Annotated in this window: 51 protein-coding genes and 2 riboswitches (2 of these 53 running past the window's edge); of the genes, 34 read left to right on the forward strand and 17 right to left on the reverse strand. The window is 68.3% G+C overall.

Going from position 1 to position 56,070, the window contains the following annotated elements:
* The 6 genes in view from JC881_RS14265 to JC881_RS14290 are tightly spaced (at most 12 nt apart) and all read left to right on the forward strand, a layout consistent with a single transcriptional unit that may run on beyond the window.
* A protein-coding gene (locus JC881_RS14265) for an NAD-dependent 4,6-dehydratase LegB (protein WP_198786357.1) crosses the window boundary here: on the forward strand, positions 1–723 show its 3' portion. The gene continues 276 nt to the left of window position 1, outside the view; only the last 723 of its 999 coding nucleotides appear in the window; its start codon lies beyond the left edge, outside the window; the stop codon is at positions 721–723.
* A gap of 12 nt (positions 724–735) precedes the next feature.
* On the forward strand, positions 736–1,449 hold the full coding sequence (locus tag JC881_RS14270; protein ID WP_198786358.1) for a sugar phosphate nucleotidyltransferase: 714 nt from the start codon (positions 736–738) through the stop codon (positions 1,447–1,449).
* Complete coding sequence (locus JC881_RS14275; protein ID WP_198786359.1) at positions 1,446–2,297, forward strand: NAD-dependent epimerase/dehydratase family protein; 852 nt, start codon at positions 1,446–1,448, stop codon at positions 2,295–2,297. The genes JC881_RS14270 and JC881_RS14275 overlap by 4 nt, the downstream gene beginning before the upstream one ends.
* Complete coding sequence (locus tag JC881_RS14280) at positions 2,297–3,250, forward strand: glycosyltransferase family 2 protein (RefSeq protein WP_332875239.1); 954 nt, start codon at positions 2,297–2,299, stop codon at positions 3,248–3,250. The genes JC881_RS14275 and JC881_RS14280 overlap by 1 nt, the downstream gene beginning before the upstream one ends.
* A complete protein-coding gene (locus JC881_RS32430) occupies positions 3,247–3,765 on the forward strand; it encodes a GtrA family protein (RefSeq protein WP_198786361.1) in 519 nt (172 codons plus the stop codon). The genes JC881_RS14280 and JC881_RS32430 overlap by 4 nt, the downstream gene beginning before the upstream one ends.
* Complete coding sequence (locus JC881_RS14290) at positions 3,749–6,088, forward strand: YfhO family protein (protein WP_198786362.1); 2,340 nt, start codon at positions 3,749–3,751, stop codon at positions 6,086–6,088. The genes JC881_RS32430 and JC881_RS14290 overlap by 17 nt, the downstream gene beginning before the upstream one ends.
* Positions 6,089–6,114: 26 nt before the next feature.
* Here the strand turns inward: JC881_RS14290 and JC881_RS14295 are convergent, their stop codons facing one another.
* The 5 genes from JC881_RS14295 to rfbB are packed head-to-tail and all read right to left on the reverse strand — an operon-like array spanning position 6,115 to position 10,646.
* Entirely contained in the window at positions 6,115–7,149 is a 1,035-nt protein-coding gene (locus JC881_RS14295; protein ID WP_198786363.1) for a class I SAM-dependent methyltransferase, read from the reverse strand.
* A 27-nt stretch (positions 7,150–7,176) separates the two neighbouring features.
* Positions 7,177–7,725: a dTDP-4-dehydrorhamnose 3,5-epimerase gene (rfbC, locus tag JC881_RS14300; protein ID WP_198786364.1), complete on the reverse strand. Its 549-nt coding sequence runs from the start codon at positions 7,723–7,725 to the stop codon at positions 7,177–7,179.
* The gene (gene rfbA / locus JC881_RS14305) at positions 7,722–8,618 is read right to left on the reverse strand and encodes a glucose-1-phosphate thymidylyltransferase RfbA (protein ID WP_198786365.1); all 897 of its coding nucleotides are present in this window, start codon (positions 8,616–8,618) and stop codon (positions 7,722–7,724) included. The genes rfbC and rfbA overlap by 4 nt, the downstream gene beginning before the upstream one ends.
* A 43-nt stretch (positions 8,619–8,661) precedes the next feature.
* The gene (gene rfbD / locus JC881_RS14310) at positions 8,662–9,552 is read right to left on the reverse strand and encodes a dTDP-4-dehydrorhamnose reductase (RefSeq protein ID WP_198786366.1); all 891 of its coding nucleotides are present in this window, start codon (positions 9,550–9,552) and stop codon (positions 8,662–8,664) included.
* A complete protein-coding gene (gene rfbB / locus JC881_RS14315) occupies positions 9,549–10,646 on the reverse strand; it encodes a dTDP-glucose 4,6-dehydratase (protein WP_198786367.1) in 1,098 nt (365 codons plus the stop codon). The genes rfbD and rfbB overlap by 4 nt, the downstream gene beginning before the upstream one ends.
* A 117-nt stretch (positions 10,647–10,763) precedes the next feature.
* Positions 10,764–10,853: riboswitch (glycine riboswitch) on the forward strand.
* Between the two features lie 14 nt (positions 10,854–10,867).
* Positions 10,868–10,986: riboswitch (glycine riboswitch) on the forward strand.
* A gap of 98 nt (positions 10,987–11,084) precedes the next feature.
* On the opposite strand from rfbB, the gene JC881_RS14320 reads away from it, so the two are divergent.
* Positions 11,085–12,386, forward strand: a complete 1,302-nt coding sequence (locus JC881_RS14320; protein ID WP_198786368.1) for a D-amino acid dehydrogenase — start codon at positions 11,085–11,087, stop codon at positions 12,384–12,386.
* Positions 12,387–12,396: 10 nt separating this feature from the next.
* Here JC881_RS14320 and JC881_RS14325 read toward each other — a convergent pair whose 3' ends face one another.
* The 3 genes from JC881_RS14325 to JC881_RS14335 form a co-directional block, all read right to left on the reverse strand.
* Positions 12,397–13,674 (reverse strand): FIST signal transduction protein, encoded by a 1,278-nt coding sequence (locus JC881_RS14325; RefSeq protein ID WP_198786369.1) that lies wholly within the window; start codon positions 13,672–13,674, stop codon positions 12,397–12,399.
* A 44-nt stretch (positions 13,675–13,718) separates the two neighbouring features.
* Positions 13,719–14,483 (reverse strand): PhaM family polyhydroxyalkanoate granule multifunctional regulatory protein, encoded by a 765-nt coding sequence (locus JC881_RS14330; RefSeq protein WP_198786370.1) that lies wholly within the window; start codon positions 14,481–14,483, stop codon positions 13,719–13,721.
* A 65-nt stretch (positions 14,484–14,548) separates the two neighbouring features.
* A complete protein-coding gene (locus JC881_RS14335) occupies positions 14,549–15,994 on the reverse strand; it encodes an aminotransferase-like domain-containing protein (RefSeq protein WP_198786371.1) in 1,446 nt (481 codons plus the stop codon).
* Positions 15,995–16,097: 103 nt separating this feature from the next.
* Between JC881_RS14335 and JC881_RS14340 the strand changes: the two genes are divergently transcribed.
* The 10 genes from JC881_RS14340 to JC881_RS14385 all read left to right on the forward strand — a co-directional run bounded on the left by JC881_RS14340 (position 16,098) and on the right by JC881_RS14385 (position 24,444).
* Positions 16,098–16,697 carry a LysE family translocator gene (locus JC881_RS14340; protein WP_198786372.1) on the forward strand — a complete coding sequence of 200 codons (600 nt, stop codon included), beginning with the start codon at positions 16,098–16,100 and terminating at the stop codon, positions 16,695–16,697.
* 55 nt (positions 16,698–16,752) lie between these two features.
* The gene (locus JC881_RS14345; protein ID WP_198786373.1) at positions 16,753–17,724 is read left to right on the forward strand and encodes a DMT family transporter; all 972 of its coding nucleotides are present in this window, start codon (positions 16,753–16,755) and stop codon (positions 17,722–17,724) included.
* A gap of 96 nt (positions 17,725–17,820) precedes the next feature.
* On the forward strand, positions 17,821–19,023 hold the full coding sequence (locus tag JC881_RS14350) for an aminotransferase-like domain-containing protein (RefSeq protein ID WP_198786374.1): 1,203 nt from the start codon (positions 17,821–17,823) through the stop codon (positions 19,021–19,023).
* A 13-nt stretch (positions 19,024–19,036) separates the two neighbouring features.
* Positions 19,037–19,672 carry a LysE family translocator gene (locus JC881_RS14355; RefSeq protein WP_198786375.1) on the forward strand — a complete coding sequence of 212 codons (636 nt, stop codon included), beginning with the start codon at positions 19,037–19,039 and terminating at the stop codon, positions 19,670–19,672.
* Between the two features lie 12 nt (positions 19,673–19,684).
* Positions 19,685–20,518 (forward strand): PhzF family phenazine biosynthesis protein, encoded by an 834-nt coding sequence (locus tag JC881_RS14360; RefSeq protein WP_198786376.1) that lies wholly within the window; start codon positions 19,685–19,687, stop codon positions 20,516–20,518.
* Between the two features lie 30 nt (positions 20,519–20,548).
* The gene (locus JC881_RS14365) at positions 20,549–21,190 is read left to right on the forward strand and encodes a glutathione S-transferase (RefSeq protein WP_198786377.1); all 642 of its coding nucleotides are present in this window, start codon (positions 20,549–20,551) and stop codon (positions 21,188–21,190) included.
* A gap of 5 nt (positions 21,191–21,195) precedes the next feature.
* Positions 21,196–22,119, forward strand: coding sequence for a PhzF family phenazine biosynthesis protein (locus tag JC881_RS14370; RefSeq protein ID WP_198786378.1), 924 nt, complete (start codon positions 21,196–21,198; stop codon positions 22,117–22,119).
* A gap of 16 nt (positions 22,120–22,135) precedes the next feature.
* A complete protein-coding gene (locus JC881_RS14375; RefSeq protein WP_198786379.1) occupies positions 22,136–22,828 on the forward strand; it encodes a VOC family protein in 693 nt (230 codons plus the stop codon).
* Between the two features lie 5 nt (positions 22,829–22,833).
* Entirely contained in the window at positions 22,834–23,466 is a 633-nt protein-coding gene (locus tag JC881_RS14380; protein WP_198786380.1) for a LysE family translocator, read from the forward strand.
* Between the two features lie 3 nt (positions 23,467–23,469).
* A complete protein-coding gene (locus tag JC881_RS14385) occupies positions 23,470–24,444 on the forward strand; it encodes a threonine dehydratase (RefSeq protein WP_198786381.1) in 975 nt (324 codons plus the stop codon).
* A gap of 7 nt (positions 24,445–24,451) precedes the next feature.
* Here the strand turns inward: JC881_RS14385 and JC881_RS14390 are convergent, their stop codons facing one another.
* Entirely contained in the window at positions 24,452–25,288 is an 837-nt protein-coding gene (locus JC881_RS14390; RefSeq protein ID WP_198786382.1) for a creatininase family protein, read from the reverse strand.
* Positions 25,289–25,644: 356 nt separating this feature from the next.
* Between JC881_RS14390 and pgaA the strand changes: the two genes are divergently transcribed.
* From pgaA to JC881_RS14415, 5 genes are all read left to right on the forward strand, one after another.
* Positions 25,645–28,185 carry a poly-beta-1,6 N-acetyl-D-glucosamine export porin PgaA gene (pgaA, locus tag JC881_RS14395; RefSeq protein ID WP_198786383.1) on the forward strand — a complete coding sequence of 847 codons (2,541 nt, stop codon included), beginning with the start codon at positions 25,645–25,647 and terminating at the stop codon, positions 28,183–28,185.
* The gene (pgaB, locus tag JC881_RS14400) at positions 28,185–30,257 is read left to right on the forward strand and encodes a poly-beta-1,6-N-acetyl-D-glucosamine N-deacetylase PgaB (protein WP_198786384.1); all 2,073 of its coding nucleotides are present in this window, start codon (positions 28,185–28,187) and stop codon (positions 30,255–30,257) included. Before pgaA ends, pgaB begins: the two co-directional genes overlap by 1 nt.
* The gene (pgaC, locus tag JC881_RS14405) at positions 30,254–31,540 is read left to right on the forward strand and encodes a poly-beta-1,6-N-acetyl-D-glucosamine synthase (RefSeq protein WP_233101777.1); all 1,287 of its coding nucleotides are present in this window, start codon (positions 30,254–30,256) and stop codon (positions 31,538–31,540) included. The genes pgaB and pgaC overlap by 4 nt, the downstream gene beginning before the upstream one ends.
* Positions 31,530–32,114 (forward strand): poly-beta-1,6-N-acetyl-D-glucosamine biosynthesis protein PgaD, encoded by a 585-nt coding sequence (pgaD, locus tag JC881_RS14410; RefSeq protein WP_198786385.1) that lies wholly within the window; start codon positions 31,530–31,532, stop codon positions 32,112–32,114. Before pgaC ends, pgaD begins: the two co-directional genes overlap by 11 nt.
* A 98-nt stretch (positions 32,115–32,212) precedes the next feature.
* Positions 32,213–33,010, forward strand: a complete 798-nt coding sequence (locus JC881_RS14415; protein WP_198786386.1) for an SDR family oxidoreductase — start codon at positions 32,213–32,215, stop codon at positions 33,008–33,010.
* Here the strand turns inward: JC881_RS14415 and JC881_RS14420 are convergent.
* On the reverse strand, positions 32,994–33,911 hold the full coding sequence (locus JC881_RS14420) for a LysR family transcriptional regulator (RefSeq protein WP_198786387.1): 918 nt from the start codon (positions 33,909–33,911) through the stop codon (positions 32,994–32,996). The genes JC881_RS14415 and JC881_RS14420 overlap by 17 nt on opposite strands.
* 86 nt (positions 33,912–33,997) lie before the next feature.
* Here JC881_RS14420 and JC881_RS14425 point away from each other — a divergent pair, with 86 nt between their 5' ends.
* Positions 33,998–35,008 (forward strand): zinc-binding alcohol dehydrogenase family protein, encoded by a 1,011-nt coding sequence (locus JC881_RS14425; RefSeq protein ID WP_198786388.1) that lies wholly within the window; start codon positions 33,998–34,000, stop codon positions 35,006–35,008.
* 1 nt (position 35,009) lies between these two features.
* On the opposite strand, the gene JC881_RS14430 is transcribed toward JC881_RS14425, so the two are convergent.
* Positions 35,010–36,758: a chloride channel protein gene (locus JC881_RS14430; RefSeq protein WP_198786389.1), complete on the reverse strand. Its 1,749-nt coding sequence runs from the start codon at positions 36,756–36,758 to the stop codon at positions 35,010–35,012.
* Positions 36,759–36,829: 71 nt separating this feature from the next.
* On the opposite strand from JC881_RS14430, the gene JC881_RS14435 reads away from it, so the two are divergent.
* Positions 36,830–37,408, forward strand: coding sequence for a GNAT family N-acetyltransferase (locus JC881_RS14435; RefSeq protein WP_198786390.1), 579 nt, complete (start codon positions 36,830–36,832; stop codon positions 37,406–37,408).
* On the opposite strand, the gene JC881_RS14440 is transcribed toward JC881_RS14435, so the two are convergent.
* Genes JC881_RS14440 through JC881_RS14450 form a run of 3 tightly spaced genes read right to left on the reverse strand, consistent with a single transcriptional unit; the run spans position 37,400 to position 40,955 of the window.
* Complete coding sequence (locus JC881_RS14440; RefSeq protein ID WP_198786391.1) at positions 37,400–38,113, reverse strand: sulfite exporter TauE/SafE family protein; 714 nt, start codon at positions 38,111–38,113, stop codon at positions 37,400–37,402. The two genes, JC881_RS14435 and JC881_RS14440, sit on opposite strands and share 9 nt — an antisense overlap.
* Complete coding sequence (locus JC881_RS14445) at positions 38,110–39,546, reverse strand: amidohydrolase family protein (protein ID WP_198786392.1); 1,437 nt, start codon at positions 39,544–39,546, stop codon at positions 38,110–38,112. Before JC881_RS14445 ends, JC881_RS14440 begins: the two co-directional genes overlap by 4 nt.
* 50 nt (positions 39,547–39,596) lie before the next feature.
* Positions 39,597–40,955 carry a uracil-xanthine permease family protein gene (locus JC881_RS14450; RefSeq protein WP_198786393.1) on the reverse strand — a complete coding sequence of 453 codons (1,359 nt, stop codon included), beginning with the start codon at positions 40,953–40,955 and terminating at the stop codon, positions 39,597–39,599.
* Positions 40,956–41,100: 145 nt separating this feature from the next.
* Between JC881_RS14450 and JC881_RS14455 the strand changes: the two genes are divergently transcribed.
* Positions 41,101–42,138 (forward strand): LacI family DNA-binding transcriptional regulator, encoded by a 1,038-nt coding sequence (locus JC881_RS14455; protein WP_198786394.1) that lies wholly within the window; start codon positions 41,101–41,103, stop codon positions 42,136–42,138.
* Here JC881_RS14455 and JC881_RS14460 read toward each other — a convergent pair.
* Positions 42,135–43,511 carry a PQQ-dependent sugar dehydrogenase gene (locus JC881_RS14460; protein ID WP_198786395.1) on the reverse strand — a complete coding sequence of 459 codons (1,377 nt, stop codon included), beginning with the start codon at positions 43,509–43,511 and terminating at the stop codon, positions 42,135–42,137. The two genes, JC881_RS14455 and JC881_RS14460, sit on opposite strands and share 4 nt — an antisense overlap.
* A 131-nt stretch (positions 43,512–43,642) precedes the next feature.
* On the opposite strand from JC881_RS14460, the gene JC881_RS14465 reads away from it, so the two are divergent.
* The 4 genes from JC881_RS14465 (at position 43,643) to JC881_RS14480 (ending at position 48,940) form a co-directional block, all read left to right on the forward strand.
* Complete coding sequence (locus JC881_RS14465; RefSeq protein WP_198786396.1) at positions 43,643–44,407, forward strand: alanyl-tRNA editing protein; 765 nt, start codon at positions 43,643–43,645, stop codon at positions 44,405–44,407.
* Between the two features lie 44 nt (positions 44,408–44,451).
* The gene (locus tag JC881_RS14470; protein WP_198786397.1) at positions 44,452–46,683 is read left to right on the forward strand and encodes a thioredoxin family protein; all 2,232 of its coding nucleotides are present in this window, start codon (positions 44,452–44,454) and stop codon (positions 46,681–46,683) included.
* 94 nt (positions 46,684–46,777) lie between these two features.
* The gene (locus JC881_RS14475) at positions 46,778–47,470 is read left to right on the forward strand and encodes a thioredoxin family protein (protein ID WP_233101779.1); all 693 of its coding nucleotides are present in this window, start codon (positions 46,778–46,780) and stop codon (positions 47,468–47,470) included.
* A gap of 126 nt (positions 47,471–47,596) precedes the next feature.
* The gene (locus tag JC881_RS14480) at positions 47,597–48,940 is read left to right on the forward strand and encodes an MFS transporter (protein ID WP_198786399.1); all 1,344 of its coding nucleotides are present in this window, start codon (positions 47,597–47,599) and stop codon (positions 48,938–48,940) included.
* Positions 48,941–48,946: 6 nt separating this feature from the next.
* Here the strand turns inward: JC881_RS14480 and JC881_RS14485 are convergent, their stop codons facing one another.
* Positions 48,947–49,666 (reverse strand): SDR family oxidoreductase, encoded by a 720-nt coding sequence (locus JC881_RS14485; protein WP_198786400.1) that lies wholly within the window; start codon positions 49,664–49,666, stop codon positions 48,947–48,949.
* Between the two features lie 73 nt (positions 49,667–49,739).
* Here JC881_RS14485 and JC881_RS14490 point away from each other — a divergent pair, with 73 nt between their 5' ends.
* The 4 genes from JC881_RS14490 to JC881_RS14505 all read left to right on the forward strand — a co-directional run bounded on the left by JC881_RS14490 (position 49,740) and on the right by JC881_RS14505 (position 55,341).
* Positions 49,740–50,675: a LysR family transcriptional regulator gene (locus JC881_RS14490; protein ID WP_198786401.1), complete on the forward strand. Its 936-nt coding sequence runs from the start codon at positions 49,740–49,742 to the stop codon at positions 50,673–50,675.
* A gap of 33 nt (positions 50,676–50,708) precedes the next feature.
* Positions 50,709–51,818 carry a uroporphyrinogen decarboxylase gene (hemE, locus tag JC881_RS14495; RefSeq protein ID WP_198786402.1) on the forward strand — a complete coding sequence of 370 codons (1,110 nt, stop codon included), beginning with the start codon at positions 50,709–50,711 and terminating at the stop codon, positions 51,816–51,818.
* A 475-nt stretch (positions 51,819–52,293) separates the two neighbouring features.
* Positions 52,294–54,393 carry a replication restart helicase PriA gene (gene priA / locus JC881_RS14500; RefSeq protein WP_198786403.1) on the forward strand — a complete coding sequence of 700 codons (2,100 nt, stop codon included), beginning with the start codon at positions 52,294–52,296 and terminating at the stop codon, positions 54,391–54,393.
* A gap of 48 nt (positions 54,394–54,441) precedes the next feature.
* The gene (locus JC881_RS14505) at positions 54,442–55,341 is read left to right on the forward strand and encodes a hypothetical protein (RefSeq protein ID WP_233101780.1); all 900 of its coding nucleotides are present in this window, start codon (positions 54,442–54,444) and stop codon (positions 55,339–55,341) included.
* Between the two features lie 31 nt (positions 55,342–55,372).
* Here the strand turns inward: JC881_RS14505 and JC881_RS14510 are convergent, their stop codons facing one another.
* The gene (locus tag JC881_RS14510) at positions 55,373–55,585 is read right to left on the reverse strand and encodes a hypothetical protein (RefSeq protein ID WP_198786404.1); all 213 of its coding nucleotides are present in this window, start codon (positions 55,583–55,585) and stop codon (positions 55,373–55,375) included.
* Positions 55,586–55,875: 290 nt separating this feature from the next.
* Between JC881_RS14510 and JC881_RS14515 the strand changes: the two genes are divergently transcribed.
* Positions 55,876–56,070, forward strand: partial view of a hypothetical protein gene (locus tag JC881_RS14515; protein ID WP_198786405.1) — the 5' portion only. It continues 447 nt past the right edge of the window; the window shows 195 of its 642 coding nt (coding positions 1–195); it begins with the start codon at positions 55,876–55,878; its stop codon lies off the right edge, out of view.

Raw genomic sequence — 56,070 nt, forward strand, 5'->3', positions numbered from 1 at the left:
TCGTACCACTCGCCGGACTCCTACGTCGATACCAACATCAAGGGCACCCTGAACGTTCTTCAGGCAGCCAAGCGGCTGGGCATCGAACGCTGCCTGGTGACCTCGACCTCCGAGGTGTACGGCACGGCGCAATACGCACCGATCGACGAGAAGCATCCATTCCAGGGCCAGTCACCCTACAGCGCCTCCAAGATCGGCGCGGACAGGTTGGCAGAGTCGTTTCACAAGTCCTTCGAGACCCCGGTTGTCATCGTGAGGCCGTTCAATACCTATGGACCTCGCCAGTCGGCACGCGCCGTGATTCCAACGATCATCACGCAGCTGATGCTCGGCGAGAAGGAACTGCGGCTTGGAAGCCTTTCGCCAACGCGCGACTTCAATTACGTCAAGGACACTGCGCAGGGCTTCATCGCACTGGCCGAATCGGACGAGACCATCGGCAAGGAAATCAACATTGCGACCGGCAAGGAATATTCCATCGGCAAGGTCGCGGAGATCCTGGTGGCCGAGCTCAATCCGGATGCGCGCATCGTCACCGACGAACAGCGCCTTCGGCCAGACGCATCGGAAGTCTTTCGCTTGATGGGAGACAACACGCTGATCACCTCCCTCACGCCTTGGCGGCCTCGCTTCGATCTGGCGGACGGCCTGCGCGACACCATCGAATGGTTCAAGAACCCGGAGAACCTGTCGCGCTACAAAGCTTGGCTCTACAACGTTTGAGGAGGTTTCACCATGAGAGCAGTCATTCTTGCCGGCGGTAAAGGCACCCGGCTTCGGCCCTACACCACGTTGATTCCCAAGCCGCTTGTCCCGCTCGGGGGGAAATACTCGATTCTCGAGATCATCATCATGCAGTTGAAGCAGGCCGGCTTCACGCGGATCACGCTCGCGGTGAATCACCTGTCGCAGCTGATCATGGCCTACTTCGGCGATGGCTCGCGCCTGGGCGTGCAGCTGGACTATTCGCTGGAGGAAGGTGAACTCAGCACCATTGGTCCGCTGACGCTCATCCCCGATCTGCCGGAGAACTTCCTCGTCATGAATGGCGACATTCTTTGCGACCTGGACTACCAGCGTTTTTTCCAGTCGCATGTGGCAGCCAAGGACATGGTGTCGGTGTCGGCCTACCGCCGTGAGGTCAAGATCGACTTCGGGGTGCTGCGCTACGACGCCGATGGCCGCCTGAACGAATTCCAGGAAAAGCCGACCTACGACTTCGACGTCAGCATGGGCATCTACTGCATCCATCGCTCAGTCATCGAACGCCTGCCCAAGGGTGGCAAGTATGGCTTCGACAACCTGATGATCGACGGCCTCAAGGACAACCAGCGCATCGCCATCAGGCCATTCGACGGGTACTGGCTGGACATCGGCCGTCCCGACGACTACCAATACGCTGACGACAACTTCGAAGAGCTCGCAACGAAGCTCGGAATCGGCTCTTGAAGACGGCGCTGATCACGGGTTCGACGGGCGCATTGGCGCAAGCCATCGTCGCCCGGCTCCAGCAGACGGGGACGTTCAACGTCGTGGCAACGAGCCGAAGCGCCGACGCGCTGCAACTCGATGTGCGGGACGGCGAGCGCCTGGAGGCGCTGCTCCAGAAAACCCGCCCGGACCTGATCTTTCATCTGGCCGCCACCTTCTCGGGCGAGTACGACGAGGCCTATGCGGTCAACGTCGATGCCACGCGCCGGCTGCTGGAACTCGTTGAACGCGCACATGCCGGCACCCGCGTGTTGCTGGTGGGTTCCGCTGCGGAATACGGCGCAGTCGGCGTCGAAGAGAACCCGATTCGGGAAGACCATGCGCTGCGTCCGCAATCCGTGTATGGCCTGACCAAATCGTGGCAGACCCAGCTGGCTGGTTTCTACGCCCTTCGCGGCGTGCAGGTGGTGGTGGCACGGCTGTTCAACCTTCAAGCGCCCGGTCTTTCGAACAGGCTATTCGTTGGCCGGGTACAGACGCAGATCGAAGAGGTTCGCAAAGGTGCGCGGTCGGCCTTCGAGTTCGGCCCCCTTGGTGCAACGCGAGACTACGTGGACGCGGATGAGGCGGCAAGGCAGATGCTGGCCGTGGCGATCGACGGCGAACCTGGACACGTGTATCACGTCGGAAGCGGCATGCCCGTCACCATGCGCTCCCTGCTGGAGCGGTTGCTCGCCTCCGAAGATATGAGCGCAATCCCGGTGCACGAGTCTCCGGCCCTCACCAACCGCGCCGGGTACGACGTTCCGGCCATCTACGCAGACATGACCAAGACACTCCAGTTGATGGGAGAGGGAAAGCCATAGTGACGAAGTTGAAGCTGACCGTTGTCACCCCCGTCTTCAACGAGGAGCACGTCATCGCGCACTTTCACGAGCGCGCAAAGAAAGTGCTGGAGTCCATCGAGGAAGTCGAATGGAACATCCTGTATGTGGTGGATCAGTGCACCGACCGCACGGTGGAGGTTCTGCGAACGGTCGTCGCCGGCGACCCCGCCGCCAAGGTGCTGGTGCTGTCGTCCCGCTTCGGGCACCAGATGTCGCTGCTCGCGGGCATCGAGCACTCGCTCGATTCAGATGTCATCGTCATGATGGACAGCGACCTGCAGCATCCACCCGAACTCATACCGACGCTGCTGGAAGAATTCAAGCGCGGCAACGAGGTGGTGTACACGCTGCGCCAGGATACCGAGGACGTGGGCTTCCTGCGAAAGCAGGCCGGCAACCTCTTCTACAAGCTGCTGGGCAGCATTTCGCAGGTGCCGATCAATCCCAACGCGGCAGATTTCCGGCTCATCTCCAGGCGGGTGGCGCGCACCTTGTCCCAGGGCTTCCAGGAACGTAACATGTTCCTGCGCGGGCTCTTCTCCTGGATCGGATTCAGGCAGGCGGGGGTCGAATTCGTAGCCGAGAAACGCTTCGCGGGGCAGTCCAAGTACTCACTGTCCAGAATGATCCAGCTCGCCATGGCGGGCATCCTTTCGTTCAGCACCAAGCCGCTTCAGCTGAGCATCTTCGTGGGCGGGCTGTTTGCGTTGCTCGCCTTTCTGTTGATCGTGGTGCTGGTCATCAAGTACTTCTTCGTGCAGTCCATCCCGAACGGCTGGACGACGATGGTGGTTCTGCTCCTGCTGTTCAGCGGCATCCAGCTCATCGTCCTGGGCATCATGGGCGCGTACGTGGGAGGCATCTACGACGAGGTCAAGGGCCGCCCACGCTACATCGTCGAAGAAGAAATCTCCCACCGCCCCGCACCGTGACAGCATGGCACTGGCTCATCGAGCCGGTGCCATGCCTGCAGATGCGAGAGCCTGTCCTTCATTCAAACCTCATGCCGAGACCAGGCTCCTTCACCCAATCCGTCCTCGATCGCTGCCGCTCCGAACAGGTCCGGCAGCTTTTTCGTTTCCTCGTCGTCGGGGTTGCCAACACGGCGTTCGGCTACTCCATCATCTTTGCCTGCATGTACCTGGCGGGTCTGTCCGCGGAGCTGAGCAACGCGATCGGCTACGGCATCGGCCTGATGGTCTCCTACGTGATGCACAAGGTGTTCACGTTCAACAGCGACAGGCCGCATCGCGAAGCCTTCGTCCGTTTCCTCGTGGTGTTCGCGGTGGCCTATGCAGCGAACCTGCTCGTGCTGGTCATTCTGGTGCGAGGCCTCGGAGTGCATGAAGCCGTCAGCCAGGTCATCGCGAGCGCGGTCTATGTGATCACTTCCTTCATCATGAACAAGCTGTATGTCTTCAGGCAACCTCATGACGACGCAAAGTAAATCTGCACGCCCACGCGTGGTCATCGTGCTGGCAGCGCTTGTCTCGCTCTGGTGCATCTTTCTGTGGCCCGCCTTCGACAAAGCACATTCTTTCGCCCTGTGGATGGACAACGAGTTCTTCATCGGCACGGTGCTTTCGTCGATGTCTTCAAGTCTCGCCCACGGCGAATGGCCGCTCAGGATGAACACCATCCTCGGGGGCGTGCCGCTGCACAACTTCGCACAGCTGTCGGCGTTCTATCCTTTCTATCTGACGCCATTGCCGCTCTTCGAGAGCCCGCTCCAAGTCGTTCATTCGATGCACTGGCTGACGCTCGTCCATCTGTTGATCCTCGAGGTCAACATGTATGTCCTGCTGCGCACTATGCAGGCCTCGCGCATCGGGGCGGTCACCGGGGCCGCGCTTTTTGCCTTCGGGGCGAACAGCCTGTCTTATGCGGCGTGGCTCAACATCGTCGCACCCTATGCCTGGCTGCCGCTGTACCTGGCAGGGCTGCTGGGCCTGTTGTCGCCCGAAAGCTCGCGGCGCCATTTCATCATGGCTCTGACGGGGATCGTGCTGCTGACGCTCGCATCTCCCGCTCAGCCACTCATCCACGCCATCCTGTTGAGCGGCGTTTTCTGCATTGCCTATGCAATCGGCACCAAGCGGGCCGACGGGTGGAGGAGCATCGGAAACTCGGCTGTGAAAGTGGGCATCGTGGCGGTGATCGCGGTGCTCCTGGTCTCACCCGTCATTGTCCCGACTGCCCTGGAATTCAAGAACATGATCCGGTGGATCGGGCACTTCCCTCCCGTCTTCGGCAACAGCCGCATTCCATTCGAAGCGTTTCAGGTCGATCAGCTCGCCCCCCGGAACCTCGGTGGTGTCCTGTTCAAATTCGAGTGGAATGCGGTGGGCAGCCAGTTCATTGGGCTGGTCTCGGCGGCTTTGGCATGCGTGGCCGTCGTTTCCCGGCCTCGCTCCTGGCTGGTGTGGGCGCTCGTGTTCGTTGCGGTCTACGCCTTGATCTCGTCGACGGGCAGCAACCTGGGCCTTGCGCACCTGAACTACATCGTTCCGATCCTGAACAAGATCCGTGAGCCCAGCCGTTTTCTCGTCCTGTTCCAACTGGCGATGACAGGGCTTGCAGCCTTTGGCATCGACGAAATTCGCCGCGAACTCTCCTCCAGCGAAGCTGGCCGTCGTCGCCTGGCGACCCAGCTCTTTGCGATGGGAGCTGTCTTGCTGGTTGCGATCCTTGTGGCTTGGTACTGCAAGGACCGCATCGTCTCCACCGTGCCCTCGTGGGCCCCGCTTGCCACGTTGTCCGGACTTGTTGTCGCCACCGTGCTGATGGCGCGTTTCCGCTCGGCCACCCGAGGCGTGCAGGCGGCAGCCATGTGGAGTGCGGCCGCCCTGGTCCTGGTTCTGGTGGATGTCCCGTGGCGGCCACCAGGCATATCGAGCAGTTTCTACAACACCAACCATGCGGGTCGGCTCGACGAGGCGCTCGACCGGGTGAAGGCACTGGACCCGAATCACGACTATCGCGTCGTGTTCGATGGAAAGATCGACAAGCAGCTGGGCGCCATGCTGGCGTCCTACAAGGGGATCCGCAGCTTCAACGCCTACTTCAACCCTGCGCCCAAGCAGCAGTTCGACGAGCTTTATTACCATGCACCGCGCAACGACAACTACTTCCGCTTGCTCGGCGCCAGATACCTGATTTGCGACGATTGCCCGCCGGAGGCGTTGCGGGGCTACACGCACAAGGAAGACATCGCCGGACTGGCGTTGTACGAGGCGGAAGCCGCGCTTCCTCACGTTTACGCGGCCATGACATTGGACGGGGTCTATGAGTCGATGGGCGATTTCTCGGCGAAAGCTGCGTCCGCCGATCTCACTGGCAGCGTGCTGTTCGCGAAATTGGACAGCGGCGTCCTGCCTCGCTCGACCGATGCAAAGAACCAGGCACGCTGTGATGTCAAGGAAGACCTTCCGCGCGGCACCAACCAAGTGCGGGTGCGCATCGCTTGCCCCGCGGCGGCCATGCTGGTTCTGAACGAGTTCTTCGACAAGGCGTGGAAGGTCTCGGTCGATGGCCATCGCTCGAAGCTGGGCCCGATGAACGGCAACCAGATCGGCACGCTGGTGCCGCCGGGAACGCACATGGTCGAGTTCAAGTACCGGCCCGCCACTTTCATGTGGTCGCTGCCGCTGCTCGCGCTCGGACTGGTTCTCCTCCTCGTGCTGCTGACAGCAAGCCGAAGATGGTTGCCTCGTCTCAACCGGAGGCAGCCCACGGTGCCGCACGGCGGCACCTCTTCGTCAATAGGCTGAGTCGGCCCAGCCGCCTGCAGCGCGCATCAACGCAATGCGCGCTGCACCCAGCGAAGGGGTGCCAGGAGCCTCCAGGAGCGCGAATTCAGGATGGCGGCGAGGCGCTGCTCGCTCTGGGTGGCCTGCTGGGCGAGCGATGCCTCCAGCCGCCGGCATTCGGCCTCGGACTTCGCGCGCGCTTCGTCCCATGCGGCACGCTCGGCATTCATCGACAAGGCCCACGCACTGCGTTCTTCGAACTCTTTCTGAAGCGCCACATGCCGGGCCTCGAGTTCGGCGTGCTCCTTGTGCAGTCCGGAAGCCCAGTGCATGACATTCTGCTGATCCGCATACAGATCGTTGCCGGCTTCGGCAAACAGATTGGGAGCCAGCGGCGGCAGCAAATCCTCATTCGCAGCGCAGACAGCGACGAAGTACATCGCCCGGTCTGCGCTCTGGGTCTGCACCTTCAACTGATCGCCCGACAGGAGCAAGGCCTCGTAGTTGCGAGCGCTTCCTTCCAGAGGAAACAGCGCCGACGCAGTCAGGAAGCGCTGGGCAAAGTATCGGTTGGCGGGGAAGAAACGACCCAGCAGCGCATCGAGTTCGTCGAAATACAGCTCCTTGACGTGAAACTCGTTCACGTAGTTTCTTTCGTCCGAGTACACCTTCTTGTTGGGCGAAGAGATGACCAGGATGCCCGAAGGCTTCAGCACGCGCCGCAACTCTCCCAGCATTTCCTCCTGCTGCGCCAGGTGCTCGAGCGTCTCGAAAGACACGGCGACATCGACGCTGGCATCTTCCAGGGGAATGGCAGTTGCACTGCCTTGGACGAACCTCAGATTGGTCTGTGCGGCGTAGCGTTGCCGGGCATGCTCGACGGCTTCATTCGAGATGTCCACCCCGACCACGGAGCCCGCCGTGTTCGCCAGCAGCGCGGAGCCGTAACCCTCGCCGCAGGCAATGTCCAACACATCGCGCCCCGCGCACAGCGACTGCATCCACCCATACCGGTGCATGTGCTCGTAGCGGATCTCGCCCTGTTCCGTGGGAATGAACCGTTCACCGGTGAAATTCAACATGAGGTCAATTTTTCTTGAAATACGAAGTCAGTCGAACGTTTCAGCCGAGCGCAAGGGCGTGGCGCCGGCATCCTTGGCCGACAATTGGGGGGCGGAGCCGACCTCCGGCCAGCCGATCGCCAGGTCGCTGTCGTTCCAGATGATCGCGCGCTCATGTGACGGCGCGTAGTAGCCCGTGGTCTTGTAGAGAAATTCCGCCGTCTCGCTCAGCACCAGAAAGCCGTGCGCAAAGCCCTCCGGAACCCACAGTTGCTTGTGGTTTTCCTCGCTCAATTCGACGCCGACCCATTGGCCGAACGTCGGCGACGACTTGCGGATGTCCACGGCCACATCGAACACAGCGCCCTTCACCACGCGCACCAGCTTGCCCTGCGGTTGCTGTATTTGATAGTGAAGGCCTCGCAGGACACCCTTCGCCGAGCGCGAATGGTTGTCCTGCACGAATTCCACATGCTTGCCGACAGCCTCATCGAAGGCCTTTTGATTGAAACTCTCGAAGAAGAAACCGCGTGCGTCGCCGAACACCTTGGGTTCGATCACGATCACTTCAGGGATCGCAGTAGGCGTGGCCTTCATGAGCGCACCTCGTCGTTCAGCAGGTGCTTGAGGTACTTGCCGTAGCCGCTCTTCTCCAGCGGTGCGGCGAGCTTGGTGAGCTGCTCGGTCGTGATGAAACCGTTGCGCCATGCAATTTCTTCAGGACATGCGATCTTCAGGCCCTGCCGATGCTCCAGCGTGGCGATAAATTGCCCCGCCTCCAACAGGCTGTCGTGCGTTCCGGTGTCCAGCCACGCGTAACCGCGCTGCATGATCTGCACGTTCAACTGGTCAAGATCGAGATAGGCCTGATTCACCGCCGTGATTTCCAATTCGCCGCGCGCACTGGGTTTCACGGCTTTCGCAATGTCGACGACCTGGTTGTCGTAGAAGTAAAGCCCCGTCACCGCGTAGTTGCTCTTCGGCTTCAATGGCTTTTCTTCGATGCTGCTGGCCTTGCCCTTGGCATCGAAGGCCACGACGCCATAGCGCTCGGGGTCCTGCACGTGATAGGCGAACACGGTTGCGCCGCTCTGCTTGGTATCGGCGTCCGACAGCAAATGCACGAGGTCGTGCCCATAAAAAATGTTGTCCCCCAACACCAACGCGCTCGGGTCATTCCCCACGAACTTGTCCCCGATGATGAACGCCTGCGCCAGCCCGTCCGGGCTCGGCTGCACTGCGTACTGCAGGTTGATGCCCCACTGGCTGCCATCGCCCAGCAGCTGCTGGAAGCGCGGCGTGTCCTGCGGCGTGCTGATGATCAAAATGTCGCGCATGCCGCCCAGCATCAGCGTGCTCAGCGGGTAATAGATCATCGGCTTGTCGTACACCGGCAGCAGCTGCTTGCTCATGGCGAGCGTCGCGGGGTGCAGGCGGGTGCCCGAGCCGCCGGCGAGGATGATGCCCTTGCGTTGCGTCGTCTTGGTCATGGGATGTTCGTGTCTCTTGTCTTGCTCGGGTCTTGCGCTGCGCTCAGAAGGTCTCGCGCAACATGCGGGCGACGCCGGACTGCCACTCGGGCAGCACGAGGCCGAAGGTCGATTGCAGCTTCGTGGTGTCCAGGCGCGAGTTGTGCGGCCGCGTGGCCGGCGTCGGGAAGGCGGTGGTGGGCACGGGCTCGACCGCTTCGGGGCCGGCCTTGAGTTCGACGCCCGCGGCCTTGGCCTGCTCGATCACGAAGCGCGCATAGCCGTGCCACGTGGTCACGCCACCGGCCACCGCGTGATAGAGCCCGGCCTTCGCCGGGTCCTGCAGCGTCGCGCGAATGGCGTGCGCGGTGATGTCGGCCAGCAGTTCCGCGCCGGTGGGCGCGCCGAACTGGTCGTCGATGACGGTGAGCTTGTCGCGCTCCTTGGCGATGCGCAGCATGGTCTTGGCGAAGTTGCCGCCGCGCGCGGCGTAGACCCAGCTGGTGCGAAAGATCAGGTGCTTCGCGCAGTGCTGCGCCACCAGCTGCTCGCCTTCGAGCTTGGTGCTGCCGTAGACGCTGAGCGGGCCCGTGGCATCGTCTTCTTTCCACGGCTTGCTGCCGCTGCCATTGAAGACGTAGTCGGTCGAGTAATGGACCATCAATGCGCCGATCTGCTGCGCCGCTTCGGCCACCACGCCGGGTGAGGTGGCGTTGAGCTTGCGGGCAAAGTCGGGCTCGCTCTCGGCCTTGTCGACCGCGGTGTGCGCGGCGGCATTGACGATGACGTCCGGGCGCACCTTGAGCACCGTTTCGGCCAACTGCTCGGGGCGGCTGAAGTCGGCGTGGAAGTCGGTGCTGTCGAAATCGAGCGCGACCAGTTCACCCAGGGGCGCGAGGCTGCGCTGCAGTTCCCAGCCGACCTGTCCGCCCTTGCCCAGCAGCAGCAGCTTCATGCGGTGGCTTTCGCAGATCCGGCAGATCCGGCCGGTGCGGCGTCGTATTGCTTTTCGACCCACTCGCGGTACGCGCCGCTTTGCACGTTGCGCACCCACTCGCCGTTCGCCAGGTACCACTCGACGGTCTTGCGGATGCCGCTGTCGAAAGTTTCTGCGGGCTTCCAGCCGAGCTCGCGCTCGAGCTTGCGCGCATCGATGGCGTAGCGGCGGTCGTGGCCGGGGCGGTCGGTGACGTAGGTGATCTGTTCCTTGTACGGCTTGCCGTCGGCCTTGGGGCTCAGCTCGTCGAGGAGCGCGCAGACGGTGTTGACGATCTCGATGTTGGGCTTCTCGTTCCAGCCGCCCACGTTGTAGGTCTCGCCGAGCTTGCCCGCTTCGAGCACGCGGCGGATGGCGCTGCAGTGGTCCTTCACGTAGAGCCAGTCGCGCACCTGCATGCCGTCGCCGTACACCGGGAGCGGCTTGCCTGCGAGTGCGTTGACGATCATCAACGGGATGAGTTTCTCGGGGAAGTGGAACGGCCCGTAGTTGTTCGAGCAGTTGGTGGTGACCACCGGCAGGCCGTAGGTGTGGTGCCATGCGCGCACGAGGTGGTCGCTGGCGGCCTTGCTGGCCGAGTACGGGCTGTTGGGCTCGTACTTGTTCTCTTCGGTGAAGGCCGGATCGGTCTTGGAGAGCGAGCCGTAGACCTCGTCGGTGGACACGTGCAGGAAGCGGAACGCAGCCTTCTGGTCGGCCGGCAGCGCGCCCCAATAGCCGCGCACCGATTCGAGCAGGCGGAAGGTGCCGAGCACGTTGGTCTGCACGAAGTCTTCCGGGCCGTGGATCGAGCGGTCGACGTGCGATTCCGCGGCAAAGTTAACGATCGCTCGCGGTTTGTGTTCGGCCAGCAGGCGGTCGAGCAGCGCGCTGTCGCCGATGTCGCCCTGCACGAAGATGTGGCCGGGGTTGTCCTTGAGCGACGCGAGCGTCTCGAGGTTGCCCGCGTAGGTCAGTTTGTCGAGGTTCACGACCGGCTCGTTGCCTTGCGCAATCCAGTCGAGCACGAAGTTGGCGCCAATGAAGCCGGCGCCGCCGGTTACCAGGATCATGGGATTCCCTGTTGTTTGTCTGAACGATCGCCCTCGGCGAATGTGAATGGAAGATTATCCCACCGGGCCGCAGGGCCGAAATCCAGGCTTGGTGCCCTCGAAAGCCCCACCTACAATCGCCCCACTGCAGGAGAGCGGGCCATCCCGGTGGCCCTACCGAAGGCGCAAACTCCCATAAACGCTCAGGTCGGCCCGAACAGGGGGTCAGTACTGCATCACATCGAACGCCGTCTGGAGAGCCATCGCACCCGCAAAGGTGTCGCGATGCACCGAAGGAGCAAACCCGTTGCAAGGTGCAACAGAGGTGAATCTCTCAGGTACCGAGGACAGGGGGAGCGGCAACTTGGACGGCGGACGTCCGGTTGCTTGCTATTGAACCAATAGCACCCAACAGCATCTTGCCCGCCATTCAAGCGCTGCACCTCAAAGGTACTTGCAATGCGCGTGATCGTTCTTGGCGCCGGCCTGCTCGGCGTGACTTCGGCTTATTACCTCCAGCAACTCGGCCACGAAGTGACCGTGATCGACCGGCAGGCCACCCCGGCCGCCGAAACCAGCTTCGCCAATGGCGGGCAAATATCAGTCAGCCACGCCGAGCCCTGGGCCAACCCCAGCGCGCCGCTCAAGGTGCTGCAGTGGCTGGGCAAGGAAGACGCCCCGCTGCTCTTTCGCATCCGCGCCGACATGCGCCAGTGGCTCTGGGGCCTGCAGTTTTTGCGCGAATGCACGCCGGCGCGCACCAGGCACAACATCGAACAGATCGTGCGCCTGGGCACCTACAGCCGCGACACGCTGCAGCAACTGCGCCGCGACACGGGCCTGAGTTACGACCAGCGCACGCAGGGCATCCTGCATTTCTATACGACGCAAAAGGAGTTCGACGGCGCGCTCAAGCCCGCAGAGCAGATGCGCGCTCTCGGCTGCGAACGGCTGGTGATCTCGGCCGACGAGGCCGTGAAGATCGAGCCAGCGCTCGCCCACATCCGACCCCAACTGGCCGGCGCCACCTACACGGCCGAAGACGAATCCGGCGATGCCAACCGCTTCGCGCGCGAACTGGTCGGCCTCGCGGCCGCGGCCGGCGTGAAGTTCCTCATGAGCCACACGGTGACCGCGCTGCGCGAAGCCGGCGGCAGCATCGACCACGTCGAGGCGACCGACAGCGAAGGGCGCTTCCAGCGCATCCGCGGCGATGCCTTCGTGCTCGCGATGGGATCGCTCAGCCCGCTGTACGCCGCGCCGCTGGGCATCCGCCTGCCGATCTATCCGGCCAAGGGCTATTCGGTGACGCTGCCCGTCAAGGACGCGTCCAAGGCGCACCAGGTCTCGCTGACCGACGACGAATTCAAGCTCGTGTTCTCGCGCTACACATCGGAATCGGGCGACCGCCTGCGCATCGCCGGCACGGCCGAACTCAACGGCTACGACCGCGACCTGAACCGCGTGCGCTGCGAAGCCATCGTGCGCCGCGTCGAGGAGCTCTTCCCCGGCGCCGGCGACACCACGCAAGCCCAGTTCTGGACGGGCCTTCGCCCCGCGACCCCGAGCAACGTGCCGATGATCGGCAAGACCAAGCTGCCGAACCTGTACCTGAACACCGGCCACGGCACGCTCGGCTGGACGCACGCGTGCGGCTCGGGCAAGTCGATCGCGCGGATCGTGAGCGGGCTCGTGCCGGAGGTGGACTTCGCGTTCACCGGCATGCCAGCACCGCAGCCGCGCGTGCTGCAGCCGGCCTGATCGCGGCCCGTCAATCCTTGCTGGTGAACACCGTCAACACACCGGTGTAGCCATACAGGTGGTGCCGGGCGATTTCGCCCGCGGCGAAGAAGCCGACCAGCGGCACGTCGCCCAGCGCGTGGCGCACGATCTGCAGCTCGGCGCCCGGGGCGCCGAAGTGCGGGCCGCCACGTCCGGAGCAGCTCACGTACACCGCGCCCGCGATGCGGCGCGCGGGGTGCGGCGCTGCTTCGGCTTCGCCCGCGGCGACGGCGCGGGCGGTCGCCAGCGTCTGCTCTTCGGGCTCCAGCTCTTCGCGGATCTCCGCGCAGATGCGCATCAGGTCCGCGCGCGCAGCCTGCGCGTTGCGGCGGCAGAAGGTCAGCCGCATGCCGGCCTCGGCCGTGTCGGCGATCGCGATGCCGCGGCGCGTCGGGTCCAGGCCGATGATGTGGCGCACCAGCACGTCGGCGCCCAGGTCACCGGTGCGGCGCACGCCGTCGCTGCCCGCGTCGGCCAGGCCGACCAGCGTGTTGCGTACCGCGTCGATGGCCTCCTGCGGGCGTTCGAGCGAGACCTGCAGGTCGGCCAGCAGCACGTCCAGCGCGGGCTCGCCGTCCAGCTTGAGCAGCAGGTTGCCGTCGGCTTCGGTGATTTCGCGCTCGCGCACGCCCGAGCGCAGCGGCTGGCAGCCCTGCGTGACGCGCGACACCAGCCGCACGCCCTCGCCGAACACCACGCCCGACAGGCCCCCCGAGAACACGCCGCCCGCGGCGCCGTGCCCGCGGATGTTGCCGTTGCCGCCGACCGCGAACTGCAGCGCGCCGCCGCGGCCCGACGAGAGGCCGCCGAAGAGGTAGCCGGTGTCGACGCGGCCGGCCATCTCGCCGATCAGCTCGGTGAGATCGGGCGTCGCGGGGTCGGCGTGCACGAGCGCGGTGTGCGCCTCGAAACCGCTCATCTCCGAATTGCCGAGCGGCGCCACGCCCGAGAACACGCGGTACTGGTCGCTGGGCAGCGCGCAGAGCATGAGGCTCATGCCGGGCTCGTCGAAGTACTCGGCGTTGTTGGCCGAGACGCCGATGCCCACGGTGCCCGACCAGTCGGTCACCTCCGGCAGCTCGGCGCCGAGGTGATCCAGGATCTCCTGCGCCTCGGAGGCGTAGTGGTCGGTGATGTAGAGGAGCCCGAGCGTGGGCGACGACGCGTAGTCGGGCAGTGCCATCTGCGCGCGCAACTGGGCCAGCACGAGGCCGGCCGCCATGCGCCATTGCGGATGGGTGGCATGACCCGTGGGAAACAACTTCATGATGCGTGCCAACCCGTTCTCTTCAAAGTGGAATGTGTGTGACGTCAGCGGCGGCCGGTGGTTCGCTTGCGGGCGGCGGCCGACGTCTTTTTCTTTGCGGCGGGCGTTGCCGCCTTCTTGGCCGAGGTTCTCGCCGCGGTTTTGGCTGCGGGCTTCTTGGCGGCGGCCGTCTTGCCCATCGCCTTGCCGACCACGTCGGCCAGCGGCTGGGCCATGGCGGGGACCTTGAGCTGGGCGGCGTCCTGCAGCGCCGAACTGGCGATCTGCTGGAACTGCTCGGTCAGAGAGCCCCACCACTGCATCGGATCGACCACGCCGGCGCCATCGGCGGCAGCCGCCTTGCTGCGCGGCTTTTTCTTCGGTGCCGGTGCTTCTTCTTCCTCGATCTCAGTCTCTTCTTCTTCCTCCTCGACCGGCTCCGGTTCGGGGGCGGCGGCTGCTGCAAAGGGCGCGGGCGCCGGAGCTGCGGCGGCCGCCTGCTTGGTGAACGCGCTCGCCAGGTCTTCCATCCGCACGTTCATGCCGCGCAGGGTCGAGAGCGTCATCTTCTGCACCTCGAGCGCCTGGATCGTGGCCTTGAGCGCATGGCCGTTCTGCTCGAGCCAGTACTGCACGGTCTTGAGTTCCTGGATGCGCTTGTCGACTTCTTCCACGCTCAGCGTGGGCGCCACCCAGCTCGCCAGGCTCGGGATGCCCGGCACCGACGAGGCGGCGCCGGTGCCCGCCGCGGCGCCCCCGGCCAGGTTCTTCAGGAAGTCGAATCCGGGGACGAACTGGCTGAAGTTGAAAGGTTGGCTGGCGTTGGTCATGCGGGAGGTCTCCAGGCTGGGTTTTCTTGTGCTGCCAGCTTACTCCAAGCCTCCGGCGTCCGGCCTCAAAGCTCGTCTCTGACCCTGCTGAAAACTTTCCAGAAAGTGGCGTCCTGCGAGGTCGCGAAATTGATCCGCATCATGGTGCTGGGCGGCCGGCGCGCATGGAAGAGCGAACCCGGCGCGAGCAGGTAGCCCTGGTCGAGCATGCGCTGGGTGAGCGCGTCGGTGTCCTCGCCCGTGTCGACCCAGCCGAAGAGCCCCGCCGGCTCCGAGGCGAAGGTGCAGCCGTGCGACATCGCAAGCTTCACCGACCGCCCGCGCGCGCCCTCCAGGCGAATGCGCACGCGCTCCGAATGCCGGCGCAGCTGGCCCTGGTCGATGCACCACGACAACGCCCGCTCGAAGAGCGTGGGCGAGGTCAGCGTGGCCAGCAGCTTGGTCTCCAGCAGCCGGTCCTTCAGCGCGGGCGGCGCGGCCAGGAAGCCGATGCGCCAGTTGGGCGCGATGATCTTGGCAAAGCCGCTCACGTACACGGTGCGCTGCAGCCCGTCCAGCGCGCACAGGCGCGTGGCGTGCTCGGGGGCGAGGTGGCTGTAGGTGTCGTCCTCGACGATGTGGAAGTCGTGCTCGTTCGCCAGCTTGAGCACCCGGTGGGCGCTCCCGGGCGTGAGGCTGTAGCCGGTCGGGTTGTGCAGCACGCTCACGCTCACGAAGAGCTTGGGCTTGTGCAGCGCGCAGTACTGCGCCATCACGTCGAGGTCGGGCCCGTCGGCGCGCCGCGGCACGGGCAGGATGCGCATGCCCAGCGCCTCCAGCCGCGCGAATTCGAGCGCCCAGCCCGGCTCCTCGACCATCACCGGATCGCCCGGCCGCAGCAGCGTGCGGCTCACGATGTCCAGCGCATGCGTGGCGCCGATGGTGGTGATGATCTGGTCGGGCGCGGCCGGCACGTTGATGCCCACCAGCTTCTGCGAGAGGCTGCGGCGCAGGCTCATGTCGCCGGCGGGCTCGCCGTACTGGAGCGACAGCTCCTGCAGCACGGCTGTACTGGTCATGCGCCGCACGGCCGTGGGCATGAAGGTGGACGACATCCAGTCCGGCGGAAACACGCCCATGCCCGGCTGCGGCTTGTCGCTCGGGCGGTGGAACATGCTGCGGATCAGCGAACTCGCATCGGCCGGCACGCGCGAGGCCATCATCTGCACGGCCATGGCCGCGGGCATGTCGCCCACGCCGACGGCGTCGGCGGGTTTGCCCGGACGGCTGTCCTGGCCCTGCGCCGAATCGCGCACGTAGAAGCCGCGTTGCCGGCGGGCTTCGACGAGCCCCTGCGCGAGCAACTGGTCGTAGGCCGCGACCACCGTGTACGGGCTCACGCCCTGCTGCCGCGCGCATTCGCGCACCGAGGGCAGCCGGGCGCCGGGCGGCAGCAGCCGGGTGCGGATGCGCTCGGCCAGGCGGTCTGCGAGCTGGCCGGTCAACGACTGGGTGGAGGTTCGTGTCAGCATGCTGTGTCGAGGTGCTGTGTCGATGGGGTCACCAATACAGATGCCTTGTTTGTCCGGCCATCTGTACTGGAACTGTAATGGTCTCAAGTTTAGAGTGTGTGTCATGAACTGGCAAGAATTCACCGCGCTGCTGGTGTTGGCCACGGCGATGAGTTTTTCGCCCGGCCCCAACACCACGCTCTCCACCGCCCTGGCGGCCAACGGCGGCCTGCCGCGCGCGATGCGCTTCGTGGTCGCGGTGCCGATCGGCTGGACGCTGCTGCTGGCGATCTGCGCGGCGGGCCTGGGCGCGCTGGTGGTGGCGGTGCCGCCGCTGCGCCTGGCGATCAAGGGACTGGGCATCGCCTACCTGCTGTGGCTCGCGTACAAGCTCAGCGGCAGCGGCACGCTGGGCCGTGCCGACAGCGCAAAACTCACCGTCGGCTTCGGCCAGGGCGTGATGCTGCAGTTCGTCAACATCAAGGCGTGGCTTCTCGCGCTCACGCTGGTGGCCGGATGGATCGCCGGCCAGCCCGACGCGCTCTCGCGCTTCGCCATCGTCGCGCCGGTGATGCTGTTCTATGCCTTCGTCAGCAACTTCGCCTATGCGCTGGTCGGCGCGCTGCTGCGCGACTGGCTCGCCAAGGGCAAGCGCCTCCTGTGGTTCAACCGCGCGATGGGCCTCGTGCTCGTGCTCACGGCTTGGTGGATGGTGAGCGTATGAGCCGCCGGGCCGCTCCCCACGCGAATGCCGCAGCGCGCAGCGCGGAGGCTGCGCAATGAGCCGCCGCCTCGACATCAAGGACGAAACGCTGGGCATGTGGCTCGGCGTGATCGGTGTGGCGCTCTTCGCGGTGACGCTGCCGATGACGCGGCTGGCCACCGGCACGCAGGCCGCGCCGCAGCTCTCTCCCTGGTTCGTCACGCTCGGGCGCGCGGCGCTGGCCGGCGTGCTGTCGGCGGTCTTCCTCCTGGTCACGCGCTCGCCCCGGCCCGCGCCGCACCAGTGGCGGCCGCTGGGCATGGCGGTGCTGGGCAACTGCGTCGGCTATCCGCTGCTGCTGGCCTACGCGCTGCGCGTGGTCACCGCCAGCCATGCGGCCGTGGTGACGGCGCTGCTGCCGCTGGTGACGGCCGCGGTCGCGGCCTGGGTGCTGCACCAGCGCGCGCGGCTGGGCTTCTGGTTCTGCGCGGTTGCGGGCAGCCTGCTGGTGGTGGCGTTCTCGGTGCTGCGCGCGAATCAGGCGGGCCACGGCTTCGGTTTCGAATGGGCCGACCTGCTGCTGGTGGGCGCGGTCATCGCGGCCTCCTTTGGCTACATCTACGGCGCGCAGGTCACGCCCTCGCTGGGCGCCGAGCGCGTGATCTGCTGGGTCTGCGTAATGGCGCTGCCCTTCACGCTGCCGGCCACGCTGGCGCTGTGGCCGACGCAGCCCATCGCCACGGCATCGTGGCTGGGCTTCGTGTACGTGGGCATGTTCTCGATGTGGATCGGCTTCTTCGCCTGGTACCGGGGTCTCGCCCTCGGCGGCGCGCTGCGCGTGAGCCAGACGCAGTTGCTGCAGCCCTTTTTGTCGATCCTCGCGTCGATCCCGATCCTGGGCGAGCCGCTCGATGTGGTCACACTGGGCTTCGCGATCGCGGTGGTGGCCACGGTGGTGATCGGCAAGAAGCTGTCGCAACCGCAGGCGGCGCCCGCTGCTGCGCCGCTGCCTGCGGGCAATGGCGTCGCGGCCGGAAGAAGCCGATGACCGCATCCCATCACGCCGGCTGCAACAAAATCCCTGTTGCATCCCTTGGCGACCTGCCATCGAATCTCACCTCACACGCCTGAAAGAAGAAACGCCATGAACTGGAAACTCGCCGCCCGCGCCGCCAAGATGAACCCGTCGGTGCTGCGTGAAATCCTCAAGGTCACCGAACGTCCCGGCATCATCAGCCTGGCCGGTGGCCTGCCCTCGCCCAAGACCTTCCCGATCCAGGCCTTCGCCGACGCCTGCGCCGAGGTGCTGCACAACGACGGCCAGGCCGCGCTGCAGTACGCCGCGAGCGAAGGCTACGCGCCGCTGCGCCAGGCCGTGGCCGACATGCTGCCGTGGAACGTCGACCCCGCGCAGGTGCTCATCACCACCGGCTCGCAGCAGGGCCTGGACCTCGTGGCCAAGGTGCTGATCGATCCGGGCAGCAAGGTGCTGGTCGAGACGCCCACCTACCTCGGCGCGCTGCAGGCCTTCGGCCCGATGGAGCCGAACCCGGTGAGCGTGGCGAGCGATGAAGACGGCGTGATCGTCGCGGACCTGGTCGAGAAAGCGAAGGACGCGCGCTTCGTCTACCTCCTGCCCAACTTCCAAAACCCCACCGGCCGCACCATGACCGAGGCGCGCCGCGCCGCCGTCTCGGCCGCCGCCGCCGAGGCGGGCCTGCCGATCGTCGAGGACAACCCCTACGGCGAGCTCTGGTTCGACGAAGCCCCGCCGCTGCCGCTGACCGCGCGCAACCCCGAGGGCTGCATCTACCTGGGCTCGTTCTCCAAGGTGCTGGCGCCCGGCCTGCGCCTGGGCTTCCTGGTGGCGCCGAAGGCCATCTACCCGAAGCTCCTGCAGGCCAAGCAGGCGGTGGACCTGCACACGCCGATCTTCACGCAGCGCATGGTGTCGGCCGTGATGAAGGACGGCTTTCTCGACCGCCACGTGCCCACCATCCGCGCGCTCTACAAGCGCCAGCGCGACGCGATGATCGCCGCGCTCACCCGCGAGATGGCCGGCCTGGACGTGAAGTTCAACGCGCCCAAGGGCGGCATGTTCCTGTGGGCGCGCCTGCCCGAGGGCGTCGATACGGTCAAGCTGCTGCCCAAGGCGGTCGAGCGCAACGTGGCCTTCGTGCCCGGCGCGCCGTTCTACGCCGGCCTGGGCGATCCGCGCACGCTGCGCCTGTCGTTCGTGACGGCCAGCGTCGAAGAAATCGACACCGCCATCGCCGCGCTTGCGCTCACGCTGCGCGAAGAGCTGGCGCTGCTGGGCGAGCACAAGCTCGCGCCTGCACCGGTGTGAGGGAGCGGGGACGATGATCGGCATCGCGACGCTCTCGCTCTTCCTGCTCGCTGTGCTGGCGCTGTTCCTCTCGCCCGGGCCGAACATGGCCTTCGTGCTCTCGCACGGCGTGGCGCACGGGCCGCGCGGCGGGTTCGCGGCGGCGATCGGCATCTCGGCGGCCGACCTGATGCACACGCTCTTCGCGGCGACCGGCGTCACCGCGCTGGTGGCCGCCTGGCCACCGTCGTTCGACGTGCTGCGCTATGCGGGCGCGCTGTACCTGGTGTGGCTCGCGGTGCAGGCGTTGCGCAGTGGCGGCCTGCGCATGAATGCGCAGGCCCAGCCCGCGGGGTTCGGACGCATCGTGCACATGGCGCTCGTGAACAACCTCGTCAATCCGAAGGCGCTGCTGTTCTTCATGGTGTTCCTGCCGCAGTTCGTCGATCCGTCGCACGGCAGCGTGGCACTGCAGCTGGTGCAACTGGGCGTGGTGCTGTCGGTGGCCGCGCTCGCCTTCAATACGCTCTTGGGCGCCTGCAGCGGACAGGTCGGCCGCTGGCTGCAGCGCCGGCCCGGTGCTGCGAATTTGCAAAGCAGGGTGCTCGCCACTGTCATGCTGGGTTTGGCGTTTCGCCTGCTTTTCCTCGACCGACCCGCAGCAAGCTGAGAGCCGTTGCTTATGAACATCCTGAAGATCGCGGCGTTTTCCGATGGGGATACAGGCGGCAATCCTGCCGGCGTCTTTATCGGCAGTGCATTGCCGTCCGCAGCGCAGATGCAGGAGGTCGCGGCTGAAGTAGGCTTCTCCGAGACCGTGTTCGCGGCTCGGACCGCCGACGGGTGGCGCGTTCGCTACTTCTCCCCGCAATCGGAAGTCCCGTTCTGCGGTCACGCGACGATTGCATTGGGTGCCGCGCTGGCGCTGCAACAAGGCGACGGCGTGTTCGCGCTGACACTGAATCATGCGGAGGTCACGGTGGAAGGAAAACGTGACGGCAGCCTCGTTGCCGCAGCACTCCAGTCGCCGCGCACGCGCAGCGTCGCAGCCGAACCCACGCTGGTGTCCGATACGTTGGGGTTGTTCGGCTACACAAGCGACGACCTCGACCCACGCATTCCCCCGGCACTAATTCATGCAGGCGCAGATCATCTGGTGCTTGCCCTGAAGGACCGTGCCACGCTGTCGGCGATGGCGTACGCATTGGAAGCGGGCCGCAGCCTGATGAATCGCGCGGGACTGACGACCATCCTCCTTGTCCGTGCAGAAACCGCGCAGTTGTTCCATACGCGCAACCCCTTCGCGTCCGGCGGAGTCTATGAAGACCCGGCAACGGGCGCAGCCACGGCTGCGCTGGGCGGCTACCTTCGAGACATCGCATGGCCTCACGCTGGTGCGATCGACGTGGTGCAAGGCGAAGACATGGGCATGTTGTCGCGCCTGCACGCAGAAATTCCGCCGACGCCAGGCAGTTCGATCCGCGTGTCCGGCAGCGCCCGCATCATGCCGGCTTGACCTCTCGAAATAACGGAAGGAAATCCATCCATGCTCAACATCTGGGGCCGCATCAGCTCGATCAACGTCCGCAAGGTGGTGTGGTGCGCGCAGGAGCTCGGGCTCGATTTCCAGCGCACCGAGGCCGGCGGCAAATTCGGCGTGGTGCAGACGGCCGAATACCTCGCGCTCAATCCGAACGCGATGGTGCCGACCATCGACGACGGCGAAGGCGCCGAGCGCGTGACGCTCTGGGAATCGAACGTGATCGTGCGCTACCTCTGCGCGAAGCATTCGCACGGCACGCTCTATCCGAGCGAGCTGCCCGCGCGCTTCGACGCCGAGCGCTGGATGGACTGGCAGCAGACCACGCTCAACCGCGCGAGCCGCGACGCCTTCGTGCAATGGGTGCGCACGCCGCCCGCCGAGCGCCAGGCCGCGCTCATCGACGCCTCGGTGCGCCAGAGCGAAGCGCTCTTCGCCGTGCTCGATGCGCACCTGGCGCGCCAGCCCTTCCTGGCCGGCGAGCGGTTCACCATGGCCGACATTCCGGTCGGCTGCGAGGCGCATCGCTGGTTCAACCTGCCGGCCGCCGAGTACCACCGGCCGAGCTGGCCGAACGTGGAGCGCTGGTACGCCGATCTTCTTTCCCGCCCCGGCGCGCGCGGCGTGCTCGATCTCTCCCTCGAATGAATCCGATGAAATCCCGCCCCTTCAAGCAAGTCGACGTCTTCACCGCCACCGCGTACTACGGCAATCCGCTCGCCGTGGTGATCGATGGCCAGGACATCGATGACGCCGCCATGCAGCGCTTCGCGCAGTGGACCAATCTCTCCGAGACCACCTTCCTCTTGCCGCCGACCGAGCCGACGGCCGACTACCGCGTGCGCATCTTCACGCCCGGCGGCGAGCTGCCCTTTGCCGGCCATCCGACCATCGGCACCTGCCACGCGTGGCTGGAGGCCGGCGGCAAGCCCAAGGTGGCGGGCCGCGTGGTGCAGCAGTGCGGCGCGGGCCTCGTGCCGCTGCGGCGCGAGGGCGAGCGCCTGGCCTTCGCCGCGCCGCCGCTCAAGCGCAGCGCCCCGAGCCCCGCGCTGCTCGCCAAGGTGGCCGGCGCGCTGGGCCTGAAGGCGCAGCAGGTGATCGCGGCGCAGGTGCTGGACAACGGCCCGGTCTGGTTCGGCCTGCTGCTGAACGATGCCGACGCCGTGCTGGCGCTGCAGCCCGACCACCGCGCGCTGAAAGAGCTGGGCGTGAAGGCGGGCGTCGCGGGCGTGCCCGCGGCGCACGACACGTCGCTGCTCATCGGCCGCTCCAACCGCGAGGCGCGCGCCTTCGGCAATCGGCCCGCGACGCCGAACGACGACGGCGCGAAGATCGACCTGGAAGTGCGCGCCTTCGCCGAACCGATCGGCGTGCAGGAAGACCCGGTCACCGGCAGCCTGAACGCGAGCCTCGCTGAATGGCTGATCGCCGACGGCCACATGCCCGAGCGCTACCTCGCCGCGCAGGGCCAGTGCCTGGGCCGCGCGGGCCGCGTGTACATCGAGCGCGACGCCGAAGGAAAGATCTGGGTCGGCGGCGATGCCGTGACCTGCGTCGACGGCAGCGTCACGCTGTAGCCAGAGGAGCCCGCGCATGCACGCCCAACTCGACCACCTGGTGATCGCCGCCGCCTCGCTGGCCGAGGGCGTGGCGTGGTGCGAAAAAACGCTCGGCGTCACGCCCGGGCCGGGCGGCGCGCATCCGCTCATGGGCACGCACAACCGGCTGCTGAACGTGGCGAGCGACGCGTTCCCGCGGGCCTACGCGGAGATCATCGCGATCGAGCCCGGCAAGCACCCCTCGCGGCCCGGCACGCGCCGCTGGTTCGACCTGGACGACACCGCGCTGCAGGCGGGCCTCGCGCAGCACGGCCCGCGGCTCATCCACTTCGTCGCGCGCGTGCCCGACGCCGCCGCCGCAACGCGCGCGCTGGCCCGCGAGGAGCATGCGCACATCGATCGCGGCCACCTCATCGAAGCCTCGCGCGACACGCCGGCCGGCCGCCTCGAATGGCAGATCACGTTGCGCGACGATGGCCAGCGCCTGTTCTACGGCGCGCTGCCGACGCTGATCCAGTGGGGGCCGGTGCATCCGGTCGATGCCATGCCCGCATCGGGCCTGGCGCTGCGTTCGCTGCGCGTCGCGCACCCGCGCGCGCCCGCGCTGTCGGCGGCGCTCTCGGCCATCGGCATGAAAGCGCTGCCGGTGGACGCCGGCCCGCCGAACCTTGTCGCCGTGTTCGATACGCCGCGCGGCCCCGTCACGCTCGAATCCAAGGGACTCTGACCATCATGCTGACCCTCACCGAAATCGCCTGGTTCGCCCTCGCCTCGCTGCTCTTGGCGCTCACGCCGGGGCCGAACATGATCTATTGCGTCTCGCGCACCTTGATCCAGGGCCGCCGCGCGGGAATGATCTCGCTGGGCGGCGTGCTGATGGCCTTTCTCGTGCACCTGTTCGCCGCGGCGCTCGGGCTCACCGCGCTGCTGCTGGCGGTGCCGCTCGCGTTCGATGCGATCCGCATCGCCGGCGCGGCCTACCTGCTGTGGCTTGCATGGCAGGCGGTGCGGCCCGGCGGCAATGCGCCGTTCGAGGCGCGCGCGCTGCCGGCCGATCCGCCGGGCAAGCTGTTCCGCATGGGCTTTCTCACGAACCTGCTGAACCCGAAGGTCGCGATGTTCTACCTGTCGTTCTTTCCGCAGTTCATCCATCCCGAACGCGGCTCGGTGCTGCTGCAGAGCGTGCAGCTGGGCATGGCGCAGATGGCGGCGAGCGCGACGGTCAACACGGTGATGATCTTCGGCGCCGCGAGCATCACGGCGGTGCTCTCGCAAAGCGCCGGCTGGCTGCGCGCGCAGCGCTACGTGATGGGCAGCGTCCTCGCCGCGCTGGCGGTGCGCGTGGCGCTCACGGAAAGAAAGTAGTTCATGCGATTCACCCGCGAAGAGATCGACGCCGCCCAGCGCACCGTGCATGCGGCGATGCCGCCGACCCCGCAATACACCTGGCCGCTGCTGTCGCAGCGCCTGGGCGCGACGCTCTGGGCCAAGCACGAGAACCACACGCCGGTCGGCGCCTTCAAGATCCGCGGCGGCCTCACCTACTTCGAGACCCTCGCGCGCGAGCACCCCGAAGTGCGCCACGTGATCAGCGCGACGCGCGGCAACCACGGCCAGTCGCTCGGCTTCGCGGCCCGGCGGCATGGGCTGGCAGCCACCATCGTGGTGCCGCACGGCAACTCGCAGGAGAAGAACGCCGCGATGCGCGCGCTGGGCGTCACGCTGGTCGAGCATGGCGACGATTTCCAGGCGGCGTCGGAGCACGCGGCGCTGCTGGCGGAGCGCGATGCGCTGCATCGCGTGCCGTCGTTCCATCGCGAACTGGTGCGCGGCGTCTCGACCGCGTATGTCGAGTTCTTCAGTGCGTTGAAAGACGCGCCCCCCGACGTGCTGTTCGTGCCCATCGGTCTGGGCTCCGGCTTTGCCGGCGCGGCCGTGGCGCGCGCGCATTGCGGGGTCGCGACAAAGATCATCGGCGTGGTGTCGGCGCACGCCACGGCGTACCGCGATTCCTTCCGCGCGGGCAAGCCGGTCGAGTCGCCGGTCAGCACGCGGCTGGCCGATGGCATGGCCTGCCGCGTGCCGGTGCCCGAATCGGTCGAGGTGATCCTGCGCGAAGCCGACGACGTGATCACCGTCACCGACGACGAAGTGGCCGAGGCGATGCGCATCCTCTTTTCCGACACGCACAACGTGGCCGAAGGTGCGGGTGCCGCCGCCTTGGCGGGCGCGCTTCAACAGCAGGCGCGCTGGCGCGGCAAGACAGTGGGCATCAGCGTGAGCGGCGGCAATGTCGATTCCGACATGTTCGCCGGGGTGCTCGCGCGCAGCGCTTCTTCCTGAAGGCGGATCAGGGCAGCGGCTGGGTGTTGGCCGTGTCCAGCGGCAGGCGCGACACCTCCGCCAGCAGCAGCGCCAGTTGCTGCGCGGCGGCGTCGATCACCGCCTGCCCCTTGGCGGCCGTCGCCGCGGCCGCATTGCCGGCCGCGCCCTGGGCGTTGTAGTCCTCCATCGCCCAGCCGAGCTTGGCGCTCTTGCCGTTGCCCAGGATCGCGTAGTCGGCCGCGCGCTGCTGCGAGGTCGACTGGAAATCCTTCGCCTCGCCCATGCGCACGCGCTCCGGCGTGAGCGCCAGCATCATCGAGGTCTCGACCTCCCCCGCGTGCACGCCGAAGCGGTGCTCCTGGGCACTGAACTGCGCGCCCGCATCGCCCAGTGGCAGGTTGAACCAGTTCACGCTGTAGACGATGAGCCCGTGCGCCGCGCGCAGCTCGCGCGCCACGATGTCCATCGCGCCCACATGACCGCCGTGCGCATTGAAGAGCACCAGCTTCTTCACGCCCGCGCGCGCGACGCCCGCGCCGATTTCGTTCCAGACGCGGATCAGCGTCTCCGCCGAGAGCGTGAGCGTGCCCGCGAAGCGCGCGTGCTCGGGGCTCAGGCCGATCTGCTGGGTGGGGAGGAAGAGCACCGGCAGTTCGGCCGCCAGCAGCGGCAGCGATGCGGCGACGATGCCGTCCGCCAGCACCGTGTCCACGCCCAGCGGCAGGTGCGGCCCGTGCTGCTCGGTTGCGCCCAGCGGCAGCACCGCGACGGTGGCGGCCGCATCGAGCGAAGCGAAATCGCGCGTGGTGAGCTGGGACCAGAAACGGGGAAGGGTTCGCAACGGGGACGAAGGGGCGTTCATTTCGCGATCTTAGGCCGGCGCATCCGGCCCTCCAAAGTTGCACTTGCGTACAAGTTGTCGACAGAGATGGCGCAAATCGCGAACCTATTCACAGTCACGAACCATCTTCGCCACCTTTGTTGTCGATTGTTAATCAATTGGTCTAAAGTGAATTTTCAAGAACTTTCCGCTACGGCTTGTCACGGCCATGGAGGGTTCTCTTCTGCACCGCAAGCCGGTCGGCAGAAGGAAAAGTCAAAGGGAGCAGAGTGTCGATCCACAAGAAAGATGGAGGCACGGCCGCGGCCGGGCGCAATGAAGCGCCCGCCGGCTCGTTGCCTCGAAACCTCGCGCGCGTCGTTCGCGTTGCGCGGGGCGTGCCACCGATCGTTTGCGCGCTGGCGCTGGGCGTGTCCCAGGCGTACGCGGATACGGATGCGGATGCGCGCGCCACGAACCCACCCGCCGCCGATCGCAGCGCGGCCGCCTACGACGCGCAGCAGCACGACGCATTGATCGTCGCGCGCCGCGCAGGCCGCATCACGCCCGCAGAGGCGCTGCAGCAGCTGAACGCCTGGCTCGCGGCGCCGCTGGACGATGCGCAGCGGCGGCGCGTGGCGTCCGACGCGGTTTCCATCGCGGCCGGCGACGGCCGCTTCGCCGAAGCCGTCGCGCTGGGCCGCCGGTTCCCGCCCGCGCAGCTGCTCGACTACGCGCTGGGCCCGCTGACCGTGGCCGCGCGGCGCACGCGCGACCTCGCGCTGCAGGGCGAGACCATCGCCGCCTGGCGCGCGCGGCAGCCGGCCTCGCGCGACGCGCGCATCCACGAAGCCTTCTGGCACCTGGACAGCGGCGACGTCGCCGGGGCCGAGGCGCTGTACCGCGCCCTTTCGCAGCCAGCGCCGGCCGATGCCGCGGACCGCATCGCGCTGCTGGAGTTGCGAGGCGCCGTGGCACGCGCCGGCGGCGACACGCTCCAGGCGCTCGCCGCCTACACCGCCTCCAGCGCGCTGCAGCCCGGCCGCGCCGATGCGCGCCGCGAGGCCGACCTCGTGCTGGCGGCCGGCGGCGCCGCGTCCACCGCCTTCGACGATGCCGAGGCGGCCGAGCGCGCGCACCCGGGCACCTTCTCCGCGCTGTCGCTGTCCACGCTGCAGCAGCAGGCGCTGGCCCAGCGGCTGCGCTGGGCCGTGCAGGACCGCGACGAGCGCATGGGGCCGTCGCGCACGACCTCCCTCGACCGCGTGCTCGCCGACCAGGACGCGGCGCTGGCACGGCTCGATGCCGCCGCGGCGAACGCCGGGCCGGCCGACGCCGAGGCGTGGCGCACCGTCCGCATCCGCCTGCAGGCCGACCGCATGCTGGCGCTGGTCGAACGTGGCCGCCCGGCCGATGCGATCGCGCTCTACGACACGCTGCGCGCGACCGGCGCCGAACTCCCGCCGTACGGCCTCGCCGCGGCCGCCCGCGCCTTCGCGCAGGAGCGCCGCTCGATCGATGCCGTGCCGCTGTACGAAGCCGCCATCGCCCGGGCCGGTGCCGACCTGCCGATGCCCGACGAGATCCATTTCGGCCTCGTCTACGCCTACCAGGACACCGGCCGCTTCGAGGAGGCCGAGGCGCTGCTCCAGCGCATCGAAGCCGCCACGCCCGCCTTCCTGCGGCTGGCGCCCGAAGCCCGCCGGCCGAACGCCCAGTACACCGACGTGAGCGGCATGCGCGGCCTGCTGACGCTCTACGGCAACCGCCCGGCCCTCGCGCAGCAGCGCTTCGCAACGCTGACCGACGAAGCGCCGCTGAACGCGGGCTACGCCTACGGCGCGGCGCTCACCGAGCGGCTGCGCGACCATCCCGAGGCCGCGCTCGCGCGATTCGAGGCGCAGGCGGCCAACCAGCCCTTCGACATCAGCGCGCGCGCCGGCCATGTCGAGGCGCTGATGGATGCGGGCGAATTCGCCGAGGCGCGGCGCCGCGCCGAATCGCTCGAGGCCGACGCGCCCGATGCCGCCGAGGTGCGCGACCTCGCGCGCAAGCGCCGCGCGATCACCGGCGCGCAGCTGGAGATCGACGCCGGCGCATCGACCGGCGGCGCCGCCATCGCGGACCGCGAATGGCGGCTGGACAGCCGGCTCAGCTCCGGCCTCATCGACGACCAGTGGCGCGTGTTCTACGACCAGTCGCTCGGCCGCGGCGACACCGCCATCGGCGATGCGAACCGCGCGCGCGGCGGCCTGGGCCTGGCCTGGCAGCGCGGCCGCTGGCTGGCCGAGGGCGAGGTGCAGCGCGCGAACACCGGCCCCTACCGCACCAGCGTGGCGGGCCGCGTGGACTACCGCGCGGGCGATGCCTGGCGCCTGTCGGCCACCTACGACGGCGACAGCAAGGAGCTGCCGTGGAAGGCGCAGGTCACCGGTGTCGGCGCGCGCGAGGCCGGCGCGAGCGTGGGCTACGTGGTCGACGAATCGCGCCGCTTCGACCTGAAGTGGAAGCAGCTGGACTTCAGCGACGGCAACCTGCGCAACGGCCTGGACCTCAGCTGGAGCGAGCGCTGGATCAGCACGCCGCGCTTCCAGCTGGAGACCCGGCTGGGCGCCGACGCCAGCCGCAGCCGCGCGCAGGACGTCGCGTACTTCAGCCCGTCCAGCGACGCCAGCGCGCAGCTGAGCGTGCGCGCGCAGTGGCTCAACTGGAAGCGCGACGACCGCCAGTTCTTCCAGGCCGTGGAGATCGGCGGCGGCGGCTACCGGCAGGCGGGCTTCGGCACCGGCGCGCTCTGGAGCGTGCGCTACGAGCACCGCTGGAACCTCGGCCCGCGCATGACGCTGCGCTATGGCGTGAGCATTTCGGCCCATCCCTACGACGGCGTGCGCGAACGACAGCGCGGCGTCTTCCTGAACCTTTCGACGCCCTTGCAGTGATGCCGCACAACACCCACTTCCCTGTCTTCCATGCGCTGCGTGCGGCCCTGCTGTGGCTGCTGCTCGCGCTCGCGCTGCCGGCCCTCGCGCAGCCGCTGCCGCCCGCCGACCCCGACGACGGCGTGAGCTTTCGCGTGCTCTCCTTCCACGACGTGCGCGCCGGCGTGCGCGCGAGCTTCGAGACCTCGCCCGACGAGACCGCCATCGACGAACGCACGCTCGCCGAGGTGTTCGCCTGGCTGCAGTACAACGGCTACCACCCGGTGAGCCTGCAGCAGATCGCCGATGCGCGCGCCGGCCGCACGCCGCTGCCCGCCAGACCCGTGCTGCTGACCTTCGACGACGGCTACCGCAGCGCGTACACGAAGGTCTTTCCGCTGCTGCAGCGCTACCGGTACCCGGCGGTGCTGGCGCTGGTGACCAGTTGGCTCGAAGTGCCCGAAGGCCAGCTCGTGCACTGGGGCGACAAGCCCGCGCCGCGCGACAGCTTCCTGCGCTGGAGCGAGGCCGCGGAGATGGCGCGCTCGGGCCTGGTCGAACTCGCGAGCCACAGCGACGCGATGCACACCGGCATCCCGGCCAACCCGCAGGGGAACATGCTGCCGGCCGCGGCCACGCACCGCTACGACGCCGCCACCGGCCGCTACGAAGACGACGGCGCCTACGTGCGGCGCATCGAGGCCGACCTGCGCGCGAGCCGCGAGATCATCGAGGCGCGCACCGGCGCCAAGGTGCGCGCGATGGTGTGGCCCTACGGTGCCTACAACGCCGCGGCGCTGAAGGCGGCCGAGCGCGCGGGCATGCCGATCACGCTCACGCTGGACGACGGGCCGAACACCGCGACCGTGCCCCTCTCGCAGATCCGCCGCGCACTCGTGGCCTACGACAACGAGGCGCCCGAGTACGCGCGGCTTTTGCGCAGCCCCGTGGGCGGCGAACTGCGCGCGACCAACCGCGTGATGCACGTGGACCTGGACTATGTCTACGACCCCGACCCGGCGCAGCAGGAGCGCAACCTCTCCGCGCTGATCGAGCGCGTGGCCGCGGTGCGCCCGCGCTCGGTGTTCCTGCAGGCGTACGCCGATGCCGATGGCGACGGCGTGGCCGACGCGCTCTACTTTCCGAACCGCCACCTGCCGATGCGCGCCGACCTGTTCGCCCGCGCGGCCTGGCAGCTGCGCAGCCGCGCGGGCGTGAAGGTCTACGCATGGATGCCGGTGATGGCGTTCCGCCTGCCCGCATCGGACGCGCTCGCCACGCACACGGTGCGCACGCAGGCGGGCACCGCGCCGGCGGACCGCTACCACCGCCTCTCGCCCTTCGACCCCGCGGTGCGCACGCTGGTGGGCGACCTCTACGAAGACCTCGGCCGCCACGCCTTCTTCGAGGGCCTGCTGTTCCACGACGACGCGATGCTCTCCGACGACGAGGACGCGAGCCCCGCCGCCCTCGCCACCTACGCGCGCTGGGGCCTGCCGCCCGACGTGGCCGCCATCCGCGCCGACCCGGCGCTGATGGCGCGCTGGACCGCCGGCAAGACGCGCTACCTCACCGAGTTCACGCAGGCGCTCGCGGCGCGCGTCGGCGTGTGGCGGCCGGGCCTGGAGACCGCGCGCAACCTGTATGCACGGCCGGTGCTCGAGCCCGCGGCCGAGCAATGGTTCGCGCAGAACTACGAAGCCGCGCTCGCCGCCTACGACTACGTGGGCCTCATGGCCATGCCGCGCATGGAAGGCGAAGCGCGCAGCGCCGCCGAGAGCGACGCGTGGCTCGCGCGCCTGGCCCGCCGCGCCGCCGAGACGCCGCGCGGCCTGGACGGTACCGTGTTCGAGCTGCAGGCGCGCGACTGGCGCACCGGCCAGCCCGTCGCCGATGAAGAGCTCGCGCGCCAGTGGACGCTGCTGCAGCGCGCCGGCATCCGCCACCTGGGCTACTACCCCGACGACTTTCTCGACAACCAGCCCTCGCTGGAGGTGGTGCGCCGCGCGATCTCGGTGCGCGCGCTGCTGTCGCGTCCGCTGCGGCAGGAAAACCCGCCGCCGCAGGCCGCAGAAAAGAGCGGATCGCCATGAACACGCTGAACATGCTTCAGGCATTCATCCAGCACCTGCCGCCGGTGCTGTTCGGCTTCGTCTTCTACTACCCGTTCTTCATGGCCTGGGTGTGGATGGCCGGCGGCCTCTCGCATGCGTGGGTGTTCGAGCGCAAGCGCGAGGTCGATGCCGATCCGCTCGCGTTGTTGCCCGTTCATCCGCTGGTGACGGTGGTGGTGCCGTGCTTCAACGAGGCGCCGCACCTGCGCGAGGTGATCGAGCAGCTGATGCGCACGCGCTATCCGCACTACGAGGTGATCGCGGTGAACGACGGGAGCACCGACGGCACCGGCGAATTGCTCGACGCGATGACCGCCGAGTACAGCCGCCTGCGCGTGATCCACAACGCCAGCAACCAGGGCAAGGCCGTGGGCCTGAACACCGCCTGCCAGCTCGCGCGCGGCGAGTACATCCTGGGCATCGACGGCGATGCGCTGGTGGACGAAAACGCCATCGCCTGGATGCTGCAGCCGATGCTGCGCTCCGAGCGCATCGGCGCCGTCACCGGCAACCCGCGCATCCGCACCCGCACCACGCTGCTCGGGCGCATGCAGGTGGGCGAGTTCTCCTCGATCATCGGGCTCATCAAGCGCTCGCAGCAGCTGGTGGGCACGCTCTTCACCGTCTCGGGGGTGCTGGCGATGTTCCGCCGCCGCGCGGTGATCGACGTGGGCTTCTGGAGCCCCGACGTGCTGACCGAAGACATCGACATGAGCTGGAAGCTGCAACTGGGTGGCTGGCGCCTGCGCTTCGAGCCGCGTGCGCTGTGCTGGATCCTGATGCCCGAGACGCTGCGGGGCCTGTGGAAGCAGCGGCTGCGCTGGGCCGTCGGCGGCATCCAGACGATGCTGCGCTACACCCCTCGCATCCTCAGGCCGCGGCAGTGGCGCCTGTGGCTGGTCTACACCGAGTACATGGTGAGCGTGGTGTGGGCCTACGCGATGGCGCTGGTGCTCGCCATCAGCCTCGTGCGGCCGTTCCTGCCCGAGAACTCGTCCTGGCATTCGGCGCTGCTGCCGCACTGGCAGGGCACGCTGCTGGCCATGACCTGCATCCTGCAGATGCTCCTGAGCCTGTGGATCGATCGCCGCTACGACCGCGACCTGATGCGCTATTTCGCCGGAACGATCTGGTACCCGATCGCTTTCTGGACCATCACGATGGCGACCACCGTCATCGCCCTTCCCAATGCTCTGATACGCCGCCGCGGCAAGCGCGCGGTGTGGACGAGCCCCGACCGAGGAGTCTCCGATGTCTCGTGAATCCCGTGCCCATTCCTTTGTCCTGCAGGCGGCCGCCCATGCCGACGCCGCGCCGCCGACGAGGCGCCGCTCGTGGGGCCAGCCCGAGGGGGACGAGCCGATCATCGATGCCGCGCGCATTTCGCTGCGCGCCTTCGGCAGCGGCCGCTCGCCGCAGCGCACGCTGGCCATGTACCTGTGGCTGCGCGTGCTGCGCCCGGCGCTCACGCTGGCCAGCTGGTTCTGCGCGGTCTGGTACGCCTGGCCCTATGTGCTGGGCGCGCGCTCGCAGCCCGAGGTGCTGCACCTGCTGGGCTTCTACGCCGTGGTGATCGGCGCGATCCTGGGCTCGATGCTGATGATGGCGCCGCTGCGCCGCCGCCAGCACGAGCGCGAGACGCCGCCGGACCAGGAGCAGTCGTCGCTGTTCGCGCTGGCGTCGTACATCGAGGTGCCGCCCTCGCGCCTGTCGGCCTGGCAGCGGGCGCGCCAACTGCTGGTGCACCACGACCACGACGGCCAGTTGCGCGACGCGACCGACACCGCGCCCGCGGCGCTGGAGCCGGCGCTGCGCCGCGCCAACGACAGGCGATGAGGCGCTGCGGCGCCGCTGCGGACAGCCGCGTCCGTGCAGGGGTTTCGCGGCGGTGCTTCAATCGCGGCCGACCCACAACCCCTCCCAAGGACATTTTCATGGACCTCCAACTCCAGGACCAGCACGTTCTCATCACCGGCGGCAGCAAGGGCATCGGCCTCGCATGCGCGCTGGGGTTCCTGCGCGAAGGCGCGCGCGTGAGCCTCGTCTCGCGCGACCTGCAGAACCTGGAGCAGGGGCGCCAGACGCTGATCGACAACTTTGCCGAGGCCGAAGGCCGGGTCTCGGTGCATGCCGCCGACCTGAAGGACCCGGCCGGCGCGGTGGCCGCGCTCGATGCGGCCGAGAAGGCCTTCGGCCCCGTCGACGTGCTCGTCAACTCGGCCGGCGCCGCGCGCCGCACCCCGCCCGACGACCTGACGCCCACCGCGTGGCACGACGCGATGGACGCGAAGTACTTCACATACATCCACATGATCGATCCGGTGGTCAAGCGCATGGGCCAGCGCGGCCGCGGCGCGATCGTCAACGTGATCGGCCAGGGCGGCAAGGTCGCCAGCCCCGTGCACATGGCCGGCGGCGCGGCCAACGCGGCGCTGATGCTGGTGAGCGCCGGCATGGCCGCCGCCTACGCGGCCAAGGGCGTGCGCGTGAACGCGGTGAACCCCGGCCTCACGCTGACCGCGCGGCTGCAGGAAGGCATGAAGGCCGATGCGAAGCTGCAGGGCATCGACACCGACGAGGCCTTGAAGCGCGCGACCGCGCGGCTGCCGCTCGGGCGCATCGCGACGCCCGAAGAGATCGCCAACACGGTCGTGTTCCTCGCGTCGCCCAGGGCGAGCTATGTGACGGGCGCGACCGTCGCGATGGACGGCGCGGTCACGCCGCTGATCTGACGGCCGTCAGCGCCTCGAACTTGAGCGCAAGGAAATCGACGAACGCCCGCACGCGCGCCGGCACGAAGCGCCCGCTCGGCAGCAGCGCATGCAGCGGATAGGGCTCGGTCTGCCAGTCGGTCATGAGGTGAACCAGCCGGCCGCTGCGGATGTCGTCGCGCACATCGAGCGCGGACTTCAGCGTGATGCCATACCCCGCCACCGCCCACTCGCGCGCGAGCGAAGCGTCGTCCACGCTGCGGTTGCCGCTCACCCGCACCTCGGTCCACTGCCCGTTCTGCGCGAAGCGCCAGATGCGGTGGCGGCGGCCGCCGCGGTTGAAGATCAGGCAGTTGTGGTGCACCAAGTCCTGCGGCGTCTTCGGCGCGGGATGGCGACAGAGATAGTCCGGCGAGGCGGTCAGGAGCGGATTGGTCAGCGCGAACGGCCGCGCCACCAGCCGCGAATCGGCCAGCGCGCCGTAGCGCAGCGCCACGTCGACTTCGTCGCGCATCACGTCCAGCGGCCGGTCGCCCACCGAGAGCGACAGTTGCACGCCCGCGTGCAGCGCGAGGAATTCGTCGAACCACGGCAGCAGCGTGCTGCGCGTGAGGTCCGAGGGCGCGGCGACGCGCAGCGTGCCGACCAGCTCGCCGCGGTCGGCCGTGACCAGCGATTCGCCCTCGTCGAGCAGCTCGAAGGCGCGCACCGCATAGTCCAGCAGCGTCTGGCCCTGCGGCGTGAGGCGCATCGCGCGCGTGGAGCGCTCGAAGAGGCGCGCGCCGAGTTGCGTTTCCAGCCGCTTGAGCGTGGCGCTGGCGGCCGCCGGTGTGATGCCCAGCGCATGGGCCGCGGCCGTGAGCGTGCCGCCGCGCGCCGTGTGCACCAGCACCCGCAGGTCGGATGTATTTTCAATCTTCATTTGAAAGTGTTGCTGTTGAAGGCCTACTTATCAAATGGCCGTTGCCATCCTACAGTCGAGGCATCGTTTCTGAAAGGTCATCCGCCATGAAAGCCATCGGCTACTACCAGCCCCTTCCCATCGACAACGCCGAATCGCTGCAGGACATCGAACTGCCCGCGCCCGTCGCCGGCGCGCGCGACCTGCTGGTGCGCGTGAAGGCGGTGTCGGTCAACCCGGTCGACACCAAGGTCCGCAAGAACGCCGCGCCCGAAGCCGGCCAGGCCAAGGTGCTGGGCTGGGACGCAGTCGGCACCGTCGAGGCCATCGGCAGCGAGGTGCAGAACTTCAAGGTCGGCGATCGCGTGTACTACGCGGGCTCGATCATCCGACCCGGCGCCAATTCGGAACTGCATGCGGTGGACGAGCGCATCGCCGCCATCGCACCCAAGAGCCTGGACGACGCGCAGGCCGCCGCGCTGCCGCTCACGACCATCACCGCCTACGAACTGCTGTTCGACCGCCTGCAGGTGCCCAAGGGCGGCGGCGCGGGCCAGACGCTGCTGATCACCGGCGGTGCGGGCGGCGTGGGCTCGATCCTGATCCAGCTCGCGCGCCAGCTCACGCAGCTGCGCGTGATCGCCACCGCCTCGCGCCCCGAAACGCGCGAGTGGTGCCTGGCGCTGGGCGCGCACGCGGTCATCGATCATTCGAAGCCGCTCGCCGCCGAGCTCAAGGCCGCGGGCATCGGCGAGGTCGACATGGTCGCCAGCCTCACGCAGACCGAGCAGCACTACGCGCAGATCATCGAGAGCCTGAAGCCCCAGGGCCAGCTTGCGGTGATCGACGACATGAAGGTGCTCGACGCAATGCCGCTGAAGACCAAGTGCATCTCGCTGCACTGGGAAATGATGTTCACCCGCTCGCGCTTCAGCACGCCCGACATCGCCGAGCAGGGCGCGCTGCTGGCCGAGGTGGCCGCGCTGGTCGATGCGGGCCGCATCCGCACGACGGCGAATGCGAGTTTCGGCACCATCAACGCCGCGAACCTGAAAAAAGCGCATGCGCTCATCGAGAGCGGCAAGGCGCAAGGCAAGGTCGTGCTGGCGGGGTTCTGAGCTAGCTGGCCTGCCAGGGCAGGCCGCGCATGCGCTCGCGCTTTTCTTCTTCGTCGAAGTGCGCGAGCGAGGGCTTGATGAGATCGCTGCGCGCGACGAGGCCAATCAGCGCCAGCGACTGCGCGTCCTTCACGACCGGCAGGCGCTCGAGCCGGTGGCGCGCGAGGCGCGTGGCCACCACGCGGCAGTTCTCGCCCGCGAGCGCGAACACCGGCGGCGCGGCGTCGCAGGCATCGCCCACCGTGCCCACGCTGAACGCCGCGAGCATCGCGCGGTCGGCCATGCCGATCACCGCGCTGCCGCGCAGCACCGGGTACGCGCGGTGCACCTGGCCTTCGCCGAAGTACTGCGCGAGCGCATCGCCGACGGGCAGTGCCGCATCGATGCTGCGCACCTCGCGCGTCATCACTTCCTCGACCGAGTGGCGCTCCAGCGGATCGATGCCGTATTCGCGGTAGATGTGATAGCCGCGGCGCGCGATCTTCTCGGTGAGGATCGAGCGGCGCATCGTGAGCACGGTGAAGCCGTAGGCGACGGCCGATGTGGTCAGCAGCGGCAGCAGCGCGTTGCTGTCGTGCGTGAGCCCGAAGGCGAAGATGGTGGCGGTGAGCGGCGCGCGCATCACGCCGCCGAGCGTGGCGGCCATGCACACCAGCGGCCACAGCATCGGGTCGTTGCCGGGCAGCACGTGCGAGAGCACCACACCGAGGCCCGCGCCCATCATCAAGAGCGGCGCGAGCACGCCGCCCGAAGTGCCCGAGCCCAGCGAGATCACCCAGATCACCGCCTTCACCGCGAGCAGCGCGGCCACCACGCCGAGCGCGAGGTGGTTGTGCAGCAGGTCGCCGATCACGTCGTAGCCCACGCCCAGCGCGCGCGGCTCGAAGTAGCCGCCGATGCCGACCGCGAGGCCGCCGATGGCCGGCCACCACATCCAGTGGATCGGCAGCTTGCCGAAGAGGTCTTCCACCTTGTAGAGCGAGATCGAGAGCGAGGCCGACAGCATGCCGCACAGGAGGCCCGCGACGATGCACGAGAGCATCGCGAGCGGGCCGGGCACGGCCGTCTGCAGCGGGAAGAGCGGGCCCGCGTCCATCAGCAGTGGCCGCGTGAAGCCCGCGACCGCGCACGCCACGGCCACCGGCAAGAGGCTGCGCGGGCGCAGCTCGAACAGCAGCAACTCGACCGCCAGCAGCACCGCGGCCACCGGCGTGCCGAACACCGCCGTCATGCCGGCGGTGGCGCCCGCCACCAGCAGCGCCTTGCGCTCGGCCGCCGTGAGGTGAAAGTACTGCGCGATCAGCGAGCCGATGGCGCCGCCCGTCATGATGATCGGCCCCTCGGCGCCGAACGGCCCGCCGCTGCCGATGACGATGCCCGAAGACAAGGGCTTGAGCACCGCGACCTTCGGCGACATCTTGCTCTTGCCGAACAGGATCGCCTCGATCGCCTCGGGAATGCCGTGGCCGCGGATCTTGTCGGAGCCGTAGCGCGCGACGAGGCCCACGATGAGCCCCCCGATCACCGGCACCACGATGACCCAGGCGCCCAGCGTGTGCGTGGCCGGCGAGCGGTCGGCCAGCGAGAAGGTCTGGAAGAAAAAGAGGTTGGTGAAAAAGCGGATCAGGTCGAGCAGCACGCGCGCGGCCACGGTGCTGATGGCGCCGATGACGATCGCCATGGCGGTGATGCGCAGCAGGCGGGCGTTGAGGGCGAAGTCGCCGCGCGGGGGATGGGGAGAAGGCGTCATGGCGGGGGTTGTTCGGAGCAGCCCGAATTACATCACAGCATGATGCATATGCGCTGATTCACAATCGCGGCATGACCGCTCCCATCATCGAATTCGACACCGCCCGCCTTCGCCTGCGTCAGTGGCGCGAGAGCGATGGCGCCCCGTTCGCCGCCATGGCTGCCGACCCGCAGGTGATGGAGTTCTTGCTGCCACTGGCCACCCGCGCGGACAGCGATGCGTTGATCGAACGCGTCAGAACCCGCATCGCCGAGAACGGCTGGGGCTTCTGGGCCGTGGAGCACAAGGGCACGGGCGAATTCATCGGCTTCACGGGATTGAACGTGCCCGTCGCCACGCTGCCGTTTTCGCCGTGCGTGGAGATCGGCTGGCGTTTCGCGCGCCACATGTGGGGCCAAGGTTTCGCGACCGAGGCCGCACGCGGCGCGCTGCAGGTGGGCTTCGAGCGGCTCGGCTTCGACGAGATCGTGGCCTTCACCGCGACCGGCAACCTGCGCTCGGCCGCGGTGATGGAGCGGCTGGGCATGCACGAGGACGTGGCCGGCGCGTTCGACCATCCGCTGGTGCCCGAGGGCCACCCGCTGCGCCGCCACCGCCTATACCGTCTGGGCCGCGCGGCATGGGCCGCCGCGCACGCCGCTTCAGAATGAATGCAACAGCAGCGCCACGCCCGAGACGATCGCAAAGACCTGCACGAAGACCCGCAGCACGCGCCCGTTGACGTGGCGATGCACCACGCGGCTGAGCACGGCGCCCACCGCCAGTGCGGGCAGCAGCAGGGCCGCCGCGCGCAGCTGCGAGCCGTCGATGCGGCCGGTCGCCATCAGCGTGGCGAGCGACACCAGTTCGCCGACCAGGAAGCACAGCGCGATGGTCGAGCGCATGGTGGGCGCGCGCTCGTGCTGGTAGACCAGCGCCAGCGGCGGACCGCCGATGCCGGTCGCGGTCTCGGTGATGCCCGTGACCAGCCCCGCCGCCACGAACGCCGAACGCCCGGGCGAGAAGGCCGGCATCATCAGCGTGACCAGCGCCGCCGCGATGGTCGATGCGCCGACGAACAGCGACAGCTGGCCCGCGCTCAGCGCCGCCAGCACCCACAGGCCGCCTGCCGTGCCGACGACGCGGCCACCGGTGATCCAGCGGGCACCGGTGCGGTCGATCGCGCCGCGCTCGCGCCACATCACGTAGAAGTTGAGCGGCAGCATCAGCACCAGCACGCACACCGGCAGCAGGTCGGGGCGCACGATGCCGATCACCGGCGCGGCGATGAGCGCGAAGCCCACGCCGGTCGCGCCCTGCACGAAGGCGGCGAACAGCACGGCGAGCGAGACGAGGAGAAGGTGCTGCGCGCTCACTGAACGTTCCGGGCGCCGGTGGCGCCGTCCATGCGGTTCGCGGACAGGCGGCGATGCTCGGCCGCCGTCGGGTGCAGGCGCACGATGGGCGCGCGTTCGATGGCCGCATGCGCCGCGCGCGCGAGCCGCCGCTGCAGCGCCCGCGCGTCCCAGTCGGGCGGCCAGCCCTCCCACAGGCGCAGGCGCCCGTCGACGAACACGGCGGTGATCTGGTCGCGGTTGCCCAGGCGCACGAGGTCCCATGTGAGATCGACGGAGGTGCACATCTCGGGCGTGTCGACGTCGACGACGAGGAAGTCGGCCGCCTTGCCCACAGCGATCTCGCCGATGAGATGCCCGAGCCCCACGGCGCGCGCGCCCTCGTGCGTCGCATGGTCCAGCCAGGTCCAGCCGCCGCCGCTCGACGCATCGCCGATCGCCATGCCGAAGGCCAGTTTCTGCGCCGCCTCGGCCGCGTCCATCAGGCGGAAGGCGTCGCTGCGCGTGGCGTCGGTGCCCAGGCCGAAGCGGATGCCCAGCGCAGCCATCAGGTTCGCGGGCGCCACGGCGTTGCCCTTCCACTGGCTGGCCACGGGGTTGTAGCTCACGGCGGTGTCGGTGTCGCGCAGCAGCATGAGCTCCGACGGCGTGACGAGCGTGCCGTGCGCGATCAGCACCTGCGGGCCGAGCGCGCCGAGCTGCGCGAGCAGCTCCAGCGGCCGCCGGCCGCGCTGCACCACCGAGCGCTCGACCGACGCGAGGTGCTCGTTCACATGCGTCTGGAACACGGTGCGCGCCTCGGCGCACAGCGCGGACACGCCGGCCAGCATCTCGTCGGAAGCGGCTTCGGGCACCGAGATGGCAAGCGAGGGATGCACCAGCGGTGCGTTCGACCATTGCGCCAGGAAGCGCGCGGCGTGCGAGCGGATGGCCTCGCGTTCGACAGCGCTGCTGTCGTTGCCGCCGTCATTGCAGATCAGGCCCAGCACGCAGCGCAACCCCGCCTCCTGCACGGCCGCCGCGACCGCGCCGATGTCGCCCGGCGCGCGCGTCCCCGCGTCGCACACGGTGGTGAAGCCGCCGCGCAGCGACTCGAGCGCCGCGAGCTTGGAAGCCAGGTAGACGAACTCGTCGTCCAGGCTCGCTTCGAGCGGCACCCACACGCGCCGGAAGATCTCCGAGGGCTCGCCGTAGGCCAGCGACTTGCCGAAGGACTGCGTGAGGTGATGGTGCGCGTCGATCATTCCCGGCATCAGCAGCTTGCCGGGCAATGGCATGGGCACGAGGTGCGGATGGCGCGCGGCCAGCACCTCGGCGGGGCCGACGTCGCGAAAGCGCCCGCCGGCCACGTGCACGGCATGGCCGCCGACGGGGCCGTCGCGCAGCATCAGGTGGTCGGGAACGAGCAACAGCTCGTCGGCCGCGAAGAGCGCGGCATCGAGTTCAGAAGACATGGTGAAAAAAGAAGACGGGAGCGAAGAAAAAGAAAAGAAGACGTGGTGGCTCAGCGCGGCGCCGAGGCCATCTCGACGGGCTCGGCAGGCTCGGCCGCTGCGGGGAGTTCGGCGTGCGTGCGGTTGAAGATCACGTTCAGCAGCACCGCCGTGAGCGAGCCCATGGCCAGGCCGTTGCCCAGCACCAGCTGCAGCGTGTCCGGAAAGCGGCTGTACAGGCCCGGCACGAGGATGGGCAGGAGGCCCATGGTGAGCGCGCCGGCCAGCACGAACATGTTGCCGCGCTCGTGCAGGTCGACCTTGCGCAGCATGTCGATGCCCATCGTGCCGATGATCGCGAACACCACCATCGCGGTGCCGCCGACCACGGCCGCGGGAATGGCGCTGGCCAGCCGGCCGAGCGGCGCCGACAGCGCGATCAGGATCAGGATCGCGCCGGCCGTCGCCGTGACGTAGCGCGAGCGCACGTTGGTGGCGCGCACGATGCCGATGTTCTCGCCGCTGGTGATGATCATCGAGGTGCCGAAGAAACCGCCCGCCAGCGACATCAGCGCATCGCCGCGGATGGTGCGCGGCACGGCGTCGCGCGCATCGATCCTGCGGCCCACCACCTCGGCCACCGCCACGGTCTGGCCCGTGGCCTCGACCATTGAGATGACGCTGAAGACCAGGAGCGGCACCGCCGCCACGAGATCGAAGCGCGGCATGCCGAAGGGCAGAAGCGTCGGCAGGCTCCAGAAGGGGCCCGTGGCGACCGCGCCGAAATCCATCAGCCCGCAACCGGCCGCCAGCACCGTGCCGGCCAGCAGGCCCAGCAACACCGCGAGCTGGCCCAGCGTGCCTTTGAACAGGCGCGCGAACAGCACCGTGAAGCCGATGGTCGCGAGCGCCAGGCCGATGTTCACCGGGTCCGCGAAGGTGGGCGTGCCGGCCTTGCCCGCGATGATGCCGCCGTACACCTTCACGAGGTTGATCGACACCAGCAGCAGCAGCGTGCCGATGACGATCTTCGGAAAGTACCGGAGGCACCGCGCGAACACCGGCAGCACGAGGAAATAGAACAGCGCCGTGAGGATCACCGCGCCCGAGGCGGTCTGCAGGTCGCGCTGCTGCGCGATGGTCACGAACATCACGATCGGCGCGCCGCCCGGCACCATCACGAAAGGCAGGCGCGCCCCGAACTTCCACGGCCCGAACGACTGCAGCAGCGTGCCCACCCCGCACAGGAGGAAGGTGGCGCTGATGAGGTTGACGGTGAGCGCGGCCGGCAGGCCCAGCGCCTTGGCCACGAGGAACACGGACGTGATGGGCACGGCCGCCATCACCAGCACGTGCTGCAGGCCGAACAGCAGCAGTTGCGAAACGGGCAGCACGGCGTCGACGGCAGGGGCGTCGGAAACACGGGACATGATCGATTCCTTTGACCGGGCTCGCACCCAAATCGATTTGGGTGACGAAGGAAAAAAAGCCGCCTGGGGCGGTGGGGTACATTCCGGGCCAGTCGCCCAAAACGATTTGGGAATTGAATCACCGCTTTTGGAAAAGGTCAACGGGATGAGCACCAATCCATCGCCGCGGGCAAACATCAAGGACGTGGCCCGGGAGGCCGGCGTGTCGCCGACCACCGTGTCCCACGCGCTCAACGCCCGCGGCCAGGTCGACGCCGAGACCCGCGCGCGCGTCGAGCAGGCCGCCCTGAAGCTGGGCTACCGCCCCAACCGGAATGCGCAGCGGCTGCGCACCGGCGAGGCGCACATGATCGTGCTGCTGTCGTCGATGCCCTTCGCGGTGGCCGGCGGCCCGTCGCGCCTGGGCTTCATGATGGAAGTGGCCGCCGTGGCCGCCGCCGAGGCCCTGAACCACAGCCTCGCGCTGGTGCTGGCGCCGCCCATGGAAAGCGGGCGGATGCCGATGGAGTTGCTGGACGTGGACGGGGCGCTGGTGATCGAGCCCTCCGCGGGCGATGCGAACCTGGAATACCTCGTGCGCCGGGGCCTGCCGGTGGTGGCCATCGGCAAGCCGGCGGAAGGCCCCGCCATGCCGCCGTATGTCGACATCCATTCCGCCCGGACGACGCAGCTGCTGCTCGACCACCTGCACGAACAGGGCGCGCGCAAGGTCGCGATGATCCTGGGCGCCGCGCAGCGCAATTCCTATGTGGAGGCCCGGGCGGCGTACGAGCGCTTCGCCGCGGAGCGCGGCCAGCCCGCGCTGCTGTCGCTGATCGACGAGGCCAGCGGCGAGCGCGGCGGCAGGGAGGCCGCGCTGGCGCTGCTGGCGGCCCACCCCGACATCGACGCCTTCTGCATCCCGGTGGACGCATTCGCCTCGGGCGCGGTGGCGGCCGTCGCCGAATCGGGCCGGCGCATTCCGGAGGACGTGATGGTCGCCACCCGCTACGACGGGCCGCGCGCGCGCACCTGCGTGCCGCCCCTCACCGCGGTGGACCTGCACCTGGAAGAAGTCGCGCAGCAGGCCATCGCGCTGCTGTTCGATCACCTGCGCGGCGACAGGAGCCGCCACCGCGTCGAAGGGCCGGTGGCGCAGCTCGTGGCGCGCGAGTCGTCCGCGCGCCTGCGCCCAGTCGGCTAGTTGGGCTTGGCGCGCGACACGCGCCACACCGCGTTGCCCACGTCGTCGGCCACCAGCAGCGCGCCGCTCTTGTCGAGCGCCACGCCCACCGGCCGGCCCTGCGCCTTTTCGTCGGCGGTGAGAAAGCCGGTGAGGATGTCCACCGGCGGCCCGCTCGGCTTGCCGCCGATGAAGGGCACGAACACCACCTTGTAGCCCGACTTGGGCTTGCGGTTCCACGAGCCGTGCTCGCCGATGAAGACGCCGCTCGCGAACTCCGGCGGCATGCCGCGCGCGTGCGAGAAGGTCATGCCCAGCGGCGCGACGTGCGAGCCGAGCGCGTAGTCGGGCGCGATCGCCTTGGCCGCCATGTCCGGGTTCTGCGGCGTCACGCGCGCATCGACGATGCCGCCGTAGTAGGTCCAGGGCCAGCCGTAGAAGGCGCCCTCCTTCACCGAGGTGAGGTAGTCGGGCACGAGGTCGCTGCCGATCTCGTCGCGCTCGTTCACCACGGTCCACAGGGCGTTGGTGTCGGGGTCCCAGCCCATGCCGTTGGGGTTGCGCAGGCCGCTCGCGAAGAGGCGCTTCTCGCCCGACTTGGTGTCGACCTCCCAGATCGCGGCGCGGCCTTCTTCGGCCGCCAGGCCGTTCTCGCCGATGTTGCTGTTGGAGCCGACCGTCACGTAGAGCTTGGTGCCGTCGGCATTGGCGATCACGTTCTTGGTCCAGTGGTGGTTGATGCCCGCGGGCAGCTGCGTGACCAGCGTCGGGTTGACCTTCACCGAGGTCTCGCCCTCGACGTAGGGCACCTTCACGAGCGCATCGGCGTTGGCGATGAAGAGCTCGTTGCCCACCAGCGCCATGCCGTAGGGCGACATCAGGTTGGTCATGAAGACCTGCTTGACCTCGGCCACGCCGTCGCCGTCGGCATCGCGCAGCAGCGTGATGCGGTTGGCGCTGGGCACGCCCGCGCCCGCGCGCCCCATGACCTTGCCCATGACCCAATTGCGGATCTTGGCGATCGGGCCGCTGCCGCCGTCGTTGCTGCCGCCGGGCTTGGGCGGCTTGTTGCTCTCGGCCACCAGCACGTCGCCGTTGGGCAGGGTGTAGACCCAGCGCGGGTGGTCCAGGCCGCGCGCCAGCGCCGTCACGCGCAGGCCCTCGGCGGGGGTGGGCGCGGCGGTGTCGGTCCAGCCGACGGCGGTTGCCACGTTGACGGTGGGAATCAGGGTCTTGTTCGGCTCGGCCAGCTGCGGGCGGGGGCCGGTCGTGACCTCGGGGGCGAGCTTGGCGGCCTCGCCGCAGCCGACGAGCAATGTCGCCGCGACCGCCAGCGTGGACAACTGCCAGATCGAAGCGGCCATGCGGGTGGGTGCTTGCTGCGGAGCTTTCATGCGTGATCCTTGCGCGGCGGAGGCCGCGTACCGGGCGGATCATCCCCGGCCGCCCGGCCCGGCGGTTGTCGGTCGTGGGCGCTTTCTGGCGTGGGCGCACCCCAATCGCACATCGCCGCTACCATCGCCGCATGACCGACGACCTGTTCCGTGCCGACGCCTACCTGCGCGCCTGCGAAGCCCGCATCGTGCGCATCGACGAGACCGGCATCGTGCTGGACCGCACGGTGTTCTACCCACTGGGCGGTGGGCAGGCTGGAGACGCCGGCGTGCTGGCCCTGGCCGACGGCCGCGAAGTCGTCATCGCCGACACCCGCAAGGCCAAGAACGAAGAAGGCCTGCCCACCAACGAATTCCTTCATGTGCCGGCGCCCGAACAGGCCGACCTGCTGGCCGCGCTGAAGCCCGGCGACGCCGTCACCGCACGCCTGGACTGGGAGCGCCGCCACCGGCTCATGCGCTTTCACACCGCCTCCCACCTCCTGTGCCACCTCGTGCCGGTGCCGGTGAACGGCTGCTCGATCACGCCCGACTACGCGCGCATCGATTTCCACATGACCGACCCGCTCGACAAGGAAGCGCTCACGGCCGGCCTTGCGCGGCTGGTCGAGGCGGCCCATCCGCTGACCGTGGGCGCCATCACCGACGAGGAGCTCGACGCGAACCCGGCCCTCGTCAAGAGCATGAGCGTGCAGCCGCCGCGCGGCACGGGCACGGTGCGCACCATCCGCATCGGCGGCGCGGGCGAGGGTGACGCGCAGATCGACTTCCAGCCCTGCGGCGGCACGCATGTTGCAAACACCGCCGAGATCGGGGCGGTGGTCGTCACCAAGATCGAGAAGAAGAGCGCCAACAGCCGTCGCGTGGTGCTGGGCTGGGCCGCAGCGGCCGCCTGAAACATTCTGGAACTTAGCCCCGCCCCAATGCTCCGACTGACGGCATGATCTTCTCGCGCATTCATTTCGCTACGCTTCTGATAGCAATCGCCGCAGCCAGCATGCCGGCCGCGGCGCAATTGGCTTCCAAGACCGGGGCCGTCGTCACCACCCCCCACGTGCGCGCCGAACTGATCGCGCATGCACCCGATGGCGTCTCGCCGGGCGCGCAGGCCTGGGTCGGCCTGCAGATCACCCATCAGCCCGAGTGGCACACCTACTGGAAAAATGCCGGCGATTCGGGCCTCCCCACCGAACTGACCTGGACGCTGCCGGCCGGCGTCTCCACCGGCGAAATCGCTTGGCCGGTGCCCGAGAAGATCGCGGTCGGCAACCTCGCCAACTACGGCTACGAGAACACCGTGCTGCTGCCGGTGCCGCTGGAGGTCTCGACGCTCTACAAGCCGCCGATGGCGCTCGCAGGCGGCACGCCCGCGATGGACGTGAAGCTCAAGGCCTCCTGGCTGGTCTGCCGCAAGGAATGCATTCCCGAAGAGGGCGAATTCACGCTCTCGCTGCCGCTGCAGGGCTCCACCGCGCTGCACAAGGCCGAGTTCGACACGGCGCAAGCCGCCCAGCCCCAGCCGCTCGCAAAACCGGGCGGCATCGAGGTCAATGGCAACAACCTGCAAGTCAAGCTCGAAGGACTGCCGGCCGCCGTGCAGGGCAAGACGCTGGCGTTCTTCCCGGAGACCCCCGAGGTGATCCGCACCGCGGCCGTCTCCGGCACGGACTGGACCCAGAGCTGGCAAGGCGGCACCTGGACCGCGACGATGCCGCTGGCCGACCAGCGCAGCGCGAGCCCCACGGTGATGCCGGTGGTGGTGGCGCTCGCCGAGGCCGACCGTCAGCCGGGCCAGCCGGTGGCCTGGCGCGCGGAAGCGCCGGTCGCCGGCACCTGGCCCGCCGCCGCCACGCCGGCGCGCGCCGAGGTGTCGCCCGCACTGCAGGCCGCGCTCACTGCCAATGCCGCCAATGCAGCCAACGCCGCTGCATCGGCATCGAACACCGACCTGCCGGCCCAACCCACCGGCACCTTCGCCATGGCGCTGCTGGGCGCCCTGCTCGGCGGCCTGCTGCTGAACCTCATGCCCTGCGTGTTCCCGATCCTGGCGATCAAGGTGCTGGGCTTCGCGCGGCAGGCGGGCAACGCCAGCGCGCACCGCAAGGCGGGCCTGGCCTACACCGGCGGCGTGATGCTGTCGTTCCTCGCGCTCGGCGGCGCCATGCTCGCGCTGCGCGCGGCCGGTGCGCAGCTGGGCTGGGGCTTCCAGCTGCAGTCGCCGGGCGTGGTGGCCGTGCTGGCAGGACTCTTCACGCTGATCGGCCTGAACCTCGTGGGCGTGTTCGAATTCGGCCGCGCGGCGCCTTCGTCGGTCTGCAGCGCGCAAGCCAAGCATCCGCTGGCCAACGACTTCCTCTCCGGCGTGCTCGCCGTGGTGATCGCCTCGCCCTGCACCGCGCCGTTCATGGGCGTGTCGCTCGGCTTCGCGATCGGCCTGCCGGCCGCGCAGGCGCTGCTGCTGTTCGCGGCGCTGGGCCTGGGCCTCGCGCTGCCGTATCTGGTGGCCGGCTTCGTGCCCGCCATCGCGCACCTCTTGCCCAAGCCGGGCCCGTGGATGCTCACGCTGCGCCGACTACTCGCGTTCCCGATGTTCGCCACCGTGGCGTGGCTGGTCTGGATCCTCGGCCAGCAAAGCGGCATCGACGGCGCGGGCACGCTGCTGGCGCTGCTGGTGTGCATGGCGGCGATCGTCTGGGCCTTCACGCTGCGCGGCCGCACGCGGCTGGTGATCGCCACCGTGCTGATCGCCTTCACCGCCATGCTGACCGGCGCCATCGGGCGCAACGTGCTGCAGGTGGTGGAGCCGGCCAAGCTCGCCGCAAGCACCGCGACCCAGCGCTGGCAGCCGTGGTCGGCCGAGCGCGTGAGCGAGCTCTCGGGCGCCGGCCAGCCGGTGTTCATCGACTTCACGGCCGCCTGGTGCGTGACCTGCCAGTACAACAAGAAGCGCACGCTGGCCGATGCCGACGTGCTGGCCGATTTCGATGCCAAGAAGGTCGCGATGCTGCGCGCCGACTGGACCCGCCGCGACCCCGCCATCACCGCCGCGCTCACCGCGCTCGGCCGCAGCGGCGTGCCGGTCTACGTGCTGCAGGCGCCGGGCAAGGCGCCGGTCGTGCTGACCGAAATTTTGGGTAAGGACGAGGTCCGCGCCGCGCTCGCCGCGCTTTGACCACCTGCGTGACATGGGTTGTCACATGCACTTGAAGAAACGGTTCTAAGCTGCGGTTGTCGTTTGGAATTTTCTAATGGAGCTCAAGCTGGCCATGTCTCTCTCGCCAACCTCCGACTCGCGTTCCCTTCGTGCCGCGCGCCATGCCCGCGCCGCCCTGAGCCGAGCCTCCCGCCGTGCCGTCGTCGCCGCCGCTGTTGCGCTCGGCGGGGCCTTCCTGATGGGCACCAACGCCTTCGCCGCACCGGCCGTGGGCCAGCAGGCGCCCGACTTCGTGGCCGTGGACACCACCGGCGCCAAGCACAAGCTCTCGGACTTCGCCGGCAAGTTCGTCGTGCTCGAATGGACCAATCCCGGCTGCCCCTTCGTGCGCAAGCACTACGGCAGCGGCAACATGCCCGCCACGCAGAAGGCCGCGACCGACAAGGGCGTGGTCTGGCTGGCCATCAACTCCACCGAGCGCGCCGCGAGCGACTACCTGAAGGCCGACGCGCTCGATGCCTGGATGAAGTCGCAATCGGCAGCGCCCACCGCCGTGCTGATGGACGAGGACGGCGTCATCGGCCAGGTCTACGGCGCGCGCACCACGCCGCACATCTTCATCATCGACCCCAAGGGCGTGCTGGTGTACGCGGGCGGCATCGACAGCATCGCGTCGGCGCGCGCGGACGACATCAAGACCGCGACCAACTACGTGAACCAGGCGCTGGGCGAAGCCTTCGGCGGCAAGCCGGTCTCCGCAGCCACGACGCGGCCCTATGGCTGCTCGATCAAATACAAGACCTGACGCAGGATCTGGCGCGCATCGCGTCGTCACCCCCGAGTGACAGCTACCTGACCCCCGGCGTCAGCTAGCGGTCGGGAAGACCGTCCTACCCTCGGCGAACACCACATCGCTCAGGGGACAAACCAGATGAACTCCGCGCCCTCCGCTGCGCAGCAAGGCCCGGCCGCCAGCGCCGCAGGCTCTTCCGCCTCCTCCTCGAAATTCGCCACCGTCCTGCGCGTGACCGGCGGCAACTTCATGGAGATGTTCGACTTCTTCCTGTTCGGCTTCTACGCCACGCAGATCTCCAAGGCGTTCTTCCCCGCGGGCAACGAGTTCGCCTCGCTGATGCTCACGTTCATGACCTTCGGCGCGGGCTTCCTGATGCGTCCGCTGGGCGCGATCTTTCTCGGCGCCTACGTCGACCGCGTCGGCCGCCGCAAGGGCCTGATCGTCACGCTCGCGCTCATGGCGCTGGGCACGCTGCTCATCGCCTGCGTGCCGGCCTACGCGACCATCGGCGTCATCGCGCCGCTCTTGGTGCTCATCGGCCGGCTGCTGCAGGGCTTCTCGGCGGGCGTGGAACTGGGCGGCGTGTCGGTGTACCTCTCGGAGATGGCCACGCCGGGCCGCAAGGGCTTCTACGTGAGCTGGCAGTCGGCCAGCCAGCAGGTGGCCATCGTGGTGGCGGCCGCGCTCGGCTACTGGCTCAACGTGACCTACTCCTCGCAGGAGATCGGCGACTTCTACTGGCGCGTGCCCTTCTTCGTCGGCTGCCTCATCGTGCCGGTGCTCTTCGTCATCCGCCGCTCGCTGCAGGAGACCGAGGAATTCATGGCGCGCAAGCACCGCCCCGATGCGCGCGAGATCTTCCAGTCGATGGTCGCCAACTGGGGGCTGGTGGTCGCCGGGATGATGCTGGTGTCGATGACCACCGTGTCGTTCTATCTCATCACCGTCTACACGCCGACCTTCGGCAAGTCGGTGCTGCACCTGAGCACGACCGATGCGCTCGTCGTCACGCTGTGCGTGGCCGTCTCCAACTTCATCTGGCTGCCGATCATGGGCGCGCTGTCGGACCGCGTGGGGCGCAAGCCGCTGCTGATCCTGTTCACGGTGCTGACGATCCTTACCGCGTACCCGTCGCTCAAGTGGCTGGTGGGCGCGCCGAGTTTCGCGCGCATGCTCGAAGTGGAGCTGTGGCTGTCGTTCCTCTACGCGAGCTACAACGGCGCGATGGTGGTCGCGCTCACAGAGGTGATGCCGGTGAATGTGCGCACCGCCGGTTTCTCGCTGGCCTACAGCCTGGCGACGGCGCTGTTCGGCGGCTTCACGCCGGCCATCGCGACGGGGCTGATCGAGATGACCGGCGACAAGGGCGCGCCGGGGTTGTGGATGACGGCCGCCGCCATCTGCGGCCTCATCGCCACGCTGGTGCTCTACCGGCGCAACGTGAGCCCGGCGGATTCGCGGCGCGTGCCGGTGGTCTGAGTTTCTTCAGACCAATCGAAGCCCGCCGTCGCACTCGATCACCGTGCCCGTGGTGTAGCCGTTCTCGATCAGGAACTGGATCGCGTGCGCCACGTCCTGCGGCTGTCCCACACGGCCGACGGGCAGGGTTTCGACCTGCTGGCGGAACAGGTCGTCCTTGAGCGCAGCGGGCACTCGGTTCCACCAGGGCGTGTCGACCAGGCCCGGTGACACCGCATTCACCCGGCTCGGTTTGAGTTCGCGCGCCAGGCTGCCGACCATCGCTTCGAGCGCGCCATTGATCGCGGCCAGCCCCGCCGTACCGGGCAGCGCATTGCGCGCCGAGATCGCCGTCACGAAAGTGATGCTGCCGCCCTTGCGCAGCACCCGCGCCCCCGCCTGCGCCGCTTCGAGTTGCGGCCAGAACTTGGCTTCGAAGCCGCGTCGCAGCGACTGCAGGTCGAGCTGCACGAATTCACCCGCGCCCTCGCCGCCACTGAGCGTAAGCACGAGGTGATCGATGGGCCCGGTCTTCTCGAAGAAGGCGTCCAGCGCACCGCGGTCGCAGGCATCGAAGGCCGCGCCGCTCACCTTCTCGCCCAGGCCGCCGATCGCTTCCTGCAACTTGCCGTTGTCGCGCCCTGTCGCGATGACGCGCGCCCCCGCCGCCGCGAGCCGCCGCACGGTCTCCAGGCCCACGCCGGACGAGCCGCCGACGACCACCACTGTCTGTTGTTCCAAAGCCATGTCGAATCCTTTGCTTACCTGATGAGCCTTCAGGTTAGGGAGCGCCGCCTTATCATTCAAATCGTTTGAAACCATGAGTCACATCAACGAAAGTGATTTCAGGCGGCTGGACCTGAACCTGCTGCTGGTGTTCCACGCACTGCTGCACGAACGCAGCGTCACGCGTGCAGCGCGGCGCCTTTTCATCGGCCAGCCGGCGCTGAGCGGCGCACTCAAGCGCCTGCGCACAGCGCTGGGCGACGAGTTGTTCGTGCGCACCTCGCACGGCATGACGCCGACGCCGCGCGCGCTCGAGCTCGCACGCGTCATCGAGCCGCTGCTGCTGTCGCTGCAGCAGGCGCTGCATGCGAAGCCGGCGTTCGACCCCGCGAAGGCCGAGCGCGTGTTCCGCATCGGGGTGAGCGATGCACTCGAAGTCGCGCTCATGCCGCGGCTCATGCAGCGCCTGTCGGTCGAGGCGCCCGGCGTGCGGCTGATCGCGCGCGGGGCCGACCGCGCCGACGCGCCCGCCCTGCTCGACGCGGCCGAGATCGAGCTGGCCGTAGGCGTCTTCACCGAATGCGCCGCCTGGCACCGCCGGCGGGCGCTGTTCGACTGGCACTTCGTCTGCGTCTACAACCCCGCGCTCGTGAAGGTGCGCGGCAAGCGCGTGACGTTGAAGGAATACCTGCGCCATCCGCACCTGCTCACCTCGTTCAGCGCCGACCTGAGCGGCCTGGTCGACGAGTTGTTGCGCGAACAGGGACTCACGCGCCAGGTCGTGTTTTCGAGCCGCAACTTCGCCACCAGCCCCTTCATCGTGCGGCAGATGCCCGCGATCACCACCGTGCCCACCTTCGCGGCGGCCACCTGGCGCGATGCGCTGGGGCTGGCGGTCAGCCCGCTGCCCTTCGACTCGCCCAGCTACGAGGTGTCGCTCCTGTGGACGGCCGCGCACGACGGCGACCTGGGCCTGCAGTGGCTCATTTCGCTGATCCACGAGGTCTTTGGCGGCAAACCCGTGCGTTGATCCGGTGCGCGGGGCCCCTGCGACAATCGGGAAATGCCTTTCGCCCCACTGCAAAACGACACTTTCCTGCGAGCCTGCTGGCGCCAGGCCACCGATCACACCCCCGTCTGGCTGATGCGCCAGGCCGGCCGCTACCTGCCGGAGTACGTCGCCACGCGCGCCAAGGCCGGCAGCTTCATGGGGCTGGCGACCAACACCGACTACGCCACCGAAGTCACGCTGCAGCCGCTCGCGCGCTATCCGCTGGACGCGGCCATCCTGTTCTCCGACATCCTCACCGTGCCCGACGCGATGGGCCTGGGCCTGTCGTTCGAGGCCGGTGAAGGTCCGCGCTTTGCCCGCCCGGTGCGCGATGAAGCGGCCGTCGCCGCGCTCGAAGTGCCCGACATGGACAAGCTGCGCTACGTGTTCGACGCCGTGGCCTCGATCCGCCGCGCGCTCGACGGCCGCGTGCCGCTCATCGGCTTCTCGGGCAGCCCCTGGACGCTGGCCTGCTACATGGTCGAAGGCGCGGGCTCCAGCGACTACCGGCTCGTGAAAAGCATGCTCTACAGCCGCCCCGACCTGATGCACCGCGTGCTCGCGGTCAATGCCGATTCGGTGGCCACGTACCTCAACGCGCAGATCGACGCCGGCGCGCAGGCCGTGATGATCTTCGACAGCTGGGGCGGCGTGCTGGCCGACGGCGCCTTCCAGGAATTCAGCCTCGCCTACACGGCGCGCGTGCTCGCGGGCTTGAAGCGCACCGGCGCCGACGGCCAACCCGTGCCGCGCATCGTGTTCACCAAGGGCGGGGGCCTGTGGCTCGACGCCATGCGCGCGCTCGACTGCGAAGTGCTCGGCGTGGACTGGACCGTGAACCTCGCCGCCGCGCGCCGCCAGGTCGCCGAAGGCACCGACGGCCAGGCCAAGGCGCTGCAGGGCAACATCGATCCGAACGTGCTGTTCGCGCCGCCCGCGCAGATCGAGGCCGAGGTGGCGAAGGTGCTCAAGGCATTCGGCAAACCCCACGCAGACCGCGCCGCGCAAGGCCCGACGCACATCTTCAACCTGGGCCACGGCATCAGCCAGTTCACGCCGCCCGACCATGTGGCGGCGCTGGTCGAAGCGGTGCACACGCAGTCGCGCGCCCTGCGCGGTTAAAACTGTGACTTGCGGGCCGCCGCGTGGAAGCGCGGGGCGCCGTGGAAAATCGGTCCGCCGCCGTTTGTCAAGCCTAAAAACGGTCTAGTGGGTCCGACTTATGCACAAAACCCGTGTTGCAGTGCGCAAGATTATCTGAGGTACCGGCGTCTTTGCTCCCAAACCAATAGCACGCGTAAGCTGTTGATTTATATAGGATTTGAACTTTGCTTTTTTTTGGGGCAATCCAGCGAGAGCCTTGATTTTCAAGGCTCCCCAGCGTGTCGAGCCTTGTTGTCAACAAAGTTATCCACAGAAACTCTGGATGGCTGGCAAAGCACTGAAAAATCAACAACTTAAGTGGATTTGCTCAAAGTCGCATTAACAACCGTTGCCAAGAAGGTCTTCCATCTCCACTGCCGGCCCCGCCCCCGAAACGGACGCCCCGACCCCGGGTAACTCCCCTCCGCCGCCGCCCGAAAGCGCGCCGGCGAGCGTGGCATGGCGGCTCGATATCGCGGTGCAGACGCCGGCGCACGCCGCGCTCGGCGACCTGCTGAGCTACGCCGGCGCGGCGCCGCTCGTGCCCGGCACGCTGGTGCGGGTGCCGCTGGGCCGGCGCGAGGTGCTGGGCGTGGTGTGGAATCCACCCACCTCGCTCGAGGGTGCCGAGCCCGACATGGCGCTCAAGCCCGTGGGCGCCGCGCTCGATGCGCTGGCGCCGCTCGGCGAGGCCTGGCGCGATCTCGTGGCCTTTGCCGCGCGCTACTACCAGCGCTCCATCGGCGAGATCGCCCTGGCGTCCCTCCCGCCGCAACTGCGCGACCTGACGACGACGCAGCTCGCGCGCCGCCTCAAGCGCAAGACGACGACCGGACCCGTCGCCCAGACGGCCGAAGCCGCCAACCTGATCGCGCTGAGCCCGGAGCAGACGGCCGCCCTTGCCCGCATCGAGGCCGAGAGCGGCACCTTCCTCCTGGTGGGCAGCACCGGCAGCGGCAAGACCGAGGTGTACCTGCGCTGCGTGGCCGACCTGCTCGCGCGCGACCCCGAGGCGCAGGCGCTGGTGATGGTGCCCGAGATCAACCTCACGCCGCAGCTGGAGGCGCGCTTCAAGGCGCGCTTCGGCGACGAGGCGGTGGTGTCGCTGCACAGCGGCATGACGAATCCGCAGCGGCTGGCAAGCTGGCTCGCGGCGCACGGCGGCGCCGCGCGCATCGTGCTGGGCACGCGCATGGCGGTGTTCGCGTCGATCCCGGGGTTGAAGCTCATCGTGGTCGACGAGGAACACGACCCGAGCTACAAGCAGCAGGAAGGCGCGCGTTATTCCGCGCGCGACCTGGCCGTATGGCGCGGCCAGCGCGAGGGCGCGAAGGTGATCCTCGGTTCGGCCACGCCGTCGCTCGAGAGCTGGCACCAGAGCCGCCCGGCCGAAGGCGAGGACCCGGGCGGGCGCTATGTGCGGCTGGAGATGCCCTCGCGCATCGGCGCCGGCGAGCTGCCCGCGGTGCGGCTGGTCGACATGAACCTGCAGCCGCCCAAGACGGTGCTCTCGGGCGCCCTGCTCGATGCCATCGGCCAGCGCATCGCGCGCGGCGAGCAGAGCATGATCTTTTTGAACCGCCGCGGCTACGCGCCGGTGTTGGCCTGCGGCGACTGCGGCTGGAAGAGCGAATGCCCGCACTGCAGCGCCTACCGCGTGTTCCACAAGATCGACCGCACGCTGCGCTGCCACCACTGCGGCTTCACCGAGCGCGTGCCGCGCGCCTGCCCGGCCTGCGGCAACCCCGACATCGCGCCCGTGGGCCGCGGCACCGAGCGGCTCGAGGAGCACCTGGCCGAGCTGTTCGTGGACGTGAAGCGGCCCGACGGCAGCGCGGTGCGCATCGCGCGCATCGACGCCGACAGCACGAAGAAGCAAGGCGCGCTCGAATCGCAGCTCGCCGCCGTGCACGCGGGCGAGGTCGATGTGCTGGTGGGCACGCAGATGATCGCCAAGGGCCACGACTTCCGCCGCATCACGCTGGTGGCCGCGGTGAACCCCGACGGCGCGCTGTTCTCCAGCGACTTCCGCGCGCCCGAGCGGCTGTTCAGCCTCTTGATGCAATCGGCCGGCCGCGCCGGGCGCGACGCCGCCTACCTCGCCGCGCAGGGCGCGACCGCCGAGATGTGGATCCAGACCTTCCACTCGCAGCACCCGCTCTTCATGGCGCTGCGCAAGCACGACTACGCCGCGTTCGCGAAGCAGCAGCTCGACGAGCGCCAGGCCGCCGCGATGCCGCCGTTCGCGTTCCAGGCGCTGCTGCGCGCCGATGCGCGCGAGCAGGCGGTGGCGCAGGCCTTCCTGAACATCGCGGCCGATGCGGCCGAGGCCCTGCCGGGCGCCGACATCGTCACGCGCTATCCCGCGGTGCCTCTGTCGATCCAGCGCGTGGCCAACGTGGAGCGCGCGCAGATGCTCATCGAAAGCCCCTCGCGCGCCGCGCTGCAGCGCCTGCTCGCGAACTGGCAGCCGCTGCTGCACGAATTGCGGCGCACGCCCGAGGGCAAGGGCGTGATCCGCTGGCTGGTCGACGTCGATCCGCACAGCATCTGAGCCGGTTGTCCTGCATGGGGCGCCAACGGGGAGCGCCAAGGTCATCCGATGAGCACTTCCATCGCCACTGTCGCCACCATGGCCCGCCGGATGAGTGCCGGCGTCTTTCTGCTGGCGGCTTCGATGCTGGCCCTGGCGCAGCCATCGCCCGCGCCGCTAGCCACAGGCCCGGCGGCCGAGTTGCGCGCCAAGCTGCAATCACTCGCACCGCAGCTGGAACGCAACGCCTTTCGCCGCCCGCTCGCGCTCGAATCGAGCGAGGCCGCGGACCGGTTGAGCGGTGACGTCTATGCGCTGGTGGACCATCCCTTCACCCGCGTGAGCGGCGCGCTGCGGGAGCCTGGGGCGTGGTGCCAGGTGCTGATGCTTCACCTCAACACCAAGCACTGTGCGGTCAAGAGCGGCGGCGCCACGCTGGCGGTGGCCATCGGCCGCAAGTTCGACCAGCCGCTCGCGGACGCGCAGACCATCGCCTTCGCCTACACCCTGGGCAAGGCGGATGCGGACTACCTGAACGTTCGCCTGAGCGCAGACACCGGCCCGCTCTCCACGCGCGACTACAGCATCGTGTTCGAAGCCTCGCCGGTGGACGGCGGCAAGACCGCGATCCACCTGCGCTATGCGTACGCCTACGGCACCGCGGCGCGGCTCGCGATGAAGGGCTACCTCGCCACGCTGGGCAGCGACAAGGTCGGCTTCACGCCCGCGGGGCAAGGCGGCTACATCGGCGGCGTGCGCGGCGTGGTGGAGCGCAACACCATGCGCTACTACCTGGCGATCGACAGCTACCTGGATGCGCCCGACCAGGCGCAACTGGCGCAGCGCCTGGCGGCGTGGTTCGATGCGACGGAGCAGTATGCAAAGCAGCTTCACGAAATCGAGAAGAGCGACTACCTCACGATGAAGCGCCACGAGTTCCAGCGCATGCAGCAGCCGGCCGCGTCCTGACGCGACGCGGTCATTCCAAGAACTCAGTCGATCAGTGGTAGCCCGTGGGCTCCTTGCCCATGTCCACGTAGCGCAACTCGCGGTGATGCCGGCGCCGCGCAATGCTGCCGGGCCATGCGAACACCACCAGGCTCAATGCAGCCAGCGCGATCGACGTTGCGGTGCCGAGCACCCCGACATGCCAGACCCAGCCCACGCCCGCGAGCCAGGCCACCCACACCATGATGCGAACCAGTATTGCCATCGCACACCCCCATTCACATCTTTGACCTGGGACCACTGTAGCAGCGCATCTGCAAACTCAAGCATTCATCTGAAGAGATACCCGATCCCTATGACTTACGGCCTGCCCTTGGACTACCTGGAAATAATTGGAAAAAAGAGTTGACGTGGCGCGGCGACGCTGCTCAAGCTGTAAACGCGCGGACTCCTTCCCGGATTTCGCGTTCCAGGCAAGCTCGTTTACACGCAAAGGTCGCCGTGAAATCGTCGTCTCTTCTTGGTTGGATACTCCCATTTGCGTGCATCGCCGCTGTGGTCGGCACACCCGCCGCTGCGGCGGACATCGAACTGCAGGGCCGCGAGCTGGTGGTCTCGGGCATGCTCGACGGCAGCGCGATCAAGAGCTTCACGGACCTTCTGGCGAGCGGCACGGTGCGCACCGTGGTGTTCGAAGACCTCTCCGGCGGCACCGCCGATGCGGCCGGCGCCTTTGCCGACGCCATCCGC

The sequence above is a fragment of the Variovorax sp. IB41 genome, from assembly GCF_016405905.1.
In the GTDB taxonomy this organism is placed as follows: Bacteria; Pseudomonadota; Gammaproteobacteria; order Burkholderiales; family Burkholderiaceae_C; genus Variovorax.

Excerpts from the sequence above, each read along its gene's own strand:
- JC881_RS14350 (WP_198786374.1), top strand. The coding sequence starts at position 17,821 with ATGAACTGGAAACTCGCCGCCCGCGCCGCCAAGATGAACCCGTCGGTG.
- rfbA (WP_198786365.1), bottom strand. The coding sequence starts at position 8,618 with ATGACCAAGACGACGCAACGCAAGGGCATCATCCTCGCCGGCGGCTCG.
- JC881_RS14485 (WP_198786400.1), bottom strand. The coding sequence starts at position 49,666 with ATGGCTTTGGAACAACAGACAGTGGTGGTCGTCGGCGGCTCGTCCGGC.
- JC881_RS14510 (WP_198786404.1), bottom strand. The coding sequence starts at position 55,585 with ATGGCAATACTGGTTCGCATCATGGTGTGGGTGGCCTGGCTCGCGGGC.
- JC881_RS14420 (WP_198786387.1), bottom strand. The coding sequence starts at position 33,911 with ATGAAGATTGAAAATACATCCGACCTGCGGGTGCTGGTGCACACGGCG.
- JC881_RS14325 (WP_198786369.1), bottom strand. The coding sequence starts at position 13,674 with ATGAAGTTGTTTCCCACGGGTCATGCCACCCATCCGCAATGGCGCATG.
- JC881_RS14435 (WP_198786390.1), top strand. The coding sequence starts at position 36,830 with ATGACCGCTCCCATCATCGAATTCGACACCGCCCGCCTTCGCCTGCGT.
- JC881_RS14375 (WP_198786379.1), top strand. The coding sequence starts at position 22,136 with ATGCACGCCCAACTCGACCACCTGGTGATCGCCGCCGCCTCGCTGGCC.
- JC881_RS14320 (WP_198786368.1), top strand. The coding sequence starts at position 11,085 with ATGCGCGTGATCGTTCTTGGCGCCGGCCTGCTCGGCGTGACTTCGGCT.
- JC881_RS14385 (WP_198786381.1), top strand. The coding sequence starts at position 23,470 with ATGCGATTCACCCGCGAAGAGATCGACGCCGCCCAGCGCACCGTGCAT.
- JC881_RS14415 (WP_198786386.1), top strand. The coding sequence starts at position 32,213 with ATGGACCTCCAACTCCAGGACCAGCACGTTCTCATCACCGGCGGCAGC.
- JC881_RS14360 (WP_198786376.1), top strand. The coding sequence starts at position 19,685 with ATGAACATCCTGAAGATCGCGGCGTTTTCCGATGGGGATACAGGCGGC.
- pgaD (WP_198786385.1), top strand. The coding sequence starts at position 31,530 with ATGTCTCGTGAATCCCGTGCCCATTCCTTTGTCCTGCAGGCGGCCGCC.
- JC881_RS14330 (WP_198786370.1), bottom strand. The coding sequence starts at position 14,483 with ATGACCAACGCCAGCCAACCTTTCAACTTCAGCCAGTTCGTCCCCGGA.
- JC881_RS14425 (WP_198786388.1), top strand. The coding sequence starts at position 33,998 with ATGAAAGCCATCGGCTACTACCAGCCCCTTCCCATCGACAACGCCGAA.
- pgaC (WP_233101777.1), top strand. The coding sequence starts at position 30,254 with ATGAACACGCTGAACATGCTTCAGGCATTCATCCAGCACCTGCCGCCG.
- JC881_RS14455 (WP_198786394.1), top strand. The coding sequence starts at position 41,101 with ATGAGCACCAATCCATCGCCGCGGGCAAACATCAAGGACGTGGCCCGG.
- JC881_RS14465 (WP_198786396.1), top strand. The coding sequence starts at position 43,643 with ATGACCGACGACCTGTTCCGTGCCGACGCCTACCTGCGCGCCTGCGAA.
- rfbB (WP_198786367.1), bottom strand. The coding sequence starts at position 10,646 with ATGATCCTGGTAACCGGCGGCGCCGGCTTCATTGGCGCCAACTTCGTG.
- JC881_RS14505 (WP_233101780.1), top strand. The coding sequence starts at position 54,442 with ATGAGCACTTCCATCGCCACTGTCGCCACCATGGCCCGCCGGATGAGT.
- JC881_RS14480 (WP_198786399.1), top strand. The coding sequence starts at position 47,597 with ATGAACTCCGCGCCCTCCGCTGCGCAGCAAGGCCCGGCCGCCAGCGCC.
- JC881_RS14370 (WP_198786378.1), top strand. The coding sequence starts at position 21,196 with ATGAAATCCCGCCCCTTCAAGCAAGTCGACGTCTTCACCGCCACCGCG.
- JC881_RS14475 (WP_233101779.1), top strand. The coding sequence starts at position 46,778 with ATGTCTCTCTCGCCAACCTCCGACTCGCGTTCCCTTCGTGCCGCGCGC.
- JC881_RS14445 (WP_198786392.1), bottom strand. The coding sequence starts at position 39,546 with ATGTCTTCTGAACTCGATGCCGCGCTCTTCGCGGCCGACGAGCTGTTG.
- rfbC (WP_198786364.1), bottom strand. The coding sequence starts at position 7,725 with ATGAAGGCCACGCCTACTGCGATCCCTGAAGTGATCGTGATCGAACCC.
- JC881_RS14390 (WP_198786382.1), bottom strand. The coding sequence starts at position 25,288 with ATGAACGCCCCTTCGTCCCCGTTGCGAACCCTTCCCCGTTTCTGGTCC.
- JC881_RS14335 (WP_198786371.1), bottom strand. The coding sequence starts at position 15,994 with ATGCTGACACGAACCTCCACCCAGTCGTTGACCGGCCAGCTCGCAGAC.
- JC881_RS14470 (WP_198786397.1), top strand. The coding sequence starts at position 44,452 with ATGATCTTCTCGCGCATTCATTTCGCTACGCTTCTGATAGCAATCGCC.
- JC881_RS14365 (WP_198786377.1), top strand. The coding sequence starts at position 20,549 with ATGCTCAACATCTGGGGCCGCATCAGCTCGATCAACGTCCGCAAGGTG.
- JC881_RS14430 (WP_198786389.1), bottom strand. The coding sequence starts at position 36,758 with ATGACGCCTTCTCCCCATCCCCCGCGCGGCGACTTCGCCCTCAACGCC.
- JC881_RS14490 (WP_198786401.1), top strand. The coding sequence starts at position 49,740 with ATGAGTCACATCAACGAAAGTGATTTCAGGCGGCTGGACCTGAACCTG.
- rfbD (WP_198786366.1), bottom strand. The coding sequence starts at position 9,552 with ATGAAGCTGCTGCTGCTGGGCAAGGGCGGACAGGTCGGCTGGGAACTG.
- JC881_RS14340 (WP_198786372.1), top strand. The coding sequence starts at position 16,098 with ATGAACTGGCAAGAATTCACCGCGCTGCTGGTGTTGGCCACGGCGATG.
- JC881_RS14295 (WP_198786363.1), bottom strand. The coding sequence starts at position 7,149 with ATGTTGAATTTCACCGGTGAACGGTTCATTCCCACGGAACAGGGCGAG.
- hemE (WP_198786402.1), top strand. The coding sequence starts at position 50,709 with ATGCCTTTCGCCCCACTGCAAAACGACACTTTCCTGCGAGCCTGCTGG.
- pgaB (WP_198786384.1), top strand. The coding sequence starts at position 28,185 with ATGCCGCACAACACCCACTTCCCTGTCTTCCATGCGCTGCGTGCGGCC.
- JC881_RS14290 (WP_198786362.1), top strand. The coding sequence starts at position 3,749 with ATGACGACGCAAAGTAAATCTGCACGCCCACGCGTGGTCATCGTGCTG.
- JC881_RS14345 (WP_198786373.1), top strand. The coding sequence starts at position 16,753 with ATGAGCCGCCGCCTCGACATCAAGGACGAAACGCTGGGCATGTGGCTC.
- JC881_RS14270 (WP_198786358.1), top strand. The coding sequence starts at position 736 with ATGAGAGCAGTCATTCTTGCCGGCGGTAAAGGCACCCGGCTTCGGCCC.
- JC881_RS14355 (WP_198786375.1), top strand. The coding sequence starts at position 19,037 with ATGATCGGCATCGCGACGCTCTCGCTCTTCCTGCTCGCTGTGCTGGCG.
- JC881_RS14450 (WP_198786393.1), bottom strand. The coding sequence starts at position 40,955 with ATGTCCCGTGTTTCCGACGCCCCTGCCGTCGACGCCGTGCTGCCCGTT.
- JC881_RS14380 (WP_198786380.1), top strand. The coding sequence starts at position 22,834 with ATGCTGACCCTCACCGAAATCGCCTGGTTCGCCCTCGCCTCGCTGCTC.
- JC881_RS14460 (WP_198786395.1), bottom strand. The coding sequence starts at position 43,511 with ATGAAAGCTCCGCAGCAAGCACCCACCCGCATGGCCGCTTCGATCTGG.